The sequence below is a fragment of the Streptomyces sp. SID9727 genome (assembly GCF_010550605.1).
In the GTDB taxonomy this organism is placed as follows: domain Bacteria; phylum Actinomycetota; class Actinomycetes; order Streptomycetales; family Streptomycetaceae; genus Streptomyces.
Map to the genome: position 1 here is coordinate 1 of NZ_JAAGNI010000363.1, position 56,932 is coordinate 56,932.

Genomic DNA, 56,932 nt, shown 5'->3' on the forward strand with positions numbered 1-56,932 from the left:
CCTCGGCCGGGATCGCCGCGTCCGCCGGGACGGCCGCGACCGCCGGCACCGCCGCGTCGGCCGGCACCGCCGCGTCGACCGGCACCGCGTCCTCGGGGTCCTCCGAGTCGAGCAGTTCCACGGCGTGGCGGCCGAGTTGGGCGAGGAGGGCACCGGGAAGCCAGGGCTCCGCGCCGCTGTCGTCGTCGGCCAGGAGCGCCAGGATGTCGTCCGTGGACGGCCGGGCCTGCGGGTCCTTGTGGAGGCAGCCGCGGATCAGGTCGTCGAGCCCGGGCGTGACCCCGGTCAGGTCCGGGTCCTCCTGCGCGATGCGGAACAACAGGGCGTGCATCTCGTTGGCCGCGGCACCGAAGGGGAGCCTCCCGGTCAGGGCGTACGTCAGCACCGACCCCAGGCAGAACACGTCGCTGGCCGCGCTCACCCGCTCGCCCCGCACCTGCTCCGGCGACATGAAGCCGGGCGTGCCGACCAGGGCGCCGGTGCGGGTGAGGCCGCCGTCGGTGATGGTGTCCAGGGCCCTCGCTATCCCGAAGTCGATGACGCGCGGGCCGTCGATCGTGAGCAGGATGTTGGAGGGCTTCAGGTCCCGGTGGATCAGCCCGGCCGTGTGGATGGCCTTCAGGGCGTGAGCCAGACCGGACCCGAGAACGCGGACGGACCGCTCCGGCAGAGGGCCGTGGGCCCCGGGGGCCGGGCTGGGCGCGGCGCCCGGCCTGCCCGAGACGGTGGCGTGCAGGGAGGGACCCGCCACGTACCCGGTGGCGACCCACGGGACGTCGGCCTCGGTGTCGGCGTCCAGGACGGGCGCGGTCCACGCGGAACCCACCCGGCGGGCGGCCCGCACCTCCTGACGGAACCGGTCGCGGAATTCCTGCTGTGCGGCCAGCTCCTCGCGGACCAGCTTGAGCGCGACCGTTCGGCCGCGGTCGGACCGGGCCAGATAGACCTGGCCCATCCCGCCCGCGCCGAGGCGCCCGAGCAGGCGGTAGGCGCCGATGCGCTGTGGATCGGTGGACCCGAGCTTCTCCATGGTGTGCGGCCTCCCCCGTACGACAACACGCCGGACGGGGACGAGAATAGCGGCGTGGATCGCCCGGCCGGGCCCCTCCGGGGCTCAGGACCGGTGCGACCCCGGTCTAAGGTGACCCGGAACCGATTGGGGGAGGGGCGCCCATGTGCGCGAGCGGAGCCGTCACCCGCAGCACCCTGCGACAGCAGATCGCGGACGCGCTGCGTGACGAGGTGCTCGCCGGGCGTCTGCTGCCGGGGCGGGAGTTCACCGTCAAGCAGATCGCCGAGCAGTACGGGGTGTCCGCGACGCCCGTCCGCGAGGCGCTGTTCGACCTGTCCGCGCAGGGCCTGCTCGAATCCGACCAGCACCGCGGCTTCCGGGTGCACCAGTTCACGGTCGAGGACTACCGGGCGATGGTGGAGGCCCGTGCCCTGGTCATGGACGGCGTCATCCGGGACGTCTTCCACGAGCCGGTCCCGGACCGGCGGGCCGACTACCGGGACGCGCTCGTCTCCGTGCGCCGCCGGGCCGAGGAGGCCGCCCGCGCGGCGCGCAGCGGCGATCTGGACATCCTCATCGGCTACGACCTGCGCTTCTGGCGCGAGCTCGGCGGGCTCATCGGCAACGGCTACATCAGCGACTTCCTGCAACGGCTGCGCGTCCAGGCATGGGTGTTCGCCGTGCCGTACCTGCGGGACGACGCCGACCTGCGGGACTGGCTGTGGAACGGCCACACCGAGCTGGTCGCCGCCATCACGCACCGGGACCGCGAAGCCCTGCGTGCGGCGATAGACGGGTACAACGGCCACGCGCTGAGCTGGGCCGACCGCCTGGCCGGGCGGGGGCCGTCCGCAGGGGGCACCGAGAGGCACGTCTGAGTCCCCCGGGCACGGGTCGCCCCCCCCCCCGCCGCGCCCCGGGCCGGTCCTGAGCGACCACTGTGCGCGCGGTGCCGGTCGCATTACGCTGTCCCGACCACCGCACGCCCCCGTTGGAGAGCGAGACTTCGTGGCCTGTGACCTGTGGCTGGTCCCCCTCGTCGATGTGCTGTGCCACAGCCCCGACAACCCCTTCGCCGAAGAGATCGCCCTCTACGACAAGGCCCTGGGCGAGGCTGGACTGCCGCCCGTCCCCGTTTACGCCTACATGCCGGGACTGACCGGAGACGTCGCCCCGGTCGCCGGCTTCGACTACGACGCCCTGCACTTCCTGCGCCGCGCCTACCTCCTCCAGCTCAGCGGTCTGGCCGTCACGCCGGTCGGTGAGCTGGGCGGGGACTACGAGCAGTTGCTGGAGATGTTCGAGGCCACGGCGCGGCAGTCGCACCTGGTGTGGCACTTCGACCACGCGGGGGCCTACGTCCCCCTCGACTTCGCCGCGCCCGTCTCCACCGACGACCTGCTGGCAGCGGGCGGCCCGCTCGGTTCCGCGCACGGGCTGCTGCGGGAGCTGGAGTTCGTCGCCCCGGCCATCGGAATCGACCCGGCGAACCCGCCGGCCGCGCCCCTGCCGCCCGCCGCCCCCACCGAGCTGGAGGAGCCGGCGACCTCCGTCCCGTACGACGACAACCCGTTCGCTCTGGAGCGGCACGTCTGGCTCGGCCTGCACGCCGCGGTCACCCGCAGCCTCGCCCAGGGATCGATGATCGTCTTCAGCTGAGGCGTTCCCGGTGCCCCGCGCCGGAGCCCCGCACCGGCCGGCGAACGGTCAGCGCGGGGACTCCGGCGGCCGCTGCCGAGGCATGTTCGGCCGGCCCATCGACTGCAGCGGGAAACGTCCGGGCGCCGCTCCCGGCTCCGGGCGCCCGTTCCCGGAGCCGCCGGAGACCAGGGCCTGCATCCCGAGCGGCGCGGGCCCGGCCCGGAACTCCACCATCCAGTCGGCGGTCTCCGACCGTACGAGTTCCGTGATGTCCTCGGAGAAGCGCCGCAGTACGCCCAGGCACCGCTCGGTCGCCTCGCTCGCCGTGCCCTCGGCCGGCCCGAGCACCTCCCGCACGCACTCCGACGCCCAGTCGAACCGGAGCACCTGAAGCCGGCGCTGCACCGCCTGCGCGGTCGCGAGGTTCCTTATCCAGCCGGAGGTCAGGCCGAAGTAGCGGTCGCACGCCATGCACGCGGCACCGAGGAGCAGCGACAGATAGCCCCAGCCGGCCGCGCCGTGCAGCGCACCCGTCAGGTCGAGCAGCGGCAGGGCGGCGCCCGCGACCGCACCGGCGGCGGTGCCCATCCGCAGTGCCCTGGCGCCGCGCCGCTTCCACAGCCGGTCGTTCAGATACCAGTCGGCGGTGCGCAGCGCGTCCGCCTCCAGCCACCGGTAGAGCTCGTCCAGCCGCTGGGAGGGCTCTCCCCAGTCGCCCAGCGGGAACGGCACCCCGGTCAGGTCACGGGCTCGCCCCGCACGGTCCTCGGAGTCCGTACCGGAGGGAGCGGCCGCACCCGCCGGTCCGGGCGTGCCGGACTTGCGGGGCGGCACTTCGGGCTGCATCTCCGGCTGACTCACCGGGGTACTCCTCTGCATGCTGCATAGCGACGCGTGCTCTCGACCGCGTACTCGACGACGGGGCGGATCCTTGCTCTGCTCCCGGTCCCTGGACGCGACGGGCAGTCCCCCATGCGTAACCATGCGTGAGGAGGGGTAGGCGCGTGCGTGCCGGGACGCATGCCCTTCCTACCGCCGAATGGTGGGCCGTGGGGTCGAAATCGCGGTATTCCCGGGTGTGCACGGCCTCTGGTCAGGTATAGGAGCCGTGGCACGGCTCCCCCGATCTCACTCGAAAGAGTTGCTCCTCGGCGGGTGGGGCGCGCCGCCCGGGGACCACGTAGGCTCGGCATACCGAAACATTTGTCGTCGAAATGCCTGGAGTGACCGTGATTCCCGGTGGTGGTCAGCCCAATATGCAGCAGCTGCTGCAGCAGGCCCAGAAGATGCAGCAGGAACTCGCCCAGGCCCAGGAAGAGCTTGCCAGGACCGAGGTCGACGGCCAAGCGGGCGGCGGCCTGGTCAAGGCGACGGTCAACGGCTCGGGCGAGCTGCGTGCCCTGGTGATCGACCCGAAGGCGGTGGACCCGGAGGACACCGAGACCCTCGCGGACCTCGTCGTCGCGGCGGTCCAGGCGGCCAACGAGAACGCCCAGCAGCTCCAGCAGCAGAAGCTGGGCCCGCTGACCCAGGGGCTGGGCGGCGGCATGCCCGGCCTGCCGTTCTGACCGGCCGCATACCCAAGACCGTACGTACCCCCTACGGTACGTACCACGACTCAGTCAGGAAGGCGTTCCGTTGTACGAAGGCGTGGTTCAGGACCTCATCGACGAACTGGGCAGGCTGCCCGGCGTCGGTCCCAAGAGCGCGCAGCGGATCGCCTTCCACGTGCTGCAGGCGGAGCCGACGGACGTGCGGCGCCTGGCCCACGCCCTCCTGGAGGTCAAGGACAAGGTCCGCTTCTGCGCGGTCTGCGGCAACGTGGCCCAGGAGGAGGAGTGCGGGATCTGCCGCGACCCGCGGCGCGACCGGTCGGTCATCTGCGTGGTCGAGGAGCCCAAGGACGTCGTCGCGATCGAGCGGACCCGTGAGTTCCGGGGGCGCTACCACGTGCTGGGCGGGGCCATCAGCCCCATCGAGGGCGTCGGTCCGGACGACCTGCGCATCCGCGAGCTCCTCGCCCGCCTCGCCGACGGCTCCATCACCGAGCTGATCCTGGCGACCGACCCCAACCTGGAGGGCGAGGCCACCGCGACGTACCTGGCGCGGATGGTCAAGCCGATGGGCCTGCGGGTCACCCGGCTCGCCAGCGGCCTGCCGGTGGGCGGCGACCTGGAGTACGCGGACGAGGTCACGCTCGGCCGTGCCTTCGAGGGGAGGCGGCTGCTCGATGTCTGACGGTCGCGTTCCCGCATCTCACGGCGGCTTTACGTTCAGCGCGGTTATCTTCTACTCACCGTCTCCGACCGGTCACACGGGAGGTCTCCTCGATGTCTGACGCCACGTTGAACACCGTCACACAGGACCCCGGCGATTTCGCGGTCCAGATCGCCGACCAGATCAAGACGTTCATCGTCGCGGTCACCGAGGTGTCCAAGGTCGAGGAGCCGGAAGAGGCCGTTCCGGTCCTGCTCCTCCAGGTCTCCCAGCTCCTGCTGGCAGGCGGCCGGCTCGGCGCGTACGAGGACATCGTCCCCGACGAGCGCTACGAGCCGGACCTCGGCGCCGAACCGGACGCGGACGGCCTGCGCGAGCGCTTCGCGGCCCTTCTGGAGCCGATCGACGTCTACTCCGAGGTCTTCGACCCGTACGAGCCCCGCAAGGCCCCGGTCGCGGCCCGCATCTCCGACGATCTGGCCGACCTCGTCACCGACCTGCGCCACGGTCTGGCTCACTACGAGGAGGACCGCACCACCGAGGCCCTGTGGTGGTGGCAGTTCTCCTACTTCTCCAACTGGGGCTCCACCGCTTCCGCCACCCTGCGCGCCCTCCAGTCCCTGATCGCCCACATCCGCCTCAACCAGCCCCTCCAGGAGCTGGACGGCCTGGACACCGACCAGGACGCCGGCGACGACGACCTCGCCGAGGAGGCGGGCCGCGTCATGTTCGAGGAGATCGCGGGACCGCTGGGCCTGCGCCCGGCCACGTAGGAGCACTCGACGTCCGGTGGTACGGCCCGCGTGTGGGCTGGGCCACAAAGGGGAATGCGTACGTGTTCGGTGGGCAGCAGGGCGGTACGAGCGGTTCGGAGCGACACGCCGATGATCACGTGGTGAGCGGGACATCTCAGCATCTGGTATCAGCGGGGCGTTTCCGGACTGCTCGTTAAACTGAGCCGACCGCAGTAATGGACTGAGCGAGGAGCGCACGTGGGCCTTGTCGTGCAGAAGTACGGAGGCTCCTCCGTAGCCGATGCCGAGGGCATCAAGCGCGTCGCCAAGCGAATCGTCGATGCCAAGAAGAACGGCAACCAGGTGGTTGTCGTGGTGTCCGCGATGGGCGACACGACGGACGAGTTGATCGATCTCGCCGAGCAGGTATCCCCGATACCGGCCGGGCGTGAGTTCGACATGCTGCTGACCGCGGGAGAGCGGATCTCCATGGCGCTGCTGGCCATGGCGATCAAGAACCTGGGCCACGAGGCCCAGTCGTTCACCGGCAGCCAGGCGGGCGTCATCACCGACTCGGTCCACAACAAAGCGCGCATCATCGATGTGACGCCAGGCCGTATCCGTACGGCGCTGGACGAGGGGAACATCGCGATCGTCGCGGGGTTCCAGGGGGTGTCCCAGGACAAGAAGGACATCACCACCCTCGGCCGCGGCGGGTCCGACACCACTGCCGTCGCGCTCGCGGCCGCACTGGACGCCGAGGTCTGCGAGATCTACACCGATGTGGACGGCGTGTTCACCGCCGACCCGCGGGTCGTCAAGAAGGCCCGTAAGATCGACTGGATCTCCTTCGAGGACATGCTGGAGCTGGCCGCGTCCGGCTCCAAGGTGCTGCTGCACCGCTGCGTCGAGTACGCACGCCGATACAACATCCCGATCCACGTCCGCTCGTCCTTCTCCGGACTCCGCGGCACCTGGGTCAGCAACGAGCCGCAAGGGGACCAGAAGGTGGAGCACGCGATCATCTCCGGAGTCGCCCATGACGTCTCCGAGGCCAAGATCACCGTCGTCGGCGTGCCCGACAAGCCGGGCGAGGCCGCCGCGATCTTCCGTACGATCGCGAACGCCGAGGTCAACATCGACATGGTGGTGCAGAACGTCTCCGCCGCGTCGACCGGCCTGACGGACATCTCGTTCACGCTCCCGAAGGCGGAGGGCCGCAAGGCCATCGACGCCCTGGAACGCAACCGCGGTGTGATCGGCTTCGACTCGCTGCGCTACGACGACCAGATCGCCAAGATCTCCCTGGTCGGCGCGGGTATGAAGACGAATCCCGGGGTCACCGCTGGCTTCTTCGAGGCGCTGTCCGACGCGGGCGTCAACATCGAGCTGATCTCGACGTCCGAGATCCGCATCTCGGTGGTCACCCGCGCCGACGACGTCAACGAGGCCGTGCGCGCCGTGCACACCGCCTTCGGTCTCGACAGCGACTCCGACGAGGCCGTCGTGTACGGGGGCACCGGCCGATGACCGCACGCCGCCCTTCGCTCGCGGTCGTCGGCGCGACCGGGGCGATCGGCGGCGTCATGCTCCAGATCCTCTCGCAGCACGCGGACGTCTGGGGCGAGGTCAGACTTGTCGCCTCACCGCGCTCGGCCGGCCGCAAACTGGTCGTACGCGGTGAGGAGAGCGAGGTCCTCGAACTCACCGAGGACGTCTTCGAGGGCATCGACGTGGCACTGTTCCTGGTGCCGGCCGAGGTCTCCGCCCGCTGGGCTCCGCTCGTGGCGTCCAAGGGTGCCGTCGTCATCGACGACTCCGCCGCCTTCCGGGCCGACGACGACGTCCCGCTCGTCGTGCCCGAGATCAACCCGCACGCCGTACGGATGAGACCGCGCGGCATCGTCGCGAACCCGAACTGCACCACGCTGGCGCTGATCGTCGCCGTCGGCGCCCTGCATGCCGAGTTCGGTCTGCGTGAGCTCGTCGTCTCCTCGTACCAGGCCGTCAGCGGCGCCGGCCGCGACGGGGTCGCCGTACTGCGCGAACAACTGTCCATGGTGGCCGGTACCGAACTCGGTACGAAGCCGGGCGACGTCCGCCGGGTGGTGGGTGACACGCACGGCGGCCCGTTCGCCGCGCCGGTCGCGCTGAACGTCGTCCCGTGGGCCGGGACGGACGCCGGGGACGGCTGGTCGTCGGAGGAGCTGGCCATCCGCGAGGAGTGCCGCAAGATCCTCGGTTTGCCGAGCCTGCGCGTGTCGGCGACCTGCGTGTACGTACCCGTCGTCGCCACGCACTCGATGTCCGTGCACGCCCGCTTCGAGAACGAGGTCGCGGTCGACCGGGCGCACGAGATCCTGGCCACCGCTCCCGGAGTGGTGCTCTACGACAGCCCGGGCGCCGGCGACTTCCCCACCCCGTCCGACGTGGTCGGCACCGACCCCACCTGGGTCGGCCGGGTCCGCCGCTCGCTGGACGACCCGCAGGCGCTGGAGCTCTTCGTCTGCGGCGACAACCTCCGCAAGGGGGCGGCGCTCAACGTGGCCCAGATCGCCGAATCCGTGGCCGCGGAATTCCCCCAGTCCTGACGGCCCGTGCTCACGAGGTCCGGATCGAACCTGTTTTGCACTTTCTGTGAACGATCTGTGAGCAACTCTCTGGTCTGAACCTCTTGAGCTGGGCAGTCGCCGTGACGGACGATGACCTTTCGGTTCGTTGCAACCGCGGGTCGGGCGCCAGGCGTCTAAGCGGTCACTTCTTGCGCGGCGGGGCGCATGTGCGGGGCATCTGGGGAAGAGCGGGTACGTATGAGGGCATATCGCAGGGTCTCAAACGCGGTGCCGTACGCGTACAACCCTGGTGGGGGGAAGCGTGTCCAACTGGCGTGGCAGAGGTTCTCGATATCACAGTGGTGGGCCCCTTGCGCGGCGCTTCGGTGCGACCGCTCCGACGGGCCCGTGCGGCCGGTGGCATGCCGGTGATCGCGCCCATGCCCGCCGCGCGTCAGACGGGGCTGCCGGCGCAGCGCGAGGGTGCTGAAGAGGGCGTGGCAGCCGGAACCACCGTCGACCACCTCACTGAAACCTACCGCGCCCACTACCGTTCGCTGCTCGGCCTCGCGGCCCTGCTGCTGGACGACACGGCGTCCTGCGAGGACGTCGTACAGGAGGCGTTCATCCGCGTGCACTCCGCGCGCAACCGGGTCCGCGAGCCCGAGAAGACCCTCGCGTATCTGCGCCAGACCGTCGTCAACCTCTCCCGGTCCGCGCTGCGCCGCCGCATCCTCGGGCTCAAGCTGCTCTCGAAGCCGATGCCGGACATGGCGAGCGCGGAGGAGGGGGCGTACGACCAACTGGAACGGGACGCGCTGATCAAGGCGATGCGCGGCCTGCAGAGGCGTCAGCGCGAGGTGCTGGTCCTTCGGTACTTCGCGGACATGACCGAGGCTCAGGTAGCCGAGACGCTGGGCATATCCCTGGGCTCGGTGAAGGCGTACGGGTCACGCGGAATCGCGGCCCTGCGCGTGGTGATGGAGGCGCAGGTATGAGCCGGCGCGGTGACCACTACGACCAGGACCATGAACAGGACCCGCGGCCGGAGGGCCGTAACGGATATCGGCGCGGTTCCGCGCGCGGGTTCCCACTGGACCGGACTGGGAACGGAACTGTGAACCACGGGCCGGAGAACGCCCCGCACGCGGACCGCGACGGCGACACCCAGGACCTTGAGGCCCCGGCCGGACTGTTCGGCGGAGGCAGCTCGTCCGGCGGGGGCGCGCCCCTCGGCGACGACGGCGCCGAGGACGCGCTGCGCCGCATGATGCACGGTGCCGTGCGGGGACTGGAGCCGGGCGAGGGCAGCCTCGACCGGCTGCAGCGCGCGGTGCCCGCCCGGCGGGCCCGTCGGCGGCAGGCCCTGGTCGGTGCCGCCGCTGCGGCACTGCTCATCGGCACCGCGATCCCCGCGTTCGTCCACGTGGCCAACTCGGAGGGCTCCAGCACGGCCAGCCCCGCCATCGCCGGCCACGGCGAGCAGGCGCAGGGCGGCAGCGGAGACGACCGCGGCGCGGACTCCGGCAACGGCGGTGGCGGCGAGAGCGGCGGCGGCCACCCGAACGGCGGCCAGGGGCTTCCGGACAGCACCACGACACCCTCCGACAGCAACGGCCAGGGCCAGGACGGCGATCCGTCCGGCGCGTCCGCCGATCCCGCCAGGAGCGCGGTGGATCCCATGCGCCCGTGCGACCCGGGACAGCTCGGTGTGAGGTCGGCCAGGGCCGGCGCGGCGGGTGCCGACGGCACCGTGTACGGAGCCTTCCGCATCGCCAACGTGTCCGGCGACAACTGCGTGGTGAGCAGTGGCGGCACCGTGGGCTTCGAGGCGATGGGTGCGGCCGATCCGGCACGGATCGACGTCGTCCGGCACACCGAGGGCGACCCCGCTTCCGGTCTGCCCGACCCCGCCACCGAGGAGACCGCCGTCGTACTGAAGCCGGACGCGGTCTACGAGGTGCAGTTCGCCTGGGTCCCCAAGGACACCTGTCCGTCCACCGGTGGTTCGCCCTCCCCGACGCCGACGGACGGCACGGTGGGTGCCGGCAGCGGAGGTTCGGCCGGAACCGCGGCGGCCGGGGGCACAGGCGAGAGCGAGACGGGTACGGAGACGCAGTTCGGCAGCGACGGTGCCACTCCCGCCCAGGGCAGCATCTCCGTGCAGCACACCCCGGAGCCGGGGGCCCCGGTCGCCGCGACGAAGATCGACAATGCCTGCGCGGGAACGATTTACCGGACGGGTGTCCTGGAACCCTCTTCGTAGGAGCGGGTGCGGGCGGCCGGAGGCCCGGGCCGCCCGCTCACGCCCTTGAGCGGGCCTCCGCCTCGGGTACCGGCGGGGCGGCGGTCTCCGCCTCGGGGACCAGGCCGAGCCGCACGTCCCGGGCGGCCTCGGCTTCGCGCCGGAGCAGCCGGAACCACATGAAGACCACGAACCCGGCGAAGACGAACCACTCACCCGTGTAGCCGAGGTTCTGGAAGGCCTTGAGGTCGAGCCCGCCACCCTCCGGCACGGCGGCCGGTACCGGGCGCAGCGCGGTCGCCCCGGACCGGGCGGCTCCGCTCGTCGCCTCCTCCGAGGCGCCCACGGCCCTCTCGGATCCGCCCGCACCGCTCTTCGGCAGTGTGACCCAGGCGTCGTACACGTCGTACGGCACCAGGTTGACGAGCGACGCAGCGCTGATCATGCCCACTTGGCCGTCCGGCAGCCCGCCCGTGGCGCCGACCCCCGAGGTGCCCGCGTTCTCCGACGCCTGGAGGTCGCCGGTCACCGTGACCCGGCCGGACGGTGCGGGCGGTACCCGGGTCCGTCCGGGCTTCCCGGGCAGCCAGCCGCGTACCACCGGCAGGGCCTTGCCGCTGTCGGTCCGCAGCATGTCCAGGACGTAGTAGCCCTTCCGGTCGTCCAGCTCACGGCCGGGCACCAGGAAGCGGTCCGCGTACCGCCCGGTCGCGACGGCGGGCCGGCCGGAGGTCTCCGTGTCGACGGGCAGCAGCTCGTCGAGCGGTTGGGCGGCCCGGCTACCCGGCGCGGGCTGCTTCTCGGCGGCCTCGTGCGTATGCACGCGGTCCTCGAAGCGGCCGAGCTGCCAGGTGCCCATGAACACACAGAACGGGATGGCCAGCACGACGAAGAGGTTGATCCCCCACCATCGCGGGGTCAGCAGGAACCGGTACACCCCTCCACGGTACGGTCTCCGCTCCGGCCGGCCGGAGCGGGGGCATCCGCGGAGCGGCCCTTTATCCGGCCCCTACGCGCCGGCCGGCTCCTCTCCTACGCGCTGCCGGCCGGTGCCTCCTGGCCCGGGCCGACCGGGTCGCCGGGCCCCGCCGGCGACACCCCGGACAAGTACCGGCGGGTGAAGTCGAGCTCCAGCCGGACCTGCTTGATCCGCTCCTCCACGACGAGCGAGCCGTGCCCCGCGTCGTACCGGTAGACCTCGTGCACGGCGTCCCGGTCCTTCAGCCGGTCCACGTAGTTCTCCACCTGGCGGATCGGGCAGCGCGGGTCGTTGACCCCGGCGGAGATGTAGACCGGGGCGCGCACGGCGTCGACGTACGTCAGCGGGGACGAGGCCTCGAACCGCTCGGGCACCTCCTCCGGCGTTCCGCCCAGCAGGGTGCGGTCCATCGCCTTCAGAGCCTCCATCTCGTCGTGATACGCCGTGACGTAGTCCGCGACGGGTACGGCGGCCAGCCCGAGGGCCCAGTCGCCGGGCTGCGTACCGAGGCCGAGCAGCGTGAGATAGCCGCCCCAGGAGCCGCCGGCCAGGACGAGCTTCGCCGGGTCCGCGAGGCCGGACTTCACCGCCCACTCCCGGACCGCCGCGATGTCCTCGAGCTCGATCAGCCCGACCCGGTGCTTGAGCGCGTCCGTCCACGCCCGTCCGTAGCCGGTCGAGCCGCGGTAGTTGACCCGGACGACCGCGTAGCCGTGGTCGACCCAGGCGGCGGGGCCCGCCGCGAAGGCGTCGCTGTCGTGCCAGGTGGGGCCGCCGTGGATCTCGAAGACCGTCGGGAACGGCCCCTCGGCGGGGGCCGCCGGACGCTGCACGAGCGCGTGGATCCGGCCGCCGGGCCCGTCCACCCACACGTCCTCGACGGGCACCGAGGCCGGCGCCTTGGCCCCCGGCGGGTCGAGGACCACCGCGCCGGTCGTGGAGCGGACGACGGGCGGCTCGGCCGCCGACGACCACAGGTACTCGACCGTCCCGTCCGGGCGGGCCGTGGCGCCGGAGACCGTGCCGGCCGGCGTCTCCACCCGGACCAGCTCGCCGCCGGCCGCGGCGGGCCCGTACCGCCAGAGCTCGCTGCGGGCCTCGAAGCCGTGCTCGACGAGCAGCGCGGAACCGTCCGGATACCACTCGGCGCCCACATCGCCCGGCAGGTCGATGGCCAGGTCCGTCTCCGTGCCCGCCACCGGGTCCCAGATCATCGGCTCCCAGCGTCCGCGCCTCTGGTGTCCGACCAGCAGCCGGGTGTCCCCGGCGACGGGCGCGAAGCCGAGGACCGCGAGGCCCAGCTCCTTCGTACCGCCCTTGGTGTCGTCCAGCTCCGCGACCGTCGTCCCGTCCGGGCGGACCACGCGCAGCGCGGAGTGCATCGCGTCCCCGTGCTCGGTGTGCTCTAGGGCGATCAGCGTCCCGTCGTGGCTCAGGTCGCCGACCCCGGCCGACTCGCGGTGGCGGTAGATCTCCACCGGGTCCGCGCCCGGCCGTACGACATGGATCGTCGTCCCGTCCTCGTCCGTCGAACGGCCGATCACCGCCGTTCCGTCCCTGCCGATCGCGAGCCCGGCCGGATAGGACGGCCCGAGGCCGGGAGCGGCCGGGGTGGACACGGTGTCCACCCCGCCGTGGAACGGCCGGCGCATCCACACCCCGAACTCGTCTCCGTCGGTGTCGTCGAACCACCACACGGAATCGCCGTCCGGCGTCAGCACGCCGTCCGTCGTCCCGTTCGGCCGTTCCGTCACCTGGCGCTGCTCACCGGTCGCCCGGTCCCACGCGTACAGCTCATAGGTACCCGTCGCGTTGGAGACGAACAACGCGCGGTCCGGCGCGTCCTCGGCCCAGTCGGGCAGCGATACCCGGGGAGCGCGGAAGCGCTGCTCCCAGAGCGGGACGGATGCGGTCGTCGGCGAACCAGTGGCCTCAGTCATGACCCCATTCTGCGCCGGACGCCCGACAATCCGTTCGCTTCGTCCGCAGCCTGTGGATAACCTCGCGCACATGTCCACCGCTCCGACACCGCCCGACTGGCGCGAGGCCAACCGCAGGATGTGGGATGAGCGTGTGCCCATCCACGCAGGCAGTGACTTCTACGACCTGGGCTCCTTCCGCGCGGGGAAGGATGCCCTGCGGCCCTTCGAGCTGGCCGAGGTCGGCGATGTGACCGGCCGGTCGCTGCTGCACCTGCAGTGTCACATCGGACTCGACACGCTCTCCTGGGCGCGGCACGGCGCCGCTCAGGTCGTCGGCCTCGACTTCTCCGAACCGGCCGTCGAGACCGCCCGGGCCCTCGCCCAGGACCTGGGGCTCGGACCCGACCGTGCGGCTTTCGTCGCCGCCGACGTGTACGACGCGGCCCAGGCCGTACCGGACTCCTCGTACGACATCGTCTACACGGGCGTCGGCGCGCTTAACTGGCTGCCCGACATCGACCGCTGGGCCGAGACGGCCGCGTCACTGGTGGCGCCTGGAGGCTTCCTCTACCTCGCGGAGTTCCATCCGCTCACGGACTGCCTGGACGACGAGACGGGTTCGCGGATCGCGCACGACTACTTCAGCCGCGAGGCGTGGGTGGACGAGACGCCGGGTACGTACGCGGACTTCGATGCCCGGACCGTCCACAACCGCAGCGTCGAGTGGCAGCACCCGGTGGGCAGTGTGGTGTCCGCGCTGGCCGCCGCCGGCCTGCGGATCGAGTTCCTTCATGAGCACGACGTCTCGCTCTTCGCGCGTTTCCCGGTCCTGGAACGCGGACGGGACGACTTCTTCCGCTTTCCGCCGGACCGTCCGAGGATCCCGCTGATGTACTCCCTCAAGGCGACCCGTCCGGCGGCCTGACGGAGGAGCGGCGCCCCGGTTCCCACCGGGGCGCCGCTTCCGTGTCACGCCGCCGAGCGGAATGCCGGCAGATAACCGCCGGACTGACCCTCGGGCTTGGGGTGGTACGAGTTGTAGACGGGGATGGAGACGCTGTGCAGCCATGGATCGCCGGAGCACAGCTCGTGTCCCGTGAATTCGTCGGCGACCCCGGAGAAGGTGAATCCGACGTTCGCGGCCTGCTTGGCGATGACACCGTTCAGTACGTCGGACGCGTTGTTGATGGCCGTACGCGCCTTGTCGGACAGGCCGACGAGACAGCTTCCGCCGATCTTGTAGAAGCGCGGGTAGCCCAGGACCACGACATGGGCCTGCGGGGCCTTGGAGTGGATGGAGGCATAGAGCGAACTCAGCCTCGACGGCAGTGTGTTGTTCATCTTTCCGACGGCCGCGTTCACGGCCGAGATGCAGGCGGACTCGCCGGACAGCACGCAGTCCTGCATGACATCGGCGAACCCGACGTCATTGCCGCCCGCGGTGACGCTCACCAGTGAGGTGGACGAACTGAGCGCCCCGAGCTGACCACTGGCCACGGTGCTCGTGGTGGCGCCCGAACAGGCCACGAAGGTGAATGAGGACGGCGAGTTCGCCGCCGCCCAGAGGTACGGGTACGCCTTGGTGCTGCGACGGCAGTCGCCGCTGTCGGACAGATAGCTACCCGCGCCGACACCGGACGAGTACGAATCGCCCAGGGCGACGTACCCGCCGGCGGCGGCCGAGGAGGATGCCGAAGCCGGCTGGGCGATTCCCAGAGCGGCAGTGGCGGCGAGGAGCAGAGTGGATGCGGACGCCCAGAATCTCCGTACTGACATACCTGTCAGCCCTCCGAAGTGTGGGGGGTGGGTGGGGGGTTGAGTGAGCGGTCCCTGTTGTAGCAGCTCCTGGTACCAGTCGGTAATAGCTCTGCGAGAACCCGCCTGAATTGCCCGAATGATCGGTCGGTAGGCATAGCTCCACGCGTAGATAAACCACCAACCACCCCTGAAATAAAGGTTCTACGGCGATCGGCCCGTCGCTTCGCAGGGGGTGGAACTCCGGGCGCTGGGAGCCATGGGGCACGTCTGGGAGCCGCAGGAAGATGGACCTGGCATGCCGGGGAGATGTGGACGACCGATGCCGGGTGTCGTCCGCGGCTACCGCGACTCGATGCCCTGGGGCGCGGCCTCTCGGTTGCGCGCGCTGCGCAGCTCGGGATTGAGGTTGTGCCTGTGCTCGGTTCCTTGCCGACTGTGTCGTCCAGTCATGTGGCGCAAGCGGGCCCGAGGTTCCTGGCAGGAAGCAGCTTCACCTGTCCGGCCGGAACGCGCAGTGGGCGGTCGGCGGCGGCGTTCCACAGGACCACGTTGCCTTCGGCGACGCCGAACGAAAGGTAGGGGATGTGTGGTGCAAGCACTCCCCCCTGCTCGTTCAGGGCGTGGACCGGGACCGTGGGGCGGACGCAGACCCAGTCCGTTGATATGCCGAAGTACGGCGGGGCTTTGGTGTGATGAGCGGCTGCTCGCTTCAGCTCGTCGGCCGCGTGCCGCGGTGACGCGAAGGTCCACTCGGCGACTGTGAGCAAGCCGAGGGTGAGGAAAAGCGCGGCCAGGGTGCCGGCGAAGACGCTCCGCGGCCGTATGAAGTGAAAGTAGCGCAGGACGCCCCAAACGGCTGCTATGAAGAGGATCGCCGCGAGGGCGGGCCAGAGCAGTTTCACCGCCGCGAGGATCTGGTACGCCCCGCTGACCGCCGTCTCTTCCGGAGACAGGGACAGCTCGTCCGCGTAGCCGTCCTGCAGGATCCTGCCGGTGAGGGGCAGAGCCGCCACGAGCAGTGTGGCCAGCAGAGGAAGCACCGTCGCGGCCAGTATCTGCCACCGCCAGCGGCGTCCCAGCAGGATCAGCCCGGTCACGTAGAAGCCGATTGCTGCTGTCACCCAGGCGGACCGGGAGTCGACGCCGTCGAAGAGCTCAGGGACGCCCAGTGTGTAGACGGCCACTGCGAGGGTGGCGATGAGGCAGGTGGCCAGGCAGTGGAGCCGTGAGCGAGCCAACGGCAGGGCGAAAGCCGTCCACCAGGCTGGGACGGCACATGCGACGGCGAGGAACCAGCACACCGCGGCTGAAAAGGGTGGCAGGTGCCGAGCCGTTGACAGGAAGAGGGACATGGCGAGCAGTGGCCCGCCGAAGAGCGCCAGAGCCCTGTTGAGGGCGTCCTCCCCATGAAGGGGGGTGCCGGTGCGCCCCCGCCCGTCGAGCGGCCGCACGTCGAGGTCCGCTCGGGGTCCGTCTGCGCGCAGATGCCGGGCCAGGTGCCGGGCGGTGTCCTTGCTCGCATGGATCCGCACGCGGACGTCGAAGAGCCCAGTGCGCGTCGCGCACCAGCGCGTGACTGTTCGCCAGAGCCGACGGGGGCCCGGTGTGACGGTGCCTGCGGGTTCCCGATCTGTCGAGTGCACCTGCCACTCGGGCTCAAGCACCCGATCGATCTCGGCCCGCCGGAACAGCCGCCCGTAGATCACGGTCTGTACCGACCGGCTCAACTCCATGATCCGCCAGGCCGCTTCGCGGTCGGCCCGCCAGGTGGAGCCCACGATCGGTACTTCCACCCACCAGAACTCGCTGTACCCGTCATCGGGGTCGAACGCCCGGCGGACCGTGCGTCGCTCCTTGGGGCTGAGTTCGTGGCACGTCCAGCCCAGCTCCCGTATCCGCCGCATGGCCTTGTCCCACTGCGCCCTGCCCCCTTGCAGCTCGATCAGGGTGGTCACCGTGCAGTCCGGTCCCCGGGGAATCATCGAACACCCTTGATAGGGGCGGCGAAGGGCGTTTGTTCAGTCGGCATGACGGTGTCCGTCCTTGATCCGTTTCGATCGTTGGAGATCAGAGGAACGACGATATGGCTCAGCACTGACAGGCGTGTGGTGCCGCCAGGGGTACGTCCCACCACGGGTGGCTCAGGCCGACAGGCCCGGTGTGTTCGCCGCTCTCTCGCCCAGGGGCCCGGATCGCGGCCTGGCTCAGCGGCACGCAAGCGCAAACAGGTCAGGCACCTACTCATTTGAGTAGGTGCCTGACCTCGTATTTCTCTGTCGGGGTGGCGGGATTTGAGGTGGCGGGATTTGAACCCACGACCTCTTCGTCCCGAATGAGGTTCGAGCATGTTGCCTACCTGCTATCGATGGCAAATGAACAGGTCAGGGCGTTGGCCCCTGGCTGGTCTCAGGGGGTGCTGCGATGGCTCTGGAGGAAGATCTTCTCCCAGTTTTCTCCCAGACGGTGGACTGCCGGCGCGGTGGCCGTAGCCACGCGTCTGCTTTGCAGAAACAACGTCGCCTGAAAATGCTGGTCGCACGTGTTACATGTGGTTGTGATCGAAAGAAAATGGGTCAGTGTGTAGATCGTCGGCATGCGGCCAGATGCCCAATGACAGTGAGGCGAGGTACGCGCCCCGTGTGCGGATTCGCCGCTCGTCCCAGGCCGCAGCCCAGTCGGTGATTTCAGCGTTTGATGGAGCACTGAGCAGGGTGCCGTGGGTGAGACGTAACAGGCTGTGCTTGCCGAGCCACTGGCGCTTGCCCTCCCAGGCCATGTTGCCCAGAGTGGGGTTCAGGCGGGCGGTGACCAGGGTCAGGTTGCCGAGTGTGTGGACCAGCTCGTCGCGGTCGGCCCCTTCGGACAGATCGTTCTCCAGGGGCGGCCAGTTGTCGCGCCAGCTCTGCGGCATGACGTGCTCGATGGTCAACTTTGCGCCGGCCTGTTCGCCGACGGGGACGGTGAGCTGTTCGGTGTGGTCGGTGCGCAGCGCGTCCTCCAGTGCTTCGAGGAGGATGCGTACGCTGCGGCGAACCAGACGGGAGTAGATGGGGTCCTGTTCCAACGAGGCACGGAACTCGGAGTCGCTCGGCCAGTGTCGGTGGTGGCCATGCATGGTTGAGAGGGCCTTGATGACGGCATCATCCGCGCGATCGGGTTGTCGGGCTACGGCCACGACCAGGTCACGGAAGACGTTGTTGTAGTCGCGGGTGCTGAGATTGAGGACCGCCCGGCGAACGAGGTAGCTGTCGATAGCGCGGATCGCCCGCTGTCGGCGTTCCGGTGGCAGCAGGGATTCGTCCAGGCCGTAGAGGAAGAGGAGCAGGGGCATCGGAGTGGAGGTCTGCAGGACCTTCATCCGGTACAGGAACCGTCCCTCGACGCCGTGCAGCGGATGGTCGTCGATGAGGTCATAGATCTCGGCGTAGCGTGCCAGCTCAGCAAAGACATCCTCCGTGGGAACGGCGGACGAGAGTTGCCAGCGCTCGAACTCCTTGAACAGGGCGGAGGAGGTGAACTCGCGCTGCGTACGCATCGTGAGCCAGTACGTCAGGAACACGTCGAGGCGGCTTCGTGTAATCCGGCCAGTCGTCTGTTCCACGCGCCACTCGTCCTGGTCAAAGGGCGCCCAGTACGTATCGTAGAGTCGGTCGACGTCCGCGCCAGCACGTTCGGCATCGCGGAACAGCATGTTCTTGATCAGATCCGCGTGCTCCAGTGGTGTACCGCGGCTGTTCAGCGTCTCGAAGACGACCTGGGCGTCGTCATGCTCTTCCAAGTCGATGATGACCAAACGCAGCTGTTCCCGCAGCGCCTGAACCAGCATGCCCAGCCGCTCCTGCGACTCAGCTGATTCCGCCAGCCACGTGTCAATCTCCTGCTGAAAGTAGGCGACGGCTTCGGTGAGCCGCCCTCCCCCTCCCTGGCCGAGCATGACGGCACGGAACTCGTCACGGTCCGCATTGGTCGGCCAGACCTTGTAGAGATGGTCGGGATGCTGGGCGCGGTCGAACAGGTCTTCGTCGTTCTCCAGGAACTTGCTTAGCAAGCGTACGGAGCGCTCGTGGTCGAGAGTCGCCGCCGACAGACGGGCCGCGAACAGGAACAACTGCAGGGTTGTCAGGCGCTGTTGTCCGTCGATGACCTGCCGCGTCTCCAGACTTGACGAAAGGTACGGGGTCTCGTCGAACACAACTGCTCCGAGGAAGTGCGGTGCCACCGTTTCCCCGGTCAATGCCGCTTGCTCGGCCCGTTCGACGGTGCGACGGATGTCCTCCCACAGGGCCGACCAGTTGTCGTCCCGGTTCCACACGTATGGCCTCTGGAACAGTGGCACCGTGTAACGCACGTCTCTGCCGAAGATCCGCCGCAGGTCGACCGTGTCCGCCTTCATGGATTGGGGCCCCCTCCCTCGCGTTCAGGCTCTTACCGTAGCGATCTCCGCTACAGCTGATCGGCCTGACCGTGAACTTCGGTGGGAAGACGGCGGCGAACACTGTCAGGCGGTGGGATGTCGTGGAGCCTCCTTGCGATGTTCTGGTCAGACCATCACGATTTGTTAGCGAGTGCGGCGGCGATTCGTGGCACGGCGGTGAGCACCGCGGGTGACTTAGCAGCCAGCGGCACGGTGTGCTGGATGAGCTCAATGCCGGAGTGGCGGACCGTGTGACGCAGGGCTGGTCTCTCACCTCGAACTGCTCTTCAGCGGCAGGCCCTCGAACCACCCTGGGTGAACCTGTCCCGCATCCTTGAGCATGTCGAGAGCGCCTCACCCGCGTGATCATCGTGCTGATCGCTGTCGACCAGATGACGTCGACCACCGTCCGGCGGCTTCAACTGGCTCCGGCCGCCATGGCCGACGCCCGTATCGACGTGCGCAGTGCGAGATCGCGGGCCGGATCTCGGCGCGCGGTCAAGAATGCTTGGTCAACGGACACGAACCCTCAACTGCGGCAGCGTTGTTCGCAGACCGGCAGCTCGCCGATATACATGCCCTGCGGCGGTTACATGGGCCCTCATTTGGCCTTATGGCGATTCTATTGTGGTCTGCCGAACGTCTGCGGCGGGGCCAAACGCTTGCAGACGTTGGGCACCCCGTTACTCCCGTCGCCAGCCATCCAGTTGAGTTACTAGTGCCGTGACCGGGAAGGTTTGCCGGGTGGGCGGTGCAGAACGACTTGGCGCCGATCGGCTGGGGGTTGTCGTACCCCCGGTGTAGCGTCCGGGCCGGAGTCAGATCATGTTCTGTGGTTGACGGAGGCGCGCGGATGACAAGTACAACGGGCGAGGCCATGGTGGGCGGCGTCCCAGCTGAGCAAGATCCCGGCGCAGGGCGCCGTTCGGTGAACGCTGAACTCGCCGCGCTCAAGGGTGCCCTGGACAGTCAGCGCGCGCACGTCGTTGGGATCCTCGAAGGGGTCTCGGAGGAGGATCTGCGGCGGCCGGTGCTGCCCAGCGGTTGGAGCTGCCTGGCGTTGCTGCGCCACCTCACGGTGGATGTCGAACGCTTCTGGTTCCCCGGAGTGATCGCAGGCGAACCGGATGTGGTCGGACAGCTCGCGGCAGGTGCGGAGGCGCACTGGTACGTCCCCGAGGGGATGAGCACCAGGGAGGTCTTCGCCGACTACCGGGCGGCCATCGCAAGCGCAGACGTCGTGCTCGCCGCCGCCAACCTGGACCAGGAGCCTGCCGCGTGGCCCGTGGACATCTGGCCGACCTGGCGGCTGCCCGACGTGCGCCGCATCCTCATCCACGTGCTCACCGAGGTCGCCTGCCACAGCGGTCACTTGGACGCGGCACGCGAACTGATCGATGGCACCACCTGGCTCGGCGGCAACCCCTACGCTGGATAGTCCTCTGCCCCAGTGAGCAGCATGGAGATCTTCAGGCTGCGGTGGCGAGAGGCCGGCCGCCCCAGCGGGTTCCCTTCTCGCTGCGAACACGGGCTCGTTCACGACGCTGAGCGGCCAGAACATCGGGGTGCCGGGAGTTGGGCGTTGCGCCAGCGCAGGTATCGCTGCAACTCCCTCGTCGGGACCGTTTGGTTGGGGTGATGCGAGTTGGCGAGAGTGAACTGCCGCAGGGGACCGAAGTGCGCCTCGATCGGGTTCGCCCAGGAGGCGTTGGTCGGCGTGAAGCACAGCTCGGCCTTGTCCTTCCGGGCCCACCGGCGGATCGTGCTGCCCTTATGGGCGGACAGATTGTCCAGGATCACGTAGATCGGGGCGCCGTCCGGCCGGGCGGCCCGGATCGACTGCAGCGCGGCCAGCGACGGAACGGCGCCCTTGTGGCGGCGGTTGACACCCCAGAGGGTGTCGTCGCCGACCGAATAGCAGCCGTGGAAGTTCCTTAACGACCGGTGGGGCGGCCCGCCACAGTGTTCCTGGTCAGCTACGAGCCCTGGATTCGAGAACGCGCAGACCCGAGGGCGCGTAGGCGCCGCTCTTCCTGCGGCACTGGAGACTGTTCCTGGGAGAAGCCGACCAAGATCTTCTCCCAGATTTCTCCCAAACGATCTCCAGGAACCCGTCAGGGGCCTGATCCAGTTACTGGATCAGGCCCCTGACCTGGTACTTCTCTGTCGGGGTGGCGGGATTTGAACCCACGACCTCTTCGTCCCGAACGAAGCGCGCTGCCAAGCTGCGCTACACCCCGATCCCCGCCGGTCTCCCGGCGACATCGATAACTCTAGCCCACCGGCGCCCGGAGACGAAATCCGGTATTTGTCGTGATCGGCGGGAGCGGCCCGGTCAGGCGTCCCGGGGGGTCAGGGTGAGCAGGGTCGCCTCCGGGGGGCAGGCCACGCGGACCGGGGCGTAGCGGCTCGTACCGCAGCCCGCCGAGACGTGGAGGTAGGCGCGGTTGCCGCCGGAATAGTGGGTGGAGAGGCCCTTCACGCGGTCCGTGTCCAGGTCGCAGTTGGTGACCAGGGCGCCGTAGAAGGGGATGCACACCTGGCCGCCGTGGGTGTGACCGGCCAGGATCAGGGGGTAACCGTCCGTGGTGAACGCGTCCAGGGAGCGCAGGTAGGGGGCGTGGACGACGCCGATCGAGAGGTCGGCGCCCGTCTCGGGGCCGCCGGCCACTTCGGCGTAGCGGTCGCGCTTGATGTGCGGGTCGTCCAGGCCGGTGAAGGCGAGCTCCAGGCCGTCCAGCTTGAGGCGGCCGCGGGTGTTGGACAGGTTGAGCCAGCCCGCCTCGTCGAACGCGTCGCGCATCGGCTCCCACGGGTTGTGGACGACGCCGACCGCCGGGGCGTTGCCGTTGAGGCCGTGCTTGCCCGACGCCTTCTCGAAGAGGTAGCGGACCGGGTTGCGCAGCTTGGGGCCGTAGTAGTCGTTGGAACCGAACACGTACACGCCCGGGAGCTCCATCAGCGGGCCGAGCGCGTCCAGCAGCTCCGGTACGGCCTCGGGGTCGGAGAGGTTGTCGCCGGTGTTCACCACGAAGTCGGGGCGCAGGCCGGCCAGGGACTGGAGCCAGGCGCGCTTCTTGCGCTGTCCGCTGACCATGTGCACATCGGAGACCTGGAGGACGCGCAACGGGCGCGCCCCTCGCGGAAGCACTGGGACGGTGACCCTGCGCAGGCGGAACGAGCGGACCTCGAAGCCGGCCGCGTAGGCGAGACCGGCGGCGCCGGCCGCGGCGGTGACCGCCGTTATTTTCAGGGGTACTCCGTAGCGTGCGCGCATGCGCCCATCGTCGCAGACGTCGTACGCCCGCGGGAAAACAGGCGGGCACGGGGCGCCCCGCACCTGCCACAATCACCTCATGACCACGCTCAAGTCCAAGCTCAAGGAAGACCTCACCACGGCCATGAAGGCGCGTGACGAGCTGACCTCGTCCACGCTCCGGCTGACCCTCACCGCGATCACGAAGGAAGAGGTCGGCGGCAAGACCGCCCGCGAACTCTCCGACGACGAGGTGCAGAAGGTGATCGCCAAGGAGGCCAAGAAGCGCCGTGAGGCCGCCGACGCCTTCGCCAAGGGCGGCCGGACCGAGCAGGCCGAGCGGGAGAAGAAGGAGGGCGCCATCCTCGACGCGTACCTTCCGCAGCAGCTGAGTGACGAGGAGCTGACCGCCATCGTGGCCTCCGCCGTGGACGAGGCGAAGGGCGCCGGGGCCGAGGGGCCGCGCGCGATGGGCGCCGTCATGAAGATCGTCAACCCGAAGGTCGCGGGGCGCGCCGAGGGCGGCCGGGTGGCCGCCACGGTGAAGAAGCTCCTCGCGGGCTGAGCGAAGCCGGGGCCGGCGAGGGCCGGCGTCGCGTACGTACGAGGGCGGGGCGCCCGGATGATCCGGAGCGCCCCGCCCTCGTACGCGTCTCGGCCGTCAGGGGCCGTTCCTGCCGCCGTCGTTCTGTCCCCGGCCGTGGCCGTTGTTCCCGCCGAGGAGGTCCGGCGGGATGCTGATGCCGGGGAACGGGTTGTCGTCGTCACCGGGCTTGTTGTCGCCCGGCTTCTTCTTGTCCCCGTCCGGCTTCTTCTCCTTGTCCTCCTTCTCCTTCGCCCGCGGTACGTCGACCGGGTTGAAGGAAGGGGTCTCGGACGAGCTGAGGGCGCCGGTCATCGCCGTCCTCCAGATCGGTCCGGGGAGGCAGCCACCGCAGACCTTGTCGTAGTACTGGCCGCCGATGACGATGTCGGTCATCTTGTTCTGACGGGCGCCGTCGCTGCCGACCCAGACCGCTGTGGACAGGTTCGGCGTGTAGCCGACGAACCAGGCGTTCTTGCGCTCGTCGGTGGTTCCGGTCTTGCCCGCGTTGTCGCGGTCGCTGAGGCCGGCCTGCGTGCCGGTGCCGTCCTCGACGACGCCCTTGAGCATCTGGTTTATGGTGTCGGCCGTGTGCTCGCTCATCGCGCGGCTGCACCGCGACTTCGGCACGTCGATCGGCTTGCCGTTCGGCTTGGTGACGGAGAGGACCGCGACCGGTGTGCAGTACGTGCCGCGGTTGGCGAAGGTCGCGTACACCGAGGCCATGGCCAGCGGGGTCGACTCCTGTCCGCCCAGCGTGGTGTTGGCGACCTCCCACAGGGGCTTGTTGTCGCCGCGGTCGTAGCCGACCTTCTTCGCCATCGCGAGCGTCTCGCAGAGGCCCGTCTTCTGCTCCAGCTTCGCGAAGTAGGTGTTGATCGACTTGCCCAGCGCGCTGGTCATGTCGAACATGCCCTTCTCGGACTCCGTCTCGTTCTGCACCGACCACGGTTTGTCGTCCGTGGGTGCGCCCGCACAGGTGCGGAAGGAGTCGGCCGGCAGGGAGATCTTGCGCGGGGTGTCGAAGGTCTGGGCCGGGCTGATGCCCTTCTCCAGCGCCGCCGCCGCGGTGATCGGCTTGAACGTCGACCCGACCTGGAAGCCGGCGTAGCTGCCGCCCATCGCGTGGTCGACGGAGAGGTTCAGCATGGTCTGGTGCTTGGAGGGGTCGAGACCGTACGGCCTGGACTGGGCCATCGCCAGGATCCGTCCGGTGCCGGGCTGGACCTGGACGACCGCGTCGGCGACCTTGTCGTCCTCGTTGACCCGGGAGACGGCCGCCTCGTTGGACGCGGCCTGGGACCGCGGGTCCAGGGTCGTCTTGATGGTCAGACCGCCGGTCGCCCACAGCTTGGCGCGGTCCTTCGCGGTCTTGCCGAAGGCCGGGTCGCTCTTGACGACCTTCGAGACGTAGTCGCAGAAGAAGCCGGCGCCGCTGACGGCGGTGATGCAGCCGTTCCGCGGTCGCTTGACCTTCAGCTTGATCGGGGTCTTCTGGGCCTCGTCCGCCTGCTTTTGGGAGATCTTGCCGATGTCCGCCATGCGCTGGAGCACGGTGTTGCGCCGCTTGGTCGCTTCCTCCGTGTCGTTGATGGGGTCGTAGCGGCTGGGCGACTGCACGATCCCGGCGAGCAGCGCCGCCTCCTCCAGCTTCAGGTCCTTCGCCGACTTGGAGAAGTAGCGCTGGGAGGCCGCCTCGACGCCGTACGCCTGCTGCCCGAAGAAGGTGATGTTGAGGTAGTTCTCCAGGATCTTCCGCTTGCCGAGTTCTTCCTCGACCTGGATCGCGTACTTCAGCTCCTGGACCTTTCGGCCCAGCGTCTGCTGGGTGGCCTCGGCGACCTTCGCCGGGTCGTCACCGGCCTCCTCCACGAAGACGTTCTTCACGTACTGCTGGGTGAGGGTGGAGGCGCCTTCCGCCGTACCGCCCGCCTGGACGTTGCGGTTCAGCGCGCGCAGGATTCCCTTGAGGTCGACCGCGCCGTGCTCGTAGAAGCGGGCGTCCTCGATCGCGATGATCGCGTTCTGCATGTACGGGGAGATGCTCGTGAGCGGCACCACCGTGCGGTCACGCGAGTAGACCGTGGCGATCAGGCCGCCTTTGCTGTCGAGGATCTTGGTGCGCTGGCTCAGCGGCGGGGTCTTCAGATTGGCCGGGATCTCGTCGAACCCGTCGACCGTCCCCTTGGCCGCGAGGCCCAGTGCTCCGGCCGCCGGCAGCGCGATGCCCGCCAGGACGACTCCGGAGAGTGCGGCGACACCGAGGAACTTGGCGGCCTGCTGGGTCGTGGTGAGACCCCCGCCCGAGCGCTTCTTTGGCATGGGGGCAGCCTAATCCGTAGATATGAGCGTTCCGTAGGACCGGGGGTCCATCGGAGCGTTCGCGTACCGGACCGTGACATTCGGATCCGGCGTGGTGGCCGCGCCGCGGCTGCTGGGCCTGGTGGTATGGGGTGTGAGGCGGCTACGTTCCCATTCGCCGGACACACGGATATGCCTTGGCCTAAGCTGCTCTCAACTGTCACAGCAGTCCGGTTCCGTATCAACCCCCGTGCACGATCCGGCCACACGCCCGGCGCTCCCGAATTCGCCCCGTGTGTCACCGAACGTCCGATGTGGTTCTGGTGAACTGTCCCGATTCTGGCGGGATGGTCCCGCATGTCCCCAGCTCACTCCCCTGGGTGATCTGCCGTATACGCATAGTCCGTTCGGGCCATTCAAGATTGGGCCCGAAGGGGGTGTTGTGCTGTCGCCACCTTCCGTAACGTCCTCAACTGGCAGCAGTGAATATGCCGCTGCCGCCGTGGGGGAGCCTCGATTCGGGAGAGGACGGCGCCGGGATGGGCTGGGTAACCGACTGGAGTGCGCAGGCAGCCTGCCGCACTACTGATCCGGATGAACTGTTCGTACAAGGGGCAGCGCAGAACAGGGCCAAGGCGGTGTGCACCGGATGCCCGGTGCGGACCGAGTGCCTGGCCGACGCTCTGGACAACCGCGTCGAATTCGGCGTGTGGGGCGGGATGACCGAGCGGGAGCGCCGCGCGCTGCTGCGCAGGCGGCCGACGGTGACGTCCTGGCGCCGGCTGCTGGAGACCGCCCGCAGTGAGTACGAGCGCTCCTCGGGCATCCTGCCCGTGGCGATCGGGCTGGAGGACAGCGAGGAGCTGCACGAGACGTTCGCCGCCGTCGGCTAGCCCTGGCGGTTCGTACGTTGTACGGCTTACGAGGGCTAGGCAGCTCCGGCCGGTGCGGAACCGGTCGCGAGGCGGTCCCCGATGGCTCGCAGGCCCGAGAGGTCATGGACGTCTCCGGGCAGCGCGGCCACGGCGGCCACGGCCACCTCGGGGTGCAGCGCGGTGAAGCGGTCGCGTGTGTCCTGTTCGCGCGCGACCACCTGCATCCGCTCGGCATGCAGACGGAGCAGGCCCGCGGTCAGTTCTTCGATTGTGACGGCTGCCGTGCTGTCGGGCCGGGGACCGGGGTCCGTGGTGAGCGCGTGCCCGTCCGTGGGGGAGTCGGCGGGCTCACGAAGTCCAGCCTTCCCTGCCGCCTGATCCACAATGCCGTCGGTCTCAAGATTTTCTGCTTCGAGCTTCTCCGCGGCGGCGAGCGCCTGCTCGGCGGAGAGACGCGCGGCATCGCTGCCGTGGACCCGGTTGAGCACCAGCCCCGCGAGCGGCATGTCCTCAGCGGCCAGACGCTCCACGAAGTACGCCGCCTCGCGCAGGGCGTCCCGCTCCGGCGTGGCGACGACGAGGAACGCCGTACCGGGCGCCTGAAGGAGCTTGTACGTGGCATCCGCACGGGTGCGGAAGCCACCGAACATGGTGTCCATCGCGGCGACGAACGTCTGGACGTCGCGCAGGAACTGACCCCCCAGCAGCTTCCCCAGCGTCCCGGTCATCATCGACATGCCCACGTTGAGGAACTTCATCCCCGCGCGGCCGCCCATCTTCGCCGGGGCCATCAGCAGCTTGATGAACTTCCCGTCCAGGAACGAGCCCAAACGCTTCGGGGCGTCCAAGAAGTCCAGCGCGGACCGCGACGGCGGGGTGTCCACGACGATCAGGTCCCACTCGTCCCGCGACCGGAGCTGCCCCAGCTTCTCCATCGCCATGTACTCCTGCGTGCCCGCGAAGCCGGCCGACAGGGACTGGTAGAAGGGGTTCTCCAGGATCGCGCGGGCCCGCTCGCCGTCCGCGTGCGCCTCGACGATCTCGTCGAAGGTCCGCTTCATGTCGAGCATCATGGCGTGCAGCTCACCGGAGCCCTCGATGCCCTTGACCCGGCGCGGGACGTTGTCCAGCGAGTCGATGCCCATGGACTGGGCGAGTCTGCGGGCCGGGTCGATGGTGAGGACGACGACCTTGCGGCCGCGCTCCGCCGCCCGCACCCCGAGGGCCGCGGCGGTGGTCGTCTTGCCGACGCCGCCGGAACCGCAGCAGACGATGATCCGGATGTCCGGGTCGTCGATCAGGGCATCGGTGTCCAGGGCCGGGACGGGATCCGGTGCGCCCGTCCCCCCTCCGTCGCCCGCCCCCGTCGTCGTGTGTGCTGTCATGAACCCGCCCCTCGTCCGGATCCCGCTCGGCCCGCGCCCTGGTCCCGGAGTGCGGCCGCCAGGTGGTCGAGCCCGGCCCGGTCCACCCCCTCGCCGATCAGCGGCAGCTCGCACGCCGGCAGGCCCAGCCCGGCCAGCACGGTGCGCTGCTCACGCTCCAGCGCGACCCGCTGGGTGTGCTCGGCGGCCTGCTCGACCAGCGGGCGTACGAGCCCCGCCGCACCGGTCACGCCCGCCCGCGTCAGGGTCTTGGCGATCTCCTTGCGCCGCCCGCCCACCGTGGCGCGCAGCGCGTCCCCGTCCAGCAGCCGCGGGCGCACCATGTTCACGATGACCCGGCCCACCGGCAGCTCGGCGGCGCGCAGCTCCGCGATGCCGTCCGCGGTCTCCTGGACCGGCATCTCCTCCAGCAGCGTCACCAGGTGCACCGCGGTCTCCGGGGACTTCAGCACCCGCATCACGGCCTGCGCCTGATTGTGTATCGGGCCGATCCGCGCGAGCCCGGCCACCTCGTCGTTCACGTTGAGGAAGCGGGTGATGCGGCCGGTCGGCGGGGCGTCCATGATCACGTAGTCGTAGACGAACCGGTTCTGCCGGTCCTTGCGGCGGACCGCCTCGCACGCCTTGCCCGTCAGCAGGACGTCCCGCACCCCTGGCGCGATGGTGGTGGCGAAGTCGATCGCGCCGAGCTTCTTGAGCGCCCGTCCCGCGCTGCCGAGCTTGTAGAACATCTGGAGGTAGTCGAGGAGCGCCAGCTCCGCGTCGATCGCGAGGGCGTAGACCTCGCCGCCGCCCGGAGCGACGGCGATCCTGCGCTCCTCGTAGGGGAGGGAATCCGCCTCGAAGAGCTGGGCGATGCCCTGTCTGCCCTCGACCTCCACGAGGAGGGTGCGCCTGCCCTCGGCCGCGAGGGCGAGCGCGAGGGCGGCGGCGACCGTGGTCTTACCGGTACCGCCCTTGCCGCTGACGACCTGGAACCTGCTCACGTATTCGAGCCTAACCAGTCGCACCGCAGGCTACGCACGAGGCTGCGCGTCCCCTGGATTGCGCAGGCATTACAGTCGGGCCATGACCAAGTGGGAATACGCGACCGTGCCCCTTCTCGTGCACGCGACCAAGCAGATTCTGGACACCTGGGGCGAGGACGGCTGGGAGCTGGTCCAGGTCGTTCCCGGCCCGAACAACCCCGAGCAGCTCGTGGCGTACCTGAAGCGGGAGAAGCAGTAGTGGCCGGCACCGTCGAGGCGAAGCTGGCCGAGCTCGGACTGCCGCTCCCGGCCGTCGTGCCGCCGCTGGCGTCGTACCAGCCGGCCGTGCAGTCCGGGGTGTATGTGTACACGTCCGGTCAGCTGCCCATGGTCGACGGCAAGCTGGCGGTGACCGGCAAGGTCGGCGCCGAGGTCACGGCCGACGAGGCCAAGGAGCTCGCGAAGACCTGCGCGCTGAACGCCCTCGCCGCCGTGAAGTCGGTGGCGGGCGACCTGGACCGGATCGCCCGGGTCGTGAAGGTCGTCGGCTTCGTCGCCTCGGCCGCCGACTTCACCGGCCAGCCCGGTGTGATCAACGGTGCGAGCGAGCTGCTGGGCGAGGTCCTCGGGGACAAGGGCGTGCACGCCCGCAGCGCCGTGGGTGTCGCCGTGCTGCCGCTGGACGCGCCGGTCGAGGTCGAGATCCAGGTCGAGCTGACCGGAGCCTGACCCGGACCCTCTCCGCCCCTGGTCCCGTCCGGTCCTGAGGACCGGGCGGGACCTTGTGTGTACGCGCCCGGTACGGATCCGGGGACCCCTCGAACATCGACGCGGTTCCGGATAGCCTCCGGCCATGTCCAATGGTCAGTGGTACCCCCCGGAATGGCCCGGCCGGATCAGGGCCCTCGCCGCAGGCGAACTGAAGGCCGCCGAGCCCCGGCGGGCCGCCACCGTGATGCTGCTCCGGGACGACGCCACCGGTACCGGGGGCGCGCCCGCCGTCCACATGCTGCGCCGGCGCACCTCGATGGCCTTCGCCGGAGGGGCGTACGCCTACCCGGGAGGTGGCGTCGACCCGCGCGACGACGACCTGCTCGTCCGCTGGGCCGGTCCCGGGCTGGAGACCTGGGCGCGTCGGCTGGGTGTCGGCACACCGGCCGAGGCGCAGGCGATCGTCTGCGCCGCGGTACGCGAGACGTACGAGGAGGCCGGGGTCCTGCTGGCCGGTCCGACGCCGGAGACCGTCGTCACCGACACCACCGGCGACGACTGGGAGGCGGACCGCGCGGCGCTGGCCGCGCGGGAGCTGTCGTTCGCCGCGTTCCTGGAGGGGCGCGGGCTGGTGCTGCGCTCGGACCTGCTCGGCGCGTGGGCGCGCTGGATCACGCCGGAGTTCGAGCCGCGCCGCTACGACACGTGGTTCTTCGTCGCCGCGCTCCCCGTGGGCCAGCGCACCCGGAACGCCTCGACGGAGGCCGACCGCACCGTGTGGATCACCCCGGCCGACGCGGCCGAGGGATACGACCGGGGCGAGCTGCTGATGATGCCGCCGACCGTGGCGACCCTGCGGGCACTGCGGCCGTACGCCACCGCCGCGCAGGCGCTGGAGGCGGCGTCGGACCAGGACCTCTCCCCGGTACTCGCGCAGGCCCGTCTGGACGGTGACGAGCTGGTGCTGAGCTGGCCCGGGCACGAGGAGTTCACCAAGCACGTTCCCGCCAGCGGCACGGACCGAACGCCCGCAGGGGTGAGATCCGGTGGGGAGCCCTCCGGCGCCGCCGAGGCATCCCGCGCGGAAGGCGGTGCGGCATGAGTGACGCGGCGGCGCTGCCCGGACAACCGCGCGGTGGGGTGCTGTCCGGTCCCGCCACGGCCCGTACGGTCAACGTCCTGGCGCCGAACCCCTCGGCCATGACGCTGGACGGGACCAACACGTGGATCGTCGCCGAGCCCGATGCGGACCAGGCGGTCGTCATCGACCCCGGCCCGCTGGACGAGGCTCATCTGCGCGCTGTCATGGACACCGTCGAGCGGGCGGGCCGCCGGATCGCTCTGACGCTGCTCACCCACGGCCACCCCGACCACGCGGAGGGCGCGGCGCGGTTCGCCGAGCTGACCCGGACCAAGGTGCGCGCGCTCGACCCGGAGCTGCGGCTCGGCGACGAGGGCCTGGGGACGGGCGACGTCATCACGACCGGCGGCCTGGAGATGTACGTGGTGCCGACGCCCGGCCACACGGCGGACTCGCTGTCGTTCCACCTTCCGGCCGATCAGGCGGTGCTGACCGGCGACACGATCCTCGGACGCGGGACGACGCTGGTGGCGCATCCGGACGGGCGGCTCGGGGACTACCTCGACTCGCTGAGGCGGCTGCGCTCGCTGACGGTGGACGACGGCGTCCACACGGTGCTGCCCGGCCACGGACCTGTACTGGACGACGCGCAGGGGGCGGTCGAGTTCTATCTCGCCCACCGGGCGCACCGGCTGGCGCAGGTGGAGACCGCGGTGGAATCGGGCTACCGGACCTCGTCCGAGGTGGTGGCCCATGTCTACGCGGACGTGGACCGTTCGCTGTGGCCGGCCGCGGAGCTGTCGGTGCGGGCGCAGCTGGACTACCTGGCCGAGCACGGGCTGATCTGACATGCGTGAGGGCCCCGCCGATGCCGGTGGGGCCCTCACGACGGCGGGTCAGCGCGACCGCTTGGCCAGCCGCTCCACGTCCAGGAGGATCACCGCGCGGGCCTCCAGCCGGAGCCAGCCACGGCCGGCGAAGTCGGCGAGGGCCTTGTTGACCGTCTCGCGGGACGCGCCGACCAGCTGGGCCAGCTCTTCCTGCGTCAGGTCGTGCACCACGTGGATGCCTTCCTCGGACTGGACGCCGAAGCGGCGAGACAGGTCCAGGAGGGCGCGGGCGACGCGGCCGGGCACGTCGGAGAAGACCAGGTCGGACATCTGGTCGTTGGTCTTGCGCAGGCGCCGGGCGACGGCACGCAGGAGGGCCGTGGCCACCTCGGGGCGCGCGTTGAGCCAGGGCTGCAGGTCACCGTGGCCGAGGCCGAGGAGCTTGACCTCGGTCAGGGCGGTGGCGGTGGCGGTGCGCGGGCCCGGGTCGAAGAGCGAGAGCTCACCGATCAGCTCGCCGGGGCCGAGGACCGCCAGCATGTTCTCGCGGCCGTCGGGGGAGGTGCGGTGGAGCTTCACCTTGCCCTCGGTGACCACATAGAGGCGGTCGCCCGGGTCACCCTCGTGGAACAGCGCGTCACCGCGCGCGAGGGTCACCTCACTCATCGAGGCGCGGAGCTCCGCGGCCTGCTCGTCATCGAGCGCCGCGAAAAGCGGGGCGCGCCGCAGAACGTCGTCCACGAGTTCTCTCCTTGTCGGCCTGTTCAGGGAACCGTGGTCCCCATCATGCCGGACGGTAAAACAGTGCGATCAATCACAAACCAGTTTGACGCACGCGCGTGCCGAGGGGTACGGCAGGGGGCCGATTGGGGGCGGATCACCCGTGACCGGGGCGGATGTCAGTGCCGCGTTCTAGGCTGGCCGGGTGTCCGGATTGCCGGTGAGAGCGCAGGCCAAGGAGGCTGATGGGGTGTCGGAGGGCCGTGATTCCGCTGTGGGCGAACAGGGTGCGGGCAAGGGGAGGAAGCTGAAGAAAACGGTGGAAAGCGGCTCCGGAGGGGCGAAGAACCGGTCCGTCGGCCCCGACTCGGCCAGGCGGGCGAAGCCGGAGGTCGGCGCTGCCGGAGCCGCCGGACCGAAGAAGAAGCCCGGGCGGCCGGAATCGCATCTGGCCATGGTCCGCCGCGCCCGCCGGATCAACCGCGAGCTCGCCGAGGTCTATCCGTACGCCCATCCCGAGCTGGACTTCCGGAATCCGTTCGAACTGCTCGTGGCGACGGTTCTCTCCGCCCAGACCACCGACCTGAGGGTCAACCAGACCACGCCCGCCCTCTTCGCCGCCTATCCCACCCCGGAGGACATGGCCGCCGCCGTTCCGGAGGAGCTGGAGGAGCTCATCCGGCCGACCGGCTTCTTCCGGGCCAAGGCGAAGTCCCTCCTCGGCCTGTCCGCCGCGCTCCGCGACGACTTCGGCGGCGAGGTGCCGGGGAGGCTCGCGGATCTCGTGAAGCTGCCGGGAGTCGGCCGCAAGACCGCCAACGTCGTGCTGGGCAACGCCTTCGGAGTGCCCGGAATTACCGTGGACACCCATTTCGGGCGATTGGTCCGGCGGTGGAAGTGGACGGAGCAGGAGGACCCGGAGAAGGTCGAGGCGGAGATCGCGGCGATCTTCCCCAAGAGCGAGTGGACCATGCTCTCGCACCGCGTCATCTTCCACGGCCGCCGCGTCTGCCATGCCCGCAAGCCCGCCTGCGGCGCCTGCCCGATCGCCCCGCTGTGTCCGTCGTACGGTGAGGGCGAAACGGACCCGGAGAAGGCCCGCAAGCTCCTGAAGTACGAGATGGGCGGCAAGCCGGGCCAGCGGCTGAGCCCGCCGCCGGACTACCCGGGAAGCCCGGCACCTCCCCTGGGCGCCGACTGACCCGGACCGCCGCGGCGGAACGAATCGCGGGACGACGGGCGTTGTGAGACGGAGGGGTGCCTATGAAGACGCATGAGACCGGCACGGAGCGCGGTGGGGCGGAAGGCCCTGCGGTCATGGTTTCGGAGGCGGGCCTGCCCGACTGGCTCGACCCCGTCGCCCGTGCCGCGCGCACGGTGCGGCCGCAGCAGCTCAGCCGCTTCCTGCCGCCGGAGGACGGGGCGGGGCGCCAGTCGGCCGTGCTCGTCCTGTTCGGCGAGGGCGCGCGGGGCCCCGAACTGCTGCTGATGGAGCGGGCCGGAAGCCTGCGCTCCCATCCCGGCCAGCCGTCGTTCCCCGGTGGCTCGCTCGACCCCGAGGACGGCGACCAGGCGACGACCGGCCCGCTCAGGGCCGCTCTGCGCGAGGCCGAGGAGGAGACCGGCCTCGATCCGCGCGGGGTACAGATCTTCGGCGTCCTCCCCCGTCTCTACATCCCGGTGAGCAGCTTCGTGGTGACGCCGGTCCTCGGCTGGTGGCGGGCGCCCAGCCCGGTCGGGGTGGTCGACCCGGGGGAGACGGCGCGGGTCTTCACGGTCCCCGTGGCGGATCTCACGGACCCGGCCAACCGGGCGACGGCCGTCCACCCCAGCGGTCACCGGGGCCCGGCGTTCCTGGTCGAATCAGCGCTCGTCTGGGGATTCACGGCCGGCGTGATCGACCGGATTCTGCACTTCGCGGGCTGGGAACGCCCGTGGGACAGAGCCAGGCAGGTGCCGCTCGACTGGCGCGCATGACAGGCTGACTTCCGTGCTCCGCCGATCCGGGACCGCCCGGACCGCGGAGACGTACGGGCCCGGTGACGAATCTGCGAGGCTATAGACGGTGAACGTGCTGGACATCCTGCTGCTGGCCGGAGCCGTGTGGTTCGCGGTCATCGGCTACCGCCAGGGGTTCGTCGTCGGCATCCTGTCGGTGATCGGGTTCCTGGGCGGCGGTCTCGTCGCCGTCTACCTCCTGCCGGTCCTGTGGGACCAGATGACGGATGGTTCGGAGGTCTCCTCCACCGCGGCCGTCGTCGCGGTCGTCATCGTGATCGTGTGCGCGTCGGTCGGCCAGGCGTTCACCACCCATCTGGGAAACAAACTCCGGCGGCACATCACCTGGTCGCCCGCGCGCGCCCTGGACGCGACCGGCGGCGCCCTCGTCAACGTGGTGGCGATGCTGCTCGTCGCCTGGCTGATCGGCTCGGCCCTGGCGGGCACCTCGCTGCCGACGCTGGGCAAGGAGGTCCGCAGCTCCTCGGTCCTGCTGGGCGTCTCCCGGGTGATGCCGCCCCAGGCGTCCACCTGGTTCACGGACTTCTCCTCGGTCCTCGCGCAGAACGGCTTCCCCCAGGTTTTCAGCCCGTTCGCCAACGAACCCATCACCGAGGTCAGCGCCCCCGACCCGGCGCTCGTCGGCAGCCCCGTCGCCGCGCGCGCCAAGCAGTCCATCGTGAAGGTCGTGGGCACGGCCCCGAGCTGCGGCAAGGTCCTCGAAGGCACCGGGTTCGTGTTCTCCGACCGCCGGGTGATGACCAACGCCCACGTCGTCGGCGGCGTCGACGAGCCGACCGTGCAGATCGGCGGCCAGGGACGCCTGTACGACGCGAAGGTCGTCCTCTACGACTGGCAGCGCGACATCGCCGTACTCGACGTCCCGGACCTCGATGTGAAGCCGCTGCAGTTCACCGGTACCGACAGCGACGCGGAGACGGGCGACAGCGCCATCGTCGCGGGCTTCCCGGAGAACGGCTCGTACGACGTGCGCTCCGCGCGCGTCCGCGCCCGCATCGACGCCAACGGCCCCGACATCTACCACCGGGGCACGGTCCGCCGTGATGTGTACTCGCTCTACACCACGGTCCGCCAGGGCAACTCCGGCGGCCCGCTGCTGACCCCCGAGGGCAAGGTGTACGGAGTCGTGTTCGCGAAGTCGCTCGACGACCCGGACACGGGCTACGCGCTGACGGCGGACGAGATCCGCGACGACATCGCGCAGGGCCGTGCCGCCGACCAGCAGGTCGACAGTCAGGGTTGCGCGCTCTGAAGTTCTCCGGACGGCCCGTGCGGGCCCGTCGGCGCGTCAGTTACGGGGATGGCGCAGCCGCGCCGAGACCCAGCGGGCCCTGCGCCGGAGGATGCGTGAGATGCCGAGCCGAGGATCATGCATGACGTGCAAAGCGTGCACCCGGCCCTGAAGGCCGTCCCCCTCGTGAATGCCCGGAACCGCCGTGGCGGTCGAGCGACGGTTGCGTGCTGCGTCACCGAAGTCGTGCGTCCAGCCCATACCCGGACGTGTGCCCCTGCCTCATGGTCTGTAACCGCCTATCCGTCAGCCAATTGGCTTATGCGCCGGGCACGTGGCTGTTCGGAGGACATGTGTGCCGGAACGGCTAGCGATCCGGCTCGGAATCCTTGAGCCAGTTGATGAGTTCGGCCGAGAATCCCGCCGGGTCCTCCTCATGGGGGAAGTGGCCCAGACCGTCGAAAAGTCGCCAACGGTAGGGCGCCTCGACGTACTCGCCGGACCCGGCGGAGCTGCGGGTGCGGACCGCCGGATCGAGTGAACCGTGAAGGTGCAGGGTCGGCACCCGAACGGGCCGCTTCATGCGCCGGTTGAACTGGATGCCGTCCGGGCGCGCCAGCGAGCGCACCATCCAGCGGTACGGCTCGATCGAGCAGTGCGCCGTCGAGGGAATCGTCATGGCCCGCCGGTAGACGCCCAGCGTCGCCTCGTCGGGGAACTCCGTCTTGCCCGGACCCGCCCAGTCGCTGATCAGCCGCCCCACCAGGGCACCGTCGTCGGCGACGAGCTGACGCTCCGGCACCCAGGGCCGCTGGAAACCCCAGATGTACGAGCCGGCCCGGGACTGCGCGAAGTCAGAGAGCATCGAGGAGCGCCACCGCCGTGGGTGGGGCATCGAGGAGACGGCCAGCCGGCGCACCAGCTTCGGGCGCATCACGGCGGCCGTCCAGGCCAGGTAGCCGCCCATGTCGTGGCCGACGAGGGCGGCGTCCGGCTCGCCGAGGGACCTGACCACGCCCGTGATGTCGAGCGCCAGGTTGGCGGGGTCGTAACCGCGGGGAGTGCGGTCGCTGCCGCCCACCCCGCGCAGGTCCATCGCCACGGCCCGGAAACCCGCCTCGGCGAGCGCGGGCAGTTGGTGGCGCCAGGTCCACCAGAACTGCGGAAAGCCGTGCAGGAGGAGGACCAGCGGGCCCTCACCCATCTCGGCGATGTGGAAGCGGGCGCCGTTCGCCGCGACGTCCCGGTGGGTCCAGGGGCCGTCGAGGCGGACGGGGCCGCCGGCCGGGGCGGACGGTGCGGGAGCGCTCATGCGGATGAGCGTGCCACAGCCGACGCCTTGTCCTGGACCGGTGCGCTCTCGATGGCCCGGTCGGAGCGGGTGCTTCCGCCCACCGGGAGGAACGCGTCGGCCGAGGTCTCGGGGCGCGGGTGCGGCTTGACGCCCTGGAGGACGGCGGCGGTCTGCTTGGCGGAGGCGATGGACTTCTCCGGCGGCTTGACCTTCTTGATCTTCGCGTAGCCGAAGAGCGCGAGCAGGACGCCCAGCAGGATGAAGGCGCCACCCACGATCAGGAACGACCAGGCGAGGCCCAGCCCCAGGTTGTGGATGCCGTACGCGGCCGCGAAGCTCAGCACCGGGATCGCGAACAGGAGCAGCACGCCCGTGACGATGAACGCCACACTGCCGATGACGCCGCGCTTGACGTCCTGCCGCACCTCGGCCTTGGCCAGGGCGATTTCGTCGTGCACCAGCGCCGACAGTTCGGCCGTCGCCGACGCGACCAGCTGGCCGAGACTGCGGTCGGCGCTGCCCGCGTAATTGCCGGGGTCGCTCATCCCTGACTCCCTCTCCTGTTCAACACGTCCGATGTCAGATCATGCCGGACTGTCCGGCCTGTCGCTCGCTGCCCCCGCCAGTCGGGCAAGGCGGCGGTGCTCGGCCGCCTTCTCCTCGTAGATCGCGGCCATCCTCAGGTGATACGCCGGATCGTCCTGCTCGTAGACGTCCGGCACTCCGGAACCGTCCTCGTCGAGTTCCTCGGCGTCGGTCAGTGCCCTGTATCTGCGTACCCGGAGTTTGAGCAGTACACCGGAGAGTACGGCGGCGATGAGGGATCCGAGCAGAACCGACGCCTTGATCTGGTTGATCATGTCGTCGTCACCGGCGAACGCGAGCTCACCGATCAGCAGGGACACGGTGAAGCCGATGCCGGCGAGGGTGGCGATCGCGAAGACGTCCGCCCAGGCGAGGTCCTTGTTCAGCTCGGCCCGGGTGAGCCGCGTGGTCAGCCACGTACCGCCGAAGACGCCGATGGTCTTGCCGGCGACCAGGCCCAGGACGACCCCGAGGGTCTCCGGCTGGTCGAAGACGGAGGCCATCGCGCCGCCGGACAGGGAGACCCCGGCGGAGAAGAGCGCGAAGACCGGCACGGCGAAGCCCGCCGACAGCGGGTGCACCAGGTGCTCGATGCGCTCACCGGGGGAGTGCTCCTCGCCCTCGCGACGGGTGCAGCGCAGCATCAGCCCCATGGCGACGCCGGCGATGGTGGCGTGGATGCCGCTGTTGTACATCAGCCCCCAGATGACCAGGGCGAGCGGCACATAGACGTACCAGCCGCGCACGCCGAGGCGGAGCAGCAGATAGAAGAGGCCCAGCCCGAGGAAGGCGCCGCCGAGCGCGAGGAAGTCGATGTCGTCGGTGAAGAAGATGGCGATGACGAGGATCGCGAAGAGGTCGTCCACGACGGCGAGCGTCAGCAGGAAGGCCCGGAGCGCGGAGGGCAGCGAGGCGCCGATGACGGCGAGAACGGCGAGCGCGAAGGCGATGTCCGTGGCGGTCGGGACCGCCCAGCCGTCCGTCGAGCCGTCGCCGAACACGTTGACCAGGGTGTAGATGACCGCCGGGACCGCCATGCCGCAGAGCGCGGCGGCCACGGGGAGCGCCGCGGCCTTGGGATCGCGCAGTTCTCCCGCCACGAGTTCGCGTTTGAGTTCGACGCCCGCCACGAAGAAGAAGATCGCGAGCAGCCCGTCGGCGGCCCAGTGCTCCACGGAGAGGTGCAGACCGAGGGTCTCGGGCCCGATGTGGAAGTGACTGACGGCCGAGTAGCTCGAACCCGCGGTGTTGGCCCACACCAACGCGGCCACGGCGGCGACCAGCAGGATGACGCCCCCGACGGTCTCCGTACGCAGGGCGTCGGCGACGTAGTTGCGCTCGGGGAGCGGCAGCCGCCCCAGGAAGGTGCGGCGCGGGCCGGGGGGTGCGGGGGTGGGCGTGGCCACGGGGGAGACCTCCGGGTCGGTACGGCAGCGATGGCATGGCTGATGCACTTGCCGACCAGACTTCCCGGCACCCCTGTGAAGATTTTCCTATCGTGTTGTCGATCAGCTGCCACTGTACCCGCGGGATGTGGCGGTCAGGATGCTTGGGAGCGGTGCTCTCACCGTAAACGCCCGAAGGGCACCCAGCGCGTTGCCGGGTGCCCTTCGGGCCGTGCGTAGGTGTCAGTCCTCGGAGGGGGCCGACGGCAGCTGGTTCTGGATCAGGTCCATGACCGAGGAGTCGGTCAGGGTCGTGACATCGCCCAGGGCCCGGTTCTCCGCCACGTCGCGCAGCAGACGGCGCATGATCTTGCCGGAACGGGTCTTCGGCAGCTCGGCCACCGGCATGATGCGCTTCGGCTTGGCGATCGGGCCGAGCGTCGCCCCGACGTGGTTGCGCAGCTCCGCCACCAGCTCGTCGGAGGCGGTCGCGGTGCCCCGCAGGATGACGAAGGCGACGATGGCCTGGCCGGTCGTCTCGTCTGCGGCGCCGACCACGGCGGCCTCGGCGACCGACGGATGCGAGACGAGCGCCGACTCGACCTCGGTGGTCGAGATGTTGTGCCCGGACACCAGCATGACGTCATCCACCCGGCCGAGCAGCCAGATGTCGCCGTCCTCGTCCTTCTTGGCACCGTCGCCGGCGAAGTACTTGCCCTCGAAGCGCGACCAGTACGTGTCGAGGAAGCGCTGGTCGTCGCGCCAGATGGTGCGGAGCATCGACGGCCACGGCTCGGTGAGGACCAGGTAGCCGCCTCCGCCGTTCGGGACCTCGTTGGCCTCGTCGTCCACGACGGTCGCGGAGATGCCCGGCAGGGCGCGCTGGGCACTCCCCGGCTTGGTCTCGGTGACGCCGGGCAGCGGCGAGATCATCATCGTGCCGGTCTCGGTCTGCCACCAGGTGTCCACGATCGGGCACCTGTCGGCACCGATGTGCTTGCGGTACCAGACCCACGCCTCGGGGTTGATCGGCTCACCGACCGAACCGAGGACGCGCAGGGACGACAGGTCGAACTTGGCGGGGATGTCGTCCCCCCACTTCATGAACGTACGGATCGCGGTCGGCGCGGTGTAGAGGATCGTGACCCCGTACTTCTGGACGATCTCCCAGAAGCGCCCCTGATGCGGGGTGTCGGGCGTGCCCTCGTACATCACCTGCGTGGCGCCGTTGGCCAGCGGCCCGTAGACGATGTACGAGTGCCCGGTCACCCAGCCGATGTCGGCGGTGCACCAGTAGACGTCGGTCTCCGGCTTCAGGTCGAAGACCGCGTGGTGGGTGTACGCCGCCTGGGTGAGGTAGCCCCCGGAGGTGTGCAGGATGCCCTTGGGCTTCCCGGTGGTGCCCGACGTGTACAGGATGAACAGCGGCTGCTCAGCCTCGAACGCCTCGGGCGTGTGCTCGGCGGACTGGCGGCCCGTGATCTCGTGCCACCAGACGTCGCGGCCCTCGTTCCACGCGGTGTCCTGGCCCGTACGGCGGACCACCAGGACGTGCTCCACGCTGTCGATGCGGGAGACGGCGTCGTCCACCGCGGGCTTGAGCGCGGAGGGCTTGCCGCGGCGGTAACCGCCGTCCGCCGTGATGACGACCTTCGCGTCCGCGTCCTCGATGCGGGCGGCGATGGCGTCGGCGGAGAAGCCGCCGAAGACGACCGAGTGCGCGGCGCCGATGCGGGCGCAGGCCAGCATCGCGACGGCGGCCTCGGGGATCATCGGGAGGTAGACGGCGACCCGGTCGCCCTTGCCGACACCGAGCTCGGTGAGGGCGTTGGCGGCGCGGGAGACCTCGTCCTTCAGCTCCGCGTAGGTCAGGGCGCGGCTGTCGCCGGGCTCGCCCTCGAAGTGGATGGCGACCCGGTCACCGTTGCCCGCCTCGACGTGACGGTCGACGCAGTTGTACGCGACGTTGAGCTCGCCGTCCGCGAACCACTTCGCGAAGGGCGGGTTGCTCCAGTCGAGGGTCTCGGTCGGCTCCGTGGCCCAGGTCAGGCGGCGGGCCTGCTCGGCCCAGAAGCCCAGCCGGTCCGCTTCGGCCTGCTCGTACGCCTCTGCGGTGACGTTGGCGTTGGCGGCCAGCTCGGCAGGCGGAGCGAACTTCCGCTCTTCCCGAAGCAGGTTGGCCAGGCTCTCGTTGCTCACGACTTCTCCCAGTCCCAGGGTGTCCGTTGTGTCCCGGGGCATAGCTCATCAGTCCCGAGGCCGGGTGACAAGTGTCTGCCGGGAATTGGTTTAGACCTGTGTCTCGTGTATAGAGGCATGATCCCGCCTCCACGCCGCGGCGGCACGGTGACGCAAACCGCCGGTGTGATCGCTCCGACACGGAAACGGGATCACTAGGTCCTACGGATCCGAGGTGCCTGCGGTTCAGACGTCGGTACGGGCCGGCTCGGCCGGGCACGTCGGCGTGATCGGGTCGAACACCTCGGTCGTGCCGCTCCCCTCGCTCTCGTCCAGCAGATACGACTGGGCCTCGGCGACGTGGAAGTACATGCCGTGGAGCTGAAGGGTGCCGTCGGCGATCCGGCGCGCCACCGATGGGTGGGCCCGCAGGTGGTCGAGCTGCTGGACGACGTTGACCAGGCAGAGCTGCTCCACCACGTCGGCCGGCGGCCGCCCGGAGAGGCGGGCCGGGGTGTCGCCTGCCGAGGTCACCCTGGCCAGGCTGGGGAGCCCGTGCCGGAGCCAGCGCCACAGAGATGTGTCCGGGGCCTTCGGTGCGGCGCCCAGCAGCGCGTTCATGGCACCGCAGTCCGAATGGCCGCAGACGGTGATGGACTCGACGCCGAGCGCGTCCACCGCGTACTCGATCGCGGCTCCCACGGAGTGGTCGCCCTCTTCGGCGTCGGGAGGGGGCACCAGGTTGCCGATGTTCCGCACGGTGAACAGGTCGCCCGGGCCGCTGGCCGTGATCATGCTCGTCACCAGGCGTGAGTCCGCGCAAGTGATGAAGAGCTGTGAGGGACGCTGGCCCTCCTTGGCCAATCGCGCCAGCTCCCCCCGGACCAGGGGCGCCGTATCGCGCTGGAACGAGCTGAGACCCCTGACCAGCCGGTGATCGCGGGCTGCGCGTGAGGGGCGGCGGGCGAATGCGCGCTGCTGGGCGGAGGCGGCTTGCTCGAGGCGCTCCGCGTGCGGGGCGGGGGGCGCGTGAGGGGAGGGGGTGGAGGCGGTGGGGGTGGCGGGCGCGGTGGTCCTTGTCCGCGAGGGGGATAGGGGCTGGTGAAGGGATGGAGTGGGCTCGGGTGGCGCGGTGGGACCGGTGCTGGGGCCGGTGTCAGGCGGGGCGGAGGTGGAAGCTGGGCTGCCCGGGGCCGGGCTGATGGCGGTGGCGATCCCGGCGGAGGCTGCTGCCGTGCCGGCTGTGCGTGCGGCGCTGGGCCGGTGGGCCAGATCCGGGTCGCTCGCCGTGTACTCCTCGGCCTCGGTCGCCGAGGCATCCTCGCCAACCTCCGGGGGAGGGGCGTGTTCGGGCTGGTCGTGGCAGTGGTGGTTGCGCCAAGGGGTCCAGGGCCGGCAGCAGGAGTGCGCTGCCGCGGCGGGCTCGGCGATCCTGCCGCCCGCCCTCCCGGCGAACGCCACCTGGCCGCCGTGGGCCGCATGGGCGTTGCTCCAGTCCTGGATCGTCTCGTATGCGGCGTGATCCATGAACGAGCCGTCCAACTCCACGACCACATCGGCGCCTTGGGGGAGACGCCCCAGGACCCGACTGAGGCGTGGGACGGCCAGGAAGGTCAACTGGCCGCGCACGACCACGAGATGCTGTCCGTTCTGCTCGGACACCGAGATCCGGGTCCGGCCCAGACGGTGCAAGGCGACGGCCACTGCCACGGCGACGCCGATGGTTACGCCCTTGAGGACGCCGACGACGAGCACCCCGGCGATCGTCGCGCCGTACACCAGGAACTCCCGGTGCTTATGGACATTGCGGATGTGCGCCAGGCTCACCATCTTGAGGCCCACCATCATCACCAGCGCTCCCAGCGCGGCCAGGGGGATGCGCTCCAGCAAGGTGACGAGCAGACCGGATGCGACCAAGATCCATACACCGTGCAGCACGGTGGACGCTCGGCTGGTCGCCCCGGCTCTGACGTTCGCTGAACTGCGCACAGCTCCACCGGAGACCGCGAGTCCCCCGAGCAGGCCGGACACGGCGTTGGCGACGCCTTGAGCGCGTAGCTCCCGGTCGAGGTCGGAGCGTTTGAGCAAGGGGGGAGCGGGCCGCTCGGCGCGGTCCGGGCCGGTGCGGGTGGTGATCGGCCCGGTGGCGGGGGCGCCGGGAGCGGCCGGGCGGTCGCCGTTCTCGCCTGTCTCGTCGCCCTGTACCTCTCCGGTCCCCGCCGGCGAATGCGCCGAGTGCGCACGGCTGCGGTCGGCGGCCAGCTTGTCCACGGCGACAGCGGCGAGCAGTGACTCCAGGCTGGCGACCAGCATCATCGTGAACACGGCTGTAGCCAGGCCGAGCACCGGCCCGTGCGGCATTTCGGGCAGGGCGTGCGAACGCCAGGAGGGCAGATCGACCCGGGCGATCGACGGTGCCGCCCACGCGGCCACGGCTGTGGCCAGACCCACGGAGGCCAGGGCTGCCGGAACCCGGCGCAGGAACCGCCCGGTCCGTCCGGGCAGCATGGGCCACAGGACGAGGACGGCTACGGTGAGCGCGCCGATCAATGGGGCGGCGGGACTGACACGTGCCAGTTGATCGGGAAGATGCAGCACGTTGGAGATCGCCGAGCTCTGCGGTGAACCGCCCAGCACGATGTGCAGTTGAGCGAGCGCGATGGCCACGCCGATGCCTGCGAGCGTGCCGTGGACGATGGCGGGGCTGACGGCGAGTGCGCTGCGGGCCGCTCGCAGTGAGCCGAGCGCGAGCTGAAGCAGGCCCGCCCCGATCGTGATGGCGCAGGTGGTGCGCCAGCCGTAGACCTGGATCGTCTCTGCGGTGACCACGGTCAGTCCGGCGGACGGGCCGGAGACCTGCAGGGGCGTGCCGCCGAGGAGTCCGGCGACGATGCCTCCGACTGCGGCGGAGATGAGGCCCGCCTCCAGAGGGGCTCCCATGGCCACAGCAAGGCCGAGTGACATGGGAATGGCGAGCAGGAAGACAGTGATGGACGCGGATACATCGGCGCCCGAGACGCGGAATCGTCCGCCGTGCGGCGGCGGGGGCGGGCTGTGTGGGCGCTTCACTCCCGAGGACCGGGAAGGGCGCGAACTGCGGGACGAGTGTTCGTGGCGAGTGGGTACGCAGGCAGACATATTTCCCGTCTCCTCCTGGACAGCGCGGTCGTGGAACTCGATGACGCGGCCGTGGGTCATGGCGTGCAGCGGCGGGATATCTCAACTCTCGGTAAACAGACAGTAATGGAGGGTAAAGAGCTGTGTCCAGGATTGAGAGTAAATGGTCTATGCGGTCACCCATTCCGGTGAATAGTCAGCTTTTCATTCGGCCTGTCGTGCTGGCTCTTGGACCGTGCGTGCGACTTTGGCGGCCTCGTGTCGGCACCCGGCGCAAGCTACCTGCGAGAAAGAGGTGGGCGGATGATGGCCGCCGCGAAGAAGGCGATGAACGCCAGGAAAAGGATCGGCCTGGGCGTCATGGCCGTTGTACTGGTCGCGGGTGCGGCGGGGTGCGCCAGTCCCGGCGCGGAGCGCTCCGGCCTCGGGGCCGTGAACGGCGCCGCGGGAGAGAAGAAGAAGGGGGCTGAGGTTGCGCCCAAGCGTGTGTTCCGGGCCATTGGCGATGGTTCCACCGCCTTCACGGGCGTTCAGCCCGCGCAACCGGCTGTGGAGCGCCTGGCGACGGGTCAGAAGCCCCCGCAGTTCGTGGTGTTCTCGTGGGACGGGGCGGGCGAGGACAGTCAGCGGCTCTTCTCGCACTTCCGAGAGGTGGGCAAGAAGTACGACGCAGCGATGACGTACTTCCTCAGCGGCGTATATCTGCTGCCGGAGGGGAAGCGGGCCCAGTACGACCCGCCCAAGCACAACGCCGGCGCTTCCGACATCGGCTTCAACGACACCAAGGGCATCCGTGACACCCTGACCCAGCTCCGAGGGGCCTGGCAGGACGGCAACGAGATCGGCACCCACTTCAACGGACACTTCTGCGGCAAGGACGGCGGCGTAGGCACCTGGTCCGTCGAGGAGTGGAAGAGCGAGATCAGCCAGGCCAAGTCATTCGTGAAGGGCTGGAAGACCAACGACCCGGTCCTCAAGGACGAGAAGGCGCTGCCCTTCGACTACGACAAGGAACTCGTCGGCGGTCGTACCCCCTGCTTGGAGGGGCAGAAGAACATGGTGGCAGCGGCACGCACCATGGGGTTCCGCTACGACTCCAGCGGTGTCAACGATCAGGTGTGGCCCCGGAAGACGAACGGGGTCTGGGATCTCTCCATGCAATTGGTCCCGGTCCCGGGGCGCGACTTCGAAACGCTGTCGATGGACTACAACTTCATGTTCAACCAGTCCGGAACGACGCAGGGCGACCCCGACAAGCACGAGTACTGGGGAAACCAGATGCGTGACGGCCTGCTCCAGGCGTTCGACCGCGCGTATGACGGCAACCGCGCGCCACTGATCATCGGCAACCACTTCGAGTCCTGGAACGGTGGCACGTACATGCGTGCCATCGAGCAGACGATCGCTGCGGTCTGCACCAGAAGGGACGTGCGCTGCGTTTCGTTCCGGCAGCTGGCGGACTGGCTCGACGCCCAGGACCCGGCGACTCTGGCGAAGCTTCGGACGCTGAAGGTCGGTCAGGCACCCGAGGCGGGCTGGCCGGCGTTCCTCAGGGCGGGCGTGGCCCGGGAACGACAGGCCTCGCAGGCCCCGGACGCAGCCGCGGGCAATCCGGCCGGTCGTTAGACCCGGTGGCTCCGGGCGCCGGGCGGACGCATGCCCGGCGCCGTCCGTCTGCCGGGGCCACGGCGGCGCCGTGGCCGTCCCGCCCGGAAGTTCAGTCGTTCACGCGGGCTGGGTGGCTTCGGCGTGCAGGAAGCGCTCGTCCAGTACGAAGCCGGGGTCGACCTGCGCGGCGAGGTCCGCCCCGGTCTTCTCGTTCCCCCAGCTCTCCGCGTTCCGCAGGTGGAAATGCACCATCTGGCGCGTGTAGCGGCCCCAGTCCCGCCGCCCGTACGAGTCCTCCGCCGCGTTCTGCAAGGCTTGCAGGGCCATCCGGTTGTCTGCCTCGAGCAGCTCGAAGCGTGCCGGCCGGCCCTTTTCCATGGCTCGCACCCAGTCGGAATGGCCGACCGTCACCAGTAGGTCGTCGCCCACCTCGGAGCGCAGGAAGTCCAGGTCGTCCTCGCCCTGCACCTTGTTCCCGACCACCTTGAGATCCACGCCGAAGTCCCGTGCGTACTCCTTGTACTGGCGGTACACGGAGACGCCCTTGCGGGTCGGTTCGGCGATGAGGAACGTCATGTCGAAGCGGGTGAACATCCCTGAGGCGAAGGAGTCCGAGCCTGCGGTCATGTCGACCACCATGTACTCGTCAGGGCCGTCCACGAGGTGGTTGAGGCAGAGCTCGACCGCGCCGACCTTCGAGTGGTAGCACGCCACGCCCAGATCCGATTCGGTGAACGGCCCCGTGGCCATCAGCCGGATGTCTCCGTCGTCGAGCCGCACCGTACGGGCACAGGCGTCGAAGATCGGGTTGTCCTCGCGCACGCGCAGGAGGCGGGAGCCCTCGCCCGGCGGCGTCGTCTTGATCATCGTCTCGGCCGATGCGATGCGCGGATTGCTGCCGCGCAGGTACTCCTTGATCAGTGGCAGCTGGGCACCCATCGCGGGCAGTGCTGCGGATTCGTCCTCGGCGAGGCCGAGCGCGGCTCCGAGGTGCTGGTTGATGTCGGCGTCCACCGCGACGACGTGGGCTTCATTGGCGGCGAGGTGGCGGATGAAGAGCGAGGACAGCGTGGTCTTTCCGCTGCCGCCCTTCCCTACGAAAGCGATCTTCATGTTCACCTAGGGTAGCCGATCGATTGCTATGAGTTCCGGTTTCGTGAAGAAGGCCACTCCTGGCCGGTGGACGGGCAGGAGGCGCGTAGCCTCGCTACTTATGAGTACGACTTCCTCGGATCCGCTCGTCGCTCTTGGCGCTCTGCCGGGCGTGGCCGACGCGGTGGACTCCGTACGCAAGGCGGTGGACCGCGTTTACGGCCACCGTGTGATGCGACGCCGCAGCAACGAAGTCACTGCGGAGGCCGCTCTGCGGGGCGCGCGCGGATCGGCTGCACTTTCCGGTGCGGACTGGAACCTCGAAGAGGTGCGCCGACGCACCGACTTCAGCGGTGACGACGAGGCGCGTGTGGTCGGTGCCGCGCTTCGCCTGACGGCGGAGGCGGGGCAGCTTCTCTCTGTCTGGCGACAGTCACCGTTGCGGGTGCTGGCTCGGCTTCACCTGGTCGCGGCGGGGAGCGCCGCCCCGGAGGACGCGGTCGGGCGGCCTCGGCTAGCGGGGGAGTCGGTGGACGAGCCCCTGATCGAAGCCCCACTGCCGGACGCGGACGAGGTCGCGGGCCGGCTGGACGGTCTCAGCAGGATCATCCTTTCGGGGAGTGAGGCCCCCGCTCTGGTGACCGCCGCCGTCGTCCACGGAGAGTTGCTGGCACTGCGCCCCTTCGGTTCGCACAACGGCCTGGTGGCACGTACGGCGGAGCGGATCGTGCTGGTCGGAAGCGGGCTCGATCCCAAGTCGATCTGCCCGGCCGAAGTCGGGCACGCCGAGCAGGGGTGGGCGGCCTACGCGGCTGCCTTCGACGGTTACCTGTCCGGCACGCCGGAGGGTATGGCCGTCTGGATCAGGCATTGCGGGCGCTCGGCGGAACTCGGAGTCAGGGAATCGACAGCCGTGTGCGAGGCGCTGCAGCGCGGGGCCGCATAACGCGGATCGCCGCGCCCCGACGGTGCTGTCCGGTCGCTGACGTGCGGCGCCGTGCATGGTTGCGGCGGTACCGGTCTCGGTACCGCCGCTGGCACGTCCGCCCGGTTACCAAGCGTCCTCGATATATGCCCATCAGGTCGGAGTCTTTGCCCGCTCCTGGTGTGGCTGGCCCGTAATCGACGGGTCGACGTCGCGTGGGTGCCGGGTTTTCATGCGCGGTCCGGGGGCCTTTGCTGCGTCATTCAGGTCATCCTCGCGGATGTCCTTGGTCTCGCGGGCCGTTGAGTCCTTTGTACTCCCGGGGGCGGTGGAGCGGTAGTGCTGGCCGCACTTCTTTACTTTTGGGTTCAATTACGGACGAGTCGGTTCGGTCGATCAGGTCAGGCGGAAGTCGCGCCGACTCGTCGGCGGGTGGCGTACCAGACGGCTCCTGCCGTGAGCGCGGCCGCACTCACGGCTGCCGCGGCCATGAGCGCCGGACGCGGTGGCAGGGAAAATGCCGAGAGGCGCTGCTTGAGGCGGACCGGCCGGTCGAAGGTGAGAATGGGCCACTCCCGGAGTGTGGCCTCCCGTCGCAGCGCGCGGTCCGGGTTGACCGCGTGGGGATGGCCGACCGATTCCAGCATCGGCACATCGGTGGCCGAGTCGCTGTACGCGTAGCAGCGAGCCAGGTCGTATCCCTCGGACTCCGCGAGCGCCTTGACGGCTTCTGCCTTCGTGGGGCCGTACGCGTAGTACTCCACCTCGCCCGTGTAGCAGCCGTCGTCACCGACGACCATGCGGGTGGCGACGACGCGGTCGGCGCCGAGCAGGTCGCCGATCGGCTCGACCACCTCGGCGCCCGAGGTCGAGACGATCACGACGTCGCGGCCGGCGGTGTGGTGCTCCTCGATGAGGGTTGCGGCCTCGTCGTAGATGATCGGGTCGATCAGTTCGTGCAGAGTCTCGGCCACGAGTTCCTTGACCTGCTGCACGTTCCAGCCCTTGCAGAGCGCCGAGAGATATTCGCGCATCCGCTCCATCTGGTCGTGATCCGCGCCCCCGGCAAGGAACACGAACTGTGTGTACGCGGTACGCAGCACCGCGCGGCGGTTGATCAGCCCGCCGTGGTAGAAGGACTTGCTGAAGGTCAGCGTCGAGGACTTCGCAATGACCGTCTTGTCCAGGTCAAAGAAGGCGGCTGTGCGCGGCAAGAAGCGGTTTTCCACATGGCAGAGCATAGGGGCCCGCCATTCGGCGTAAACCCCGGCGCGTGGGTTTGCCTGACAAGGGCCTCGGGTACACCATGGAAGTCACGGATCGTTCGCGACCGTGCTAACCCGGTCCGGCTCCTCCCCCCCCCGAGTCGGCCGTGGGGACGACCCCCGCTCTCCCCCCCGGCGGGGGTCGTCGCATGTCCGGACGCGGTTTGTCGCTCGGAATCGACCTTTTCTCCGCCCTCTGCTCCGTGCCGGCCGTGTCCGCCGACGACTCACTTCAGCATGCGTCGTGACGCTGGGTAGCGAAAGGGTCGCGCCGGGAAGTCACCGGTATGAGCGACGAAGTTATTCACAACCTCTGAGTTGTCCACGGATTTCGACCAAGATCCACATCATTTCCGGAAGCGCTGCACCGTGATTCCACCTGTGAACTCCACGGGTACCGGAATCGCCGTTCTCGGAGGGCTCCGAGATCGCCGCGAACCGCGGCGAAGGTGAGTGATCGAGGGGGAGAGTGTGGCCGAATCCAGTGCGCAGGACCGATGGGCGGCTGTTACCGCGCGGCGGGGCGGACCGCTGATCGTGACCGAGGACGTGGACCTGCTCGACGACCTGCTGAGGCTGTGTGCCGCCGCCGGCGCGGAACCCGAGGTGCACCACGCGCTGCCTGACCATCGAGACGGGTGGGAGCAGGCGCCCATGGTCCTCGTCGGTGACGACGCGGCGGCACGGTGTCGCGGAGCGGCGCGCAGGCGGGGCGTCATGGTCGTGGGTCGGGGCCAGGACGTGCCGGACGTGTGGCGTCGGGCGGTCGAGATCGGCGCCGAGTATGTGATCCGGCTGCCTGACTCCGAGACCTGGCTTGTCGACCAGATTGCCAATGCGTCGGAAGGTGTCGGCCGGCCAGCGGTCACGGTCGGGGTGCTCGGGGGCCGGGGCGGCGCGGGTGCGTCCACACTGGCCTGCGCCCTCGCGGTGACCGCGGCGAGAGCGGGCCGGCGCACCATGCTCATCGACGGGGACCCGCTGGGCGGCGGCATCGACGTGCTGCTCGGCGGCGAACGGGCGGAGGGCATGCGATGGCCGGATTTCGCTCATTCCCGAGGCCGGGTCGGCGGGGGTGCGCTGGAGGAGTCGCTGCCCGCGCTGCACGGACTGCGGGTGCTCAGCTGGGGCCGAGACGACTGGGTGGTGATCCCGCCGCCCGCGATGCGGGCTGTGCTGGCCGCGGCGCGCAGGCTCGGCGGGGTGGTGGTGGTCGACTTGCCGCGCCGGGTGGACGAAGCGGTGGCCGAGGCCCTTGCCCAACTGGACCTCGGGCTCGTGGTCGTTCCCGGAGAGCTGCGCGCGGTCGCGGCGGCGAAGCGGGTGGCATCGATGGCCGGGATGGTGCTCGACGATCTGCGGGTGGTGGCGCGGGGACCGTATGCCCCTGGGCTCGACGCGCAATGGGTGGCCCGGGCCATGCGTCTGCCGCTGGCCGGCGAGGTCCCGCTGGAGAGGGGCCTGTCGGCCGAGCAGGACATCGGAGAACCACCCGGCGGCAATGGGCGCGGCCCGCTGGCCAGGTTCTGCGCCGCCTTCTGGGAACAGGCGCTCGTAGAAGAGGGTGCCGGCGGTTCGGTCGCCGGGGGCACCCCATGACCGAGGCGCTGCTCGACGCGGTCAGGCAACGGCTCGCCTCCAGCGGCACCGCTCCGACCCCGGCCGCGGTCGCCGTCGCTCTGCGGGCGCAGGGACGTCTGCTCGGCACGGCTGAGGTGCTCGGCCGCGCGGATGAACTGAGAGGGGAGCTGATCGGCACCGGGGTGCTTGAGCCGCTCCTCGCCGACCCTGATGTCACCGACGTTCTGGTGTCCGCGCCCGACCGGGTCTGGGTGGACCGGGGTGGTGGACTCGAACTCACCGAGGTGTCCTTCGCGGACGCGGCCGCGGTCCGCAGACTGGCCCAGCGGCTCGCGGCCGTGGCGGGACGCCGACTCGATGACGCCAGGCCCTGGGTGGACGCGAGGCTGCCGGACGGCACTCGCATGCACGCTGTGCTGCCCCCGGTCTCGGTCGGGTCGACGTGCCTGTCACTGCGGGTGGTCAGGCCCCGGGCCTTCTCGCTGGCGGAGCTGGTCGAGGCCGGCACCGTGCCGCCCGGAGGCGACCGGGTGCTGAGGGCGCTGGTGGAGGCGAGGGTCTCCTACCTGATCAGCGGCGGGACGGGGGCGGGGAAGACGACTCTGCTTTCGAGCCTGCTGGGGGCGGTGGGGGAGCGGGAGCGGATCGTGCTCGCCGAGGACTCGGCAGAGCTGCGACCGGACCACCCGCACGTCGTCCGGCTGGAGTCGCGCCCCGCGAATCAGGAGGGCGCCGGACGGGTGACCCTTCGGGACCTGGTGCGACAAGCCCTGCGTATGCGCCCTGACCGGCTGGTGGTCGGTGAGGTACGAGGAAGCGAGGTGACCGAGCTCCTGGCCGCCCTGAACACGGGACATGAGGGAGGATCCGGGACGGTTCATGCCAATGCTGCCGGGCATGTTCCGGCACGGTTGGAGGCGCTGGGAACTGCGGCGGGGCTCGACCGGCTGGCGCTGCACAGTCAACTGGCGGCGGCTCTGTCGGTCGTGGTCCACCTCGTACGGGACCGGGCGGGACGCAGACGGATCGCGGACATCCATGTGCTGGAGCGGGATGCGGCCGGGCTGGTGCTGACCGTTCCGGCGCTGCGGTGGGGTGTCACGGGCTTCGAGCGGCAGCGGGGCTGGGAGCGGCTGAATGAACTCATCGGAAGTGCGTGGTGACCGGGGATACGGCGCGGGTCGGGGTCCCGGACGTGGTGCACGCCGCAGCACTGTGTGCGGCGATGGCCGCGTGGCTGGCGGTGATGGGCGGTAGTCGGCCGTCGCGCAGGGCGCGGGCGCTGCTGACCGACGGGGGCGAGCGGACGCCGGGCGGAGAGAGGTGGTGGAGGGCCCGCGGCTGGATCGAGGGGCGGCTGCGAGGGCGGTGGGAGTGGCTGTGTCTCCCGGTGGCTTCGGTGCCGGCGGTGCTCGGACAGTCCGTACTGCCGCTGCTTGCGGGGGCCGCCGCCGTTCCCCTGGCACGGAGGTGGTTGCTGAAGAGGCGGTCGCGCGAGGAACGGGAGGCCCGGGCGAACGGAGTGGTGGACCTGTGCGGTGCGCTGGTCGGCGAGCTGAGGGCCGGTCGCGAGCCCGGGGAGGCGCTGCTCGTCGCGGTGCGCGGCTCGGACGGCATGGGTGAAACCGGTTTCCGGGTGGCGGCCGCCGCGCGGTTCGGGGGCGACGTGCCGCGAGCACTCGTCCAGGCAGCGGAGATACCGGGGCTCGGCGGGCTGGCCGGAGTGGCCGCCTGCTGGCGGGTGGCGGTGGGCAGCGGCGCCGGGCTCGCGGCGGGCCTGGGCCGGCTGGAAAGCGCCCTGCGCGCCGAGCGTCGTCAACGGGATGAGCTGCGAGCGCAGCTGGCGGGGGCGTGGTCGACGGTCGGAGTGCTCGCCCTGCTCCCCGTACTCGGTCTGGGGCTCGGTGCCGCGCTGGGCGCGGACCCGTTGACGGTCTTGTTGCACAGCACCGTCGGCCTTGTCTGCCTGGTGACCGGCGGCCTGCTGGAGGCGTGTGGTCTTTTCTGGGCTGCCCGGATCGTCCGGTCGGGGGAAGCGGTATGAGTGCTTCGGCCGACGGGGGCGTCCAGGCGGCGGAAGCCGTCGGGGTGGCGTTGTGCGTGTATGCCCGAGTGGTCCTTCCGTTGACGCGGCGACGGGCCGGGCGGCGGGTGAGGCGTCGGGGCGAGCGCCTTCTGGCGGCGGAGGGGGCGGTTCCTGGTGTCTGGACGGGCCCCTTCCGACAGTCCGGACCCCGGGCGGGCCGGGCTCTCTCCGTCGCCTCGGTCAGGCCGTGGGTGGTGTTGGCGGCGGTCGTGCTGGCGGGGTGGTTCCTCGTGGGCGGCCCGGTGGGATGGGCGGTCGGCCTGGGATCGGCCTATGGCGGCCGGCGATGGCAGCGAAAGGGACTCGGACGCGCCGCGCGGATCGCCGCCGAGACGAAAGCCCGAGCGGCGGAGGCGGCACGACAACTGCCTACGGCGGCGGACCTGCTGGCGGCCTGCCTCTCCGCCGGCGCCGGCCCGGTGGAGGCGGCCGAGGCGGTGGGGGAGTCCCTGGGCGGTCCGGTGGGCGATCAGCTCGCCCGGACGGCGGCGGAGATCCGGCTCGGCGGAGACCCGGCTGTCGCCTGGAGGAGGTTCGGCGAGATACCGGGAGCCGCCGCCCTGGCCGGCTGCCTGGACCGGGCGGGTTCGACCGGTGCCCCGGCGGCGGAGCCGGTGGCCCGGATCGCCGAGGCACTGCGGGCCGAGCGGGCGAGGGCGGCCTCGGCGCGGGCGCAGCGGGCCGCCGTGATGGTCACCGCGCCTGTGGGGCTCTGCTTCCTTCCCGCGTTCCTGGCGGTGGGGGTGGCGCCCGTGGTCATCGGGCTGGCCGGTGGCCTGCTTCAGCCGGCGTAGTCCGGAAGGCAAAGACGTTGGGCCAGTTCAGTCGTGTACGTAGTCGATGTGTCGGGGGTTTGAAGTGATGCGCAAGATCAAGAAGTGGACGCGGTCCGTGGTCCGTCTCGCACGGTTCCGGGCAGACAGCGGAATGACGACGTCCGAGTACGCGGTGGGCACGATCGCGGCCTGTGCGTTTGCCGCCGTGCTCTACAAGGTCGTCACCAGCGCGGCGGTGATGTCCCAGTTGCAGTCGCTGCTGAAGGGCGCGCTTGATGCGAAGTTCTGAGGCTGGTGCGAGGGCAGCGCGGACCGGGCCCGGAGGCCGGCCGAGCCGTGAGGGGAACGGACGGTGCCCGGGCGTCGTGCCGGGCGGCAGGCGGCTCGGCGATCGGGGGGCGGTGACGGCGGAAGCCGCCATGGTGATTCCGGTGCTGGTGGTGTTCGCCCTGGCCCTGCTCTGGGCGCTGATGGCAGCGTCCGCCCAGATTCGCTGTGTGGACGCGGCCCGGTCCGGTGCGCGTGCCGCAGCCCGTTCGGAGCCGGCGCCCCAGGTGCGGGAGGCCGCGCTTTCCGCGGCGCCGAGCGGGGCTTCGGTCGAGGTGGAGCGGGCCGGAGCGCTGTGGCGGGTGACGGTGACCGCCCCGACGCCTGGGCTCGGGCGCCTTGCCGTGGCGCTGAGGGCGGAGGCGGCGGCCGCGGCCGAGGACGCGCCGGTCGCAGCCGCCGCTACCGCCGCGGGCGGGCCGAACCCCGCGATGGACCGGGGTGACCGGTGAGGGGGAGGCGTCGGTGGATCGGAGCCCCGGTCCGATGCTGGGGCCGGTGGCGGGCGCCGCACGGGGACCAGGGGCTGGTGACCGTGTGGGCGGCGGTGACCACGGTGACGCTGTGCACAGTGTTCGCGGTGGTTCTGGCGCTCGGACAGGTGGTGGCGGTTCGGCACCGGGCCGGGGCTGCGGCCGATCTGGCGGCGCTGGCGGCGGCGGACCGGGCGCTGGAAGGTGTGGAGCCGGCCTGCGCGTCGGCCGAGGAGGTGGCCAGGGCCCAGGGGGCGGAGGTGGTGCGGTGCGCGGTCCTGGGCGAGGTCGCCGATGTGACGGCCCGGGTGCGGTTGGGGCCGTATGCGCCGCAGGTCAGGTCCCGGGCAGGCCCGCCGGAGGGGGTTCCTCCGGCGGGCCTGCCTCCGCCCGGGGCAGGCCGGGGTCAGCCGGGCGGCCGGGACCGGATGCAATCGGCGGGCCCGAGCCCTCCGGCGTAGCGCCCGATCCTTCGCCATGGCCTCCCGGCGTGGCGCTCAGGCTCCCGCGGGAGGGGCGGGGCCGTCGTCCTCGGGCGGCCCGCCCGGCGCGGACCGGAGGAGCTCCGTGAGGAGCCGGACGGCGCCTCGTTTGTGCAAGGGGTCGTTGCCGTTGCCGCACTTGGGGGACTGGATGCAGGACGGGCAGCCCGCATCGCACTCGCAGGACGCGATGGCCAGGCGCGTGGCCGACAGCCACTCATGGGCGGTGTGGAAGGCGCGTTCGGCGAACCCGGCGCCCCCCGGGTGGCCGTCGTAGACGAAGACCGTCGGCAGCAGGGTGTCGGGGTGCAGCGGGACGGACACCCCGCCGATGTCCCAGCGGTCACACGTGGCGAAGAGCGGCAGCATGCCGATCGAGGCGTGCTCGGCGGCGTGGAGCGCGCCGCCGAGGATCTCGGGGTTGATCCGGGCGGCGTCGAGCTGGTCCTCGGTCACCGTCCACCAGACGGCACGGGTGCGCAGGGTGCGGGGCGGCAGGTCCAGCTTGGTCTCGCCGAGCACCTCGCCGGTGATCAGCCTGCGGCGGAGGAAGGAGACGACCTGGTTGGTGACCTCGACGGACCCGTAGCAGAGGCGGCCGTTCCCCCAGGGGATCTCCGTGTCGGTGTCCAGGACGGTGATGGAGGTGGTGTCGCGGGCGGTGGTCGAGTACGGCGGGTCGGCTTGTTCGACCAGGGCCACGGAGTCCTCCAGGTCGAGCTTCCGGACCAGGTAGGAGCGGCCCTGGTGGAGGTGGACGGCGCCCTTGTGGACGGCGCTGTGGGCGGCGGACTCGTCCACGGTGCCCAGCAGCCGGCCGGTGCCCTCCTCGACGATCTGGACGGGGCGACCGCCCTCGCCCCGGATGTCGGTGAGGTCGGCGGCGCGCTCACGCCGGGTCCAGTGCCAGCCGGACGGCCGTCTGCGGAGCAGCCTGGCGGTCTCCAGCTGGGGGAGGAGCCCCGGTGCGGCCGGGCCGAAGAGCTGGAGGTCGTCATCGGTGAGCGGCAGCTCCGCGGCCGCCGCGCAGAGATGGGGGGCGAGGACGTACGGGTTGTCCGGGTCCAGGACGGTCGACTCCACCGGCTGCTCGAACAGGGCCTCTGGGTGATGGACGAGGAAGGTGTCCAGCGGATCGTCGCGGGCCACCAGGATGGCGAGGGCGCCCTGCCCCGCCCGGCCGGCCCGGCCCGCCTGCTGCCAGAGGGATGCCCTCGTGCCCGGGTAGCCGGATATCACGACGGCGTCCAGTCCGGACACGTCGATGCCCAGTTCGAGGGCGGTGGTGGCGGCGAGGCCCAGGAGGCTGCCGGAGTGCAGGGCACGTTCCAGGGCGCGGCGTTCTTCGGGTAGGTAGCCACCGCGGTAGGCGGCGACCCGGGACGGCAGGGTGCGGTCGACCTCGGCGAGGCGCTCCTTGGCGATGACGGAGATCAGCTCGGCGCCGCGCCGGGAGCGCACGAAGGCGACCGAACGGACGCCCTGGAGGGTGAGGTCGGTGAGCAGGTCGGCGGTCTCGGCCGTGGCGGTCCGGCGCACGGGGGCGTCCTTCTCACCGTGCAGCTCGGTCAGCGGGGGCTCCCACAGGGCGAAGACGAGTTCGCCGCGCGGGGAGGCGTCATCGGCCACCTCCGTGACGGGGAGACCGGTGAGGCGGCCGGCCGCGACGGCGGGCTCGGCGGAGGTGGCGGACGCGAGGAGGAAGACGGGATCGGAACCGTAGCGGGAGCAGAGGCGGCGGAGCCGGCGCACCACCTGGGCGACGTGGGAGCCGAAGACGCCCCGGTAGGTGTGGCACTCGTCGATGACGACGTAGCGAAGCGACCGGAGGAAGGAGGACCAGCGGGGGTGTGACGGGAGGATGCCCCGGTGCAGCATGTCGGGGTTGGTGAGGACGTAGTTGGCGTACTGGCGTACCCACTCTCGCTCCTCGACCGGCGTGTCGCCGTCGAAGACGGCGGGCCGGATGCCGTTGCCCAGTGGGGTCGCGAGCGTCTTGACCGATCGCCGCTGGTCGGCCGCCAGAGCCTTGGTGGGGGAGAGGTAGAGCGTGGTGGCGCCGCGCCCGTTCGGGGCCTCTGAGCCGTCCAGGAGGGCGCTGAGGACCGGGGCGAGGTAGGCCAGGGACTTGCCGGACGCCGTTCCGGTGGCGATCACGACGGACGTGCCGTCCAGCGCGTGCTCCGCGGCGGCCGCCTGATGGGCCCAGGGGTGCTCGATGCCGGCCTTCTGGATGGCGGCGATCACTTCCGGACGGATGCGGTCCGGCCAGACTGCATGGGTTCCCGCGCGCGGGGGCAAGTGCTCCGTATGAGTGATGCGCG

General features: G+C 70.3%; 50 protein-coding genes, 1 tRNA gene and 1 pseudogene (1 of these 52 cut by a window edge). 29 read left to right on the forward strand and 23 right to left on the reverse strand.

Annotated elements, in window-relative coordinates; all coding sequences use genetic code 11:
- A partial coding sequence (locus G3I41_RS25315) for a serine/threonine-protein kinase (RefSeq protein WP_164402683.1) occupies positions 1-1,030 on the reverse strand: 1,030 nt, incomplete at its 3' end.
- Positions 1,031-1,173: 143 nt separating this feature from the next.
- On the opposite strand from G3I41_RS25315, the gene G3I41_RS25320 reads away from it, so the two are divergent.
- Positions 1,174-1,890, forward strand: a complete 717-nt coding sequence (locus G3I41_RS25320) for a GntR family transcriptional regulator (protein ID WP_164402684.1) — start codon at positions 1,174-1,176, stop codon at positions 1,888-1,890.
- 130 nt (positions 1,891-2,020) lie between these two features.
- Entirely contained in the window at positions 2,021-2,671 is a 651-nt protein-coding gene (locus G3I41_RS25325; protein ID WP_164402685.1) for a hypothetical protein, read from the forward strand.
- A gap of 48 nt (positions 2,672-2,719) precedes the next feature.
- Here G3I41_RS25325 and G3I41_RS25330 read toward each other — a convergent pair whose 3' ends face one another.
- Positions 2,720-3,514, reverse strand: a complete 795-nt coding sequence (locus tag G3I41_RS25330; protein WP_343242224.1) for an SLATT domain-containing protein — start codon at positions 3,512-3,514, stop codon at positions 2,720-2,722.
- 368 nt (positions 3,515-3,882) lie between these two features.
- Between G3I41_RS25330 and G3I41_RS25335 the strand changes: the two genes are divergently transcribed.
- The 7 genes from G3I41_RS25335 (at position 3,883) to G3I41_RS25365 (ending at position 10,422) form a co-directional block, all read left to right on the forward strand.
- Positions 3,883-4,221 carry a YbaB/EbfC family nucleoid-associated protein gene (locus G3I41_RS25335; protein WP_164402752.1) on the forward strand — a complete coding sequence of 113 codons (339 nt, stop codon included), beginning with the start codon at positions 3,883-3,885 and terminating at the stop codon, positions 4,219-4,221.
- Between the two features lie 70 nt (positions 4,222-4,291).
- Entirely contained in the window at positions 4,292-4,891 is a 600-nt protein-coding gene (gene recR / locus G3I41_RS25340) for a recombination mediator RecR (RefSeq protein ID WP_164402686.1), read from the forward strand.
- Between the two features lie 92 nt (positions 4,892-4,983).
- Complete coding sequence (locus tag G3I41_RS25345; protein WP_164402687.1) at positions 4,984-5,643, forward strand: DUF5063 domain-containing protein; 660 nt, start codon at positions 4,984-4,986, stop codon at positions 5,641-5,643.
- Positions 5,644-5,862: 219 nt separating this feature from the next.
- Complete coding sequence (locus tag G3I41_RS25350; RefSeq protein WP_018102119.1) at positions 5,863-7,134, forward strand: aspartate kinase; 1,272 nt, start codon at positions 5,863-5,865, stop codon at positions 7,132-7,134.
- Positions 7,131-8,195, forward strand: a complete 1,065-nt coding sequence (locus G3I41_RS25355) for an aspartate-semialdehyde dehydrogenase (protein WP_164402688.1) — start codon at positions 7,131-7,133, stop codon at positions 8,193-8,195. The genes G3I41_RS25350 and G3I41_RS25355 overlap by 4 nt, the downstream gene beginning before the upstream one ends.
- Positions 8,196-8,578: 383 nt before the next feature.
- Positions 8,579-9,154 (forward strand): SigE family RNA polymerase sigma factor, encoded by a 576-nt coding sequence (locus G3I41_RS25360; RefSeq protein WP_164402689.1) that lies wholly within the window; start codon positions 8,579-8,581, stop codon positions 9,152-9,154.
- Between the two features lie 119 nt (positions 9,155-9,273).
- Complete coding sequence (locus G3I41_RS25365) at positions 9,274-10,422, forward strand: hypothetical protein (protein WP_164402690.1); 1,149 nt, start codon at positions 9,274-9,276, stop codon at positions 10,420-10,422.
- Between the two features lie 37 nt (positions 10,423-10,459).
- Here G3I41_RS25365 and G3I41_RS25370 read toward each other — a convergent pair whose 3' ends face one another.
- The gene (locus G3I41_RS25370; RefSeq protein ID WP_164402691.1) at positions 10,460-11,338 is read right to left on the reverse strand and encodes an SURF1 family protein; all 879 of its coding nucleotides are present in this window, start codon (positions 11,336-11,338) and stop codon (positions 10,460-10,462) included.
- Positions 11,339-11,433: 95 nt separating this feature from the next.
- A complete protein-coding gene (locus G3I41_RS25375) occupies positions 11,434-13,320 on the reverse strand; it encodes a prolyl oligopeptidase family serine peptidase (RefSeq protein WP_203601633.1) in 1,887 nt (628 codons plus the stop codon).
- Between the two features lie 70 nt (positions 13,321-13,390).
- Here G3I41_RS25375 and G3I41_RS25380 point away from each other — a divergent pair, with 70 nt between their 5' ends.
- Positions 13,391-14,227, forward strand: a complete 837-nt coding sequence (locus G3I41_RS25380; RefSeq protein WP_164402692.1) for a class I SAM-dependent methyltransferase — start codon at positions 13,391-13,393, stop codon at positions 14,225-14,227.
- Positions 14,228-14,271: 44 nt separating this feature from the next.
- On the opposite strand, the gene G3I41_RS25385 is transcribed toward G3I41_RS25380, so the two are convergent.
- The 3 genes from G3I41_RS25385 to G3I41_RS25395 all read right to left on the reverse strand — a co-directional run bounded on the left by G3I41_RS25385 (position 14,272) and on the right by G3I41_RS25395 (position 19,453).
- On the reverse strand, positions 14,272-15,078 hold the full coding sequence (locus G3I41_RS25385) for an SGNH/GDSL hydrolase family protein (protein ID WP_164402693.1): 807 nt from the start codon (positions 15,076-15,078) through the stop codon (positions 14,272-14,274).
- A gap of 428 nt (positions 15,079-15,506) precedes the next feature.
- On the reverse strand, positions 15,507-17,042 hold the full coding sequence (locus G3I41_RS25390) for a DUF2339 domain-containing protein (RefSeq protein ID WP_164402694.1): 1,536 nt from the start codon (positions 17,040-17,042) through the stop codon (positions 15,507-15,509).
- 560 nt (positions 17,043-17,602) lie between these two features.
- Positions 17,603-19,453, reverse strand: a complete 1,851-nt coding sequence (locus tag G3I41_RS25395) for a DUF262 domain-containing protein (RefSeq protein WP_164402695.1) — start codon at positions 19,451-19,453, stop codon at positions 17,603-17,605.
- 949 nt (positions 19,454-20,402) lie between these two features.
- Here G3I41_RS25395 and G3I41_RS25400 point away from each other — a divergent pair.
- Positions 20,403-20,912, forward strand: a complete 510-nt coding sequence (locus G3I41_RS25400) for a DinB family protein (protein WP_164402696.1) — start codon at positions 20,403-20,405, stop codon at positions 20,910-20,912.
- 31 nt (positions 20,913-20,943) lie between these two features.
- Here G3I41_RS25400 and G3I41_RS25405 read toward each other — a convergent pair.
- From G3I41_RS25405 to G3I41_RS25415, 3 genes and pseudogenes are all read right to left on the reverse strand, one after another.
- Positions 20,944-21,421: pseudogene (locus tag G3I41_RS25405) on the reverse strand (transposase); the annotation flags it as partial.
- A gap of 219 nt (positions 21,422-21,640) precedes the next feature.
- Positions 21,641-21,714: transfer RNA gene (locus G3I41_RS25410), tRNA-Pro, on the reverse strand.
- A gap of 95 nt (positions 21,715-21,809) precedes the next feature.
- Entirely contained in the window at positions 21,810-22,751 is a 942-nt protein-coding gene (locus tag G3I41_RS25415) for a metallophosphoesterase (protein WP_164402697.1), read from the reverse strand.
- A gap of 79 nt (positions 22,752-22,830) precedes the next feature.
- Between G3I41_RS25415 and G3I41_RS25420 the strand changes: the two genes are divergently transcribed.
- Complete coding sequence (locus tag G3I41_RS25420) at positions 22,831-23,295, forward strand: GatB/YqeY domain-containing protein (RefSeq protein WP_164402698.1); 465 nt, start codon at positions 22,831-22,833, stop codon at positions 23,293-23,295.
- 96 nt (positions 23,296-23,391) lie between these two features.
- Here G3I41_RS25420 and G3I41_RS25425 read toward each other — a convergent pair whose 3' ends face one another.
- Positions 23,392-25,635, reverse strand: coding sequence for a transglycosylase domain-containing protein (locus tag G3I41_RS25425; RefSeq protein WP_164402699.1), 2,244 nt, complete (start codon positions 25,633-25,635; stop codon positions 23,392-23,394).
- A 518-nt stretch (positions 25,636-26,153) separates the two neighbouring features.
- On the opposite strand from G3I41_RS25425, the gene G3I41_RS25435 reads away from it, so the two are divergent.
- Positions 26,154-26,507 carry a WhiB family transcriptional regulator gene (locus G3I41_RS25435; RefSeq protein ID WP_203601634.1) on the forward strand — a complete coding sequence of 118 codons (354 nt, stop codon included), beginning with the start codon at positions 26,154-26,156 and terminating at the stop codon, positions 26,505-26,507.
- 35 nt (positions 26,508-26,542) lie between these two features.
- Here the strand turns inward: G3I41_RS25435 and G3I41_RS25440 are convergent, their stop codons facing one another.
- On the reverse strand, positions 26,543-27,874 hold the full coding sequence (locus tag G3I41_RS25440; RefSeq protein WP_164402700.1) for an ArsA family ATPase: 1,332 nt from the start codon (positions 27,872-27,874) through the stop codon (positions 26,543-26,545).
- Entirely contained in the window at positions 27,871-28,860 is a 990-nt protein-coding gene (locus tag G3I41_RS25445; protein WP_164402701.1) for an ArsA-related P-loop ATPase, read from the reverse strand. The genes G3I41_RS25440 and G3I41_RS25445 overlap by 4 nt, the downstream gene beginning before the upstream one ends.
- An 82-nt stretch (positions 28,861-28,942) precedes the next feature.
- Here G3I41_RS25445 and G3I41_RS25450 point away from each other — a divergent pair, with 82 nt between their 5' ends.
- The 4 genes from G3I41_RS25450 (at position 28,943) to G3I41_RS25465 (ending at position 31,482) form a co-directional block, all read left to right on the forward strand.
- Positions 28,943-29,101: a DUF4177 domain-containing protein gene (locus tag G3I41_RS25450; RefSeq protein ID WP_003991873.1), complete on the forward strand. Its 159-nt coding sequence runs from the start codon at positions 28,943-28,945 to the stop codon at positions 29,099-29,101.
- Entirely contained in the window at positions 29,101-29,571 is a 471-nt protein-coding gene (locus G3I41_RS25455; RefSeq protein WP_164402702.1) for a RidA family protein, read from the forward strand. Before G3I41_RS25450 ends, G3I41_RS25455 begins: the two co-directional genes overlap by 1 nt.
- A 124-nt stretch (positions 29,572-29,695) precedes the next feature.
- On the forward strand, positions 29,696-30,655 hold the full coding sequence (locus G3I41_RS25460; protein ID WP_164402703.1) for an NUDIX hydrolase: 960 nt from the start codon (positions 29,696-29,698) through the stop codon (positions 30,653-30,655).
- Complete coding sequence (locus G3I41_RS25465) at positions 30,652-31,482, forward strand: MBL fold metallo-hydrolase (RefSeq protein ID WP_164402704.1); 831 nt, start codon at positions 30,652-30,654, stop codon at positions 31,480-31,482. The genes G3I41_RS25460 and G3I41_RS25465 overlap by 4 nt, the downstream gene beginning before the upstream one ends.
- Positions 31,483-31,530: 48 nt before the next feature.
- On the opposite strand, the gene G3I41_RS25470 is transcribed toward G3I41_RS25465, so the two are convergent.
- A complete protein-coding gene (locus tag G3I41_RS25470) occupies positions 31,531-32,205 on the reverse strand; it encodes a Crp/Fnr family transcriptional regulator (RefSeq protein ID WP_014046869.1) in 675 nt (224 codons plus the stop codon).
- A gap of 253 nt (positions 32,206-32,458) precedes the next feature.
- Between G3I41_RS25470 and nth the strand changes: the two genes are divergently transcribed.
- From nth to G3I41_RS25485, 3 genes are all read left to right on the forward strand, one after another.
- Positions 32,459-33,385 carry an endonuclease III gene (gene nth / locus G3I41_RS25475; RefSeq protein WP_164402705.1) on the forward strand — a complete coding sequence of 309 codons (927 nt, stop codon included), beginning with the start codon at positions 32,459-32,461 and terminating at the stop codon, positions 33,383-33,385.
- Between the two features lie 62 nt (positions 33,386-33,447).
- Positions 33,448-34,161, forward strand: coding sequence for a CoA pyrophosphatase (locus G3I41_RS25480; RefSeq protein ID WP_164402706.1), 714 nt, complete (start codon positions 33,448-33,450; stop codon positions 34,159-34,161).
- An 88-nt stretch (positions 34,162-34,249) separates the two neighbouring features.
- Positions 34,250-35,455 carry a MarP family serine protease gene (locus G3I41_RS25485; RefSeq protein WP_164402707.1) on the forward strand — a complete coding sequence of 402 codons (1,206 nt, stop codon included), beginning with the start codon at positions 34,250-34,252 and terminating at the stop codon, positions 35,453-35,455.
- 36 nt (positions 35,456-35,491) lie between these two features.
- Here G3I41_RS25485 and G3I41_RS37080 read toward each other — a convergent pair whose 3' ends face one another.
- The 6 genes from G3I41_RS37080 to G3I41_RS25515 form a co-directional block, all read right to left on the reverse strand.
- Positions 35,492-35,695, reverse strand: coding sequence for a hypothetical protein (locus G3I41_RS37080; protein ID WP_073966437.1), 204 nt, complete (start codon positions 35,693-35,695; stop codon positions 35,492-35,494).
- 106 nt (positions 35,696-35,801) lie between these two features.
- Positions 35,802-36,746: an alpha/beta hydrolase gene (locus tag G3I41_RS25495; protein WP_164402708.1), complete on the reverse strand. Its 945-nt coding sequence runs from the start codon at positions 36,744-36,746 to the stop codon at positions 35,802-35,804.
- Positions 36,743-37,273: a phage holin family protein gene (locus G3I41_RS25500; protein WP_164402709.1), complete on the reverse strand. Its 531-nt coding sequence runs from the start codon at positions 37,271-37,273 to the stop codon at positions 36,743-36,745. The genes G3I41_RS25495 and G3I41_RS25500 overlap by 4 nt, the downstream gene beginning before the upstream one ends.
- Before the next feature lie 39 nt (positions 37,274-37,312).
- Positions 37,313-38,719: a Na+/H+ antiporter NhaA gene (gene nhaA / locus G3I41_RS25505; RefSeq protein WP_164402710.1), complete on the reverse strand. Its 1,407-nt coding sequence runs from the start codon at positions 38,717-38,719 to the stop codon at positions 37,313-37,315.
- 222 nt (positions 38,720-38,941) lie between these two features.
- Entirely contained in the window at positions 38,942-40,939 is a 1,998-nt protein-coding gene (acs, locus tag G3I41_RS25510; protein WP_164402711.1) for an acetate--CoA ligase, read from the reverse strand.
- Positions 40,940-41,122: 183 nt separating this feature from the next.
- Positions 41,123-44,014 (reverse strand): SulP family inorganic anion transporter, encoded by a 2,892-nt coding sequence (locus G3I41_RS25515; protein WP_164402712.1) that lies wholly within the window; start codon positions 44,012-44,014, stop codon positions 41,123-41,125.
- Positions 44,015-44,296: 282 nt separating this feature from the next.
- Here G3I41_RS25515 and G3I41_RS25520 point away from each other — a divergent pair, with 282 nt between their 5' ends.
- Positions 44,297-45,619 (forward strand): hypothetical protein, encoded by a 1,323-nt coding sequence (locus tag G3I41_RS25520; RefSeq protein ID WP_164402713.1) that lies wholly within the window; start codon positions 44,297-44,299, stop codon positions 45,617-45,619.
- Between the two features lie 99 nt (positions 45,620-45,718).
- Here G3I41_RS25520 and G3I41_RS25525 read toward each other — a convergent pair whose 3' ends face one another.
- On the reverse strand, positions 45,719-46,714 hold the full coding sequence (locus G3I41_RS25525; RefSeq protein ID WP_164402714.1) for an ATP-binding protein: 996 nt from the start codon (positions 46,712-46,714) through the stop codon (positions 45,719-45,721).
- Between the two features lie 100 nt (positions 46,715-46,814).
- Here G3I41_RS25525 and G3I41_RS25530 point away from each other — a divergent pair, with 100 nt between their 5' ends.
- Positions 46,815-47,639 carry an oxidoreductase gene (locus tag G3I41_RS25530; RefSeq protein WP_164402715.1) on the forward strand — a complete coding sequence of 275 codons (825 nt, stop codon included), beginning with the start codon at positions 46,815-46,817 and terminating at the stop codon, positions 47,637-47,639.
- Between the two features lie 380 nt (positions 47,640-48,019).
- On the opposite strand, the gene G3I41_RS25535 is transcribed toward G3I41_RS25530, so the two are convergent.
- Positions 48,020-48,859 carry an HAD-IB family hydrolase gene (locus G3I41_RS25535; protein WP_164402716.1) on the reverse strand — a complete coding sequence of 280 codons (840 nt, stop codon included), beginning with the start codon at positions 48,857-48,859 and terminating at the stop codon, positions 48,020-48,022.
- Positions 48,860-49,420: 561 nt separating this feature from the next.
- Between G3I41_RS25535 and ssd the strand changes: the two genes are divergently transcribed.
- The 7 genes from ssd to G3I41_RS25570 all read left to right on the forward strand — a co-directional run bounded on the left by ssd (position 49,421) and on the right by G3I41_RS25570 (position 54,587).
- Positions 49,421-50,482, forward strand: a complete 1,062-nt coding sequence (gene ssd / locus G3I41_RS25540) for a septum site-determining protein Ssd (RefSeq protein WP_164402756.1) — start codon at positions 49,421-49,423, stop codon at positions 50,480-50,482.
- Positions 50,479-51,627, forward strand: a complete 1,149-nt coding sequence (locus G3I41_RS25545) for a TadA family conjugal transfer-associated ATPase (protein WP_164402717.1) — start codon at positions 50,479-50,481, stop codon at positions 51,625-51,627. Before ssd ends, G3I41_RS25545 begins: the two co-directional genes overlap by 4 nt.
- Positions 51,624-52,508 carry a type II secretion system F family protein gene (locus G3I41_RS25550; RefSeq protein WP_164402757.1) on the forward strand — a complete coding sequence of 295 codons (885 nt, stop codon included), beginning with the start codon at positions 51,624-51,626 and terminating at the stop codon, positions 52,506-52,508. The genes G3I41_RS25545 and G3I41_RS25550 overlap by 4 nt, the downstream gene beginning before the upstream one ends.
- Positions 52,505-53,344: a type II secretion system F family protein gene (locus tag G3I41_RS25555; protein WP_239081838.1), complete on the forward strand. Its 840-nt coding sequence runs from the start codon at positions 52,505-52,507 to the stop codon at positions 53,342-53,344. Before G3I41_RS25550 ends, G3I41_RS25555 begins: the two co-directional genes overlap by 4 nt.
- A 67-nt stretch (positions 53,345-53,411) precedes the next feature.
- Positions 53,412-53,615: a DUF4244 domain-containing protein gene (locus G3I41_RS25560; protein ID WP_164402718.1), complete on the forward strand. Its 204-nt coding sequence runs from the start codon at positions 53,412-53,414 to the stop codon at positions 53,613-53,615.
- A gap of 112 nt (positions 53,616-53,727) precedes the next feature.
- The gene (locus G3I41_RS25565) at positions 53,728-54,105 is read left to right on the forward strand and encodes a TadE family type IV pilus minor pilin (RefSeq protein ID WP_164402719.1); all 378 of its coding nucleotides are present in this window, start codon (positions 53,728-53,730) and stop codon (positions 54,103-54,105) included.
- A 77-nt stretch (positions 54,106-54,182) separates the two neighbouring features.
- The gene (locus G3I41_RS25570; protein WP_343242225.1) at positions 54,183-54,587 is read left to right on the forward strand and encodes an Rv3654c family TadE-like protein; all 405 of its coding nucleotides are present in this window, start codon (positions 54,183-54,185) and stop codon (positions 54,585-54,587) included.
- A 36-nt stretch (positions 54,588-54,623) separates the two neighbouring features.
- On the opposite strand, the gene G3I41_RS25575 is transcribed toward G3I41_RS25570, so the two are convergent.
- Positions 54,624-56,932 carry the 3' portion of a DEAD/DEAH box helicase gene (locus tag G3I41_RS25575; protein WP_164402720.1) on the reverse strand. The gene runs 184 nt beyond the window's last position, so the window shows 2,309 of its 2,493 coding nt (coding positions 185-2,493); its start codon lies off the right edge, out of view — the gene reads right to left on this strand; its stop codon occupies positions 54,624-54,626.

What these genes read in the sequence shown, in the direction of transcription:
- G3I41_RS25560 (WP_164402718.1), top strand. Translation starts at nt 53,412, where the DNA reads ATGCGCAAGATCAAGAAGTGGACGCGGTCCGTGGTCCGTCTCGCACGG.
- G3I41_RS37080 (WP_073966437.1), bottom strand. Translation starts at nt 35,695, where the DNA reads ATGGGCTGGACGCACGACTTCGGTGACGCAGCACGCAACCGTCGCTCG.
- G3I41_RS25375 (WP_203601633.1), bottom strand. Translation starts at nt 13,320, where the DNA reads ATGACTGAGGCCACTGGTTCGCCGACGACCGCATCCGTCCCGCTCTGG.
- G3I41_RS25530 (WP_164402715.1), top strand. Translation starts at nt 46,815, where the DNA reads ATGAGTACGACTTCCTCGGATCCGCTCGTCGCTCTTGGCGCTCTGCCG.
- G3I41_RS25555 (WP_239081838.1), top strand. Translation starts at nt 52,505, where the DNA reads ATGAGTGCTTCGGCCGACGGGGGCGTCCAGGCGGCGGAAGCCGTCGGG.
- G3I41_RS25415 (WP_164402697.1), bottom strand. Translation starts at nt 22,751, where the DNA reads ATGCGCGCACGCTACGGAGTACCCCTGAAAATAACGGCGGTCACCGCC.
- G3I41_RS25465 (WP_164402704.1), top strand. Translation starts at nt 30,652, where the DNA reads ATGAGTGACGCGGCGGCGCTGCCCGGACAACCGCGCGGTGGGGTGCTG.
- G3I41_RS25385 (WP_164402693.1), bottom strand. Translation starts at nt 15,078, where the DNA reads ATGTCAGTACGGAGATTCTGGGCGTCCGCATCCACTCTGCTCCTCGCC.
- G3I41_RS25390 (WP_164402694.1), bottom strand. Translation starts at nt 17,042, where the DNA reads ATGATTCCCCGGGGACCGGACTGCACGGTGACCACCCTGATCGAGCTG.
- G3I41_RS25520 (WP_164402713.1), top strand. Translation starts at nt 44,297, where the DNA reads ATGATGGCCGCCGCGAAGAAGGCGATGAACGCCAGGAAAAGGATCGGC.
- G3I41_RS25420 (WP_164402698.1), top strand. Translation starts at nt 22,831, where the DNA reads ATGACCACGCTCAAGTCCAAGCTCAAGGAAGACCTCACCACGGCCATG.
- G3I41_RS25435 (WP_203601634.1), top strand. Translation starts at nt 26,154, where the DNA reads ATGGGCTGGGTAACCGACTGGAGTGCGCAGGCAGCCTGCCGCACTACT.
- acs (WP_164402711.1), bottom strand. Translation starts at nt 40,939, where the DNA reads ATGCCCCGGGACACAACGGACACCCTGGGACTGGGAGAAGTCGTGAGC.
- G3I41_RS25500 (WP_164402709.1), bottom strand. Translation starts at nt 37,273, where the DNA reads ATGAGCGACCCCGGCAATTACGCGGGCAGCGCCGACCGCAGTCTCGGC.
- G3I41_RS25480 (WP_164402706.1), top strand. Translation starts at nt 33,448, where the DNA reads ATGAAGACGCATGAGACCGGCACGGAGCGCGGTGGGGCGGAAGGCCCT.
- G3I41_RS25515 (WP_164402712.1), bottom strand. Translation starts at nt 44,014, where the DNA reads ATGTCTGCCTGCGTACCCACTCGCCACGAACACTCGTCCCGCAGTTCG.
- G3I41_RS25450 (WP_003991873.1), top strand. Translation starts at nt 28,943, where the DNA reads ATGACCAAGTGGGAATACGCGACCGTGCCCCTTCTCGTGCACGCGACC.
- G3I41_RS25535 (WP_164402716.1), bottom strand. Translation starts at nt 48,859, where the DNA reads ATGCTCTGCCATGTGGAAAACCGCTTCTTGCCGCGCACAGCCGCCTTC.
- G3I41_RS25345 (WP_164402687.1), top strand. Translation starts at nt 4,984, where the DNA reads ATGTCTGACGCCACGTTGAACACCGTCACACAGGACCCCGGCGATTTC.
- G3I41_RS25425 (WP_164402699.1), bottom strand. Translation starts at nt 25,635, where the DNA reads ATGCCAAAGAAGCGCTCGGGCGGGGGTCTCACCACGACCCAGCAGGCC.
- G3I41_RS25545 (WP_164402717.1), top strand. Translation starts at nt 50,479, where the DNA reads ATGACCGAGGCGCTGCTCGACGCGGTCAGGCAACGGCTCGCCTCCAGC.
- G3I41_RS25395 (WP_164402695.1), bottom strand. Translation starts at nt 19,453, where the DNA reads ATGAAGGCGGACACGGTCGACCTGCGGCGGATCTTCGGCAGAGACGTG.
- G3I41_RS25380 (WP_164402692.1), top strand. Translation starts at nt 13,391, where the DNA reads ATGTCCACCGCTCCGACACCGCCCGACTGGCGCGAGGCCAACCGCAGG.
- G3I41_RS25320 (WP_164402684.1), top strand. Translation starts at nt 1,174, where the DNA reads ATGTGCGCGAGCGGAGCCGTCACCCGCAGCACCCTGCGACAGCAGATC.
- G3I41_RS25360 (WP_164402689.1), top strand. Translation starts at nt 8,579, where the DNA reads ATGCCGGTGATCGCGCCCATGCCCGCCGCGCGTCAGACGGGGCTGCCG.
- G3I41_RS25495 (WP_164402708.1), bottom strand. Translation starts at nt 36,746, where the DNA reads ATGAGCGCTCCCGCACCGTCCGCCCCGGCCGGCGGCCCCGTCCGCCTC.
- G3I41_RS25460 (WP_164402703.1), top strand. Translation starts at nt 29,696, where the DNA reads ATGTCCAATGGTCAGTGGTACCCCCCGGAATGGCCCGGCCGGATCAGG.
- G3I41_RS25440 (WP_164402700.1), bottom strand. Translation starts at nt 27,874, where the DNA reads ATGACAGCACACACGACGACGGGGGCGGGCGACGGAGGGGGGACGGGC.
- G3I41_RS25525 (WP_164402714.1), bottom strand. Translation starts at nt 46,714, where the DNA reads ATGAAGATCGCTTTCGTAGGGAAGGGCGGCAGCGGAAAGACCACGCTG.
- G3I41_RS25355 (WP_164402688.1), top strand. Translation starts at nt 7,131, where the DNA reads ATGACCGCACGCCGCCCTTCGCTCGCGGTCGTCGGCGCGACCGGGGCG.